Below are 55,500 nucleotides of genomic sequence, written 5' to 3'. Positions count from 1 at the left end.
CAGCGAACAGGTGCAGTAGACCAGCGTCCCGCCCGGCTTCAGCAGCGAGACGGATTTCTTCAACAGCCGCTGCTGGAGCGCGGCCAGGGCGGCGATGTCGGACTCCTGCCGGAGCCATGCGACATCAGGGTGACGGCGGATCGTGCCGGTCGAGGTGCAGGGCGCATCGATCAGGATGCCGTCAAAACCTTCTAGCGGGCCGGCCCATTCCACGGCGTCGGCGACAACGGTCTCGGCCTGGAGCGACAGCCGCGTCAGATTCTCGCGCAGCCGCGCCACCCGGGCGGGCGAGCGGTCGATCGCCGTGACCTGCGCGCCCGATAGCGCCAGTTGCGCCGTCTTGCCGCCGGGCGCGGCGCACAGATCGGCAATGGATTTGCCCTTGATGTCACCGAACAGGCGGGCCGGCAGCGCGGCGGCGGCGTCCTGCACCCACCATTGTCCTTCGGCAAAGCCCGGCAGCATGGTCACCGAGCCGTGCAGCAGCATCCGCACCGTCCCGGTCGGCAGCGTCTCGCCATGCAGCCGGCTCGCCCATTGCGCGGCATCGGATTTCACTGTGAGGTCGAGCGAGGGCTCGTGGCCGAGCGCCAGCGCCATGTCCCTTGCGGTTGCCTCGCCATAATGCGCGCTCCAGCGCGCGAGCAGCCAGGGCGGCAGGTCCAGCGATTGCGTCGCGACTTCCTCGACCAGCGCCTTGCCCTCGCGTGCGCAGCGGCGCAGCACGGCATTGACGAGGCCGGCATAGCGCGCGGCGCGGCGATCTGATTGAACGAGACGCACGGAGAGATCGACCGCAGCGTGATCGGGCACATCCATCCAGAGGATCTGCGCGGCGCCGATCAAGAGCGCGCTCTGTGCGCGCGGCGCATCGGAAGGAATGCCCTTGTCGAGCAGGCGGGACAGCACATGGCCGAGCGTGCCGAGCCGGCGCAGCACGGTCGCGACCAGGCGACGCATCAGCGCGCGGTCGCGGTCGGCCAGTGTCTTCAGTCCGGGATGGGCGCCGCTGCCGTCGAGCTGGTCGTCAAGCGTGCGATGCTTGTGCAGCACGCCGTCGACGATGTCGGCGGCAATCCGCCGTGCCGCAAGACCAGGCACTTCGGACGGAGGGGCGAAACGTTGAGATGGCATGCGGAAGCAAGGTTCTGAGCGAGCGGCAGTTCCGCCGCGATGGGCGCATGCCTTAACCAACCAACATCTGGCATGCGAATATGCCAAATGTAAGAATGGCATCTCGCCTTTGCAGCCGACTATCACCATTTCAGCAATGCGATATTGGACCTCGCGCGTCCCGCGATCCTGCGCTAGGAACCGTCCACGATGAGTGACCAGCCCTCCGTTCCCGATCGCAAGCAGCTGTCGCCGGCCGCCCAGCGCGCGCTGGCCGAAGCCGAAGCGCGCCGGCAGGCTGCGGCGAAGGCGCATGCCGAAGCGGCGCCCAAGGAATTGCAGGGACCGAAGGGGCCTGAACCGACCCGCTACGGCGATTGGGAGCGCAAAGGTATCGCCTCGGATTTCTAGGGCATCTTGCCGGTTCAGCCGACTCAGCCCTAGCGTGCGCGGATGTCGCGCTTCGACCCCAATCATCCCTACCGGCCCTCATATAGTGGCTCGCCGTTCGGCCGCCGCTTCTCCGGATTGCTGCCGTGGATGTTCGTGGTCGGCGTCGTGACGGCGATCGTGCTCGGCTTCCGCCAGGGAACGATCTGGCCCATTCCGCATGCAGATGATGGACGGTCACGCGATGCTCAAATCATCGTGCAGCAGTCCGGCAATTCCGACACGCGTCTAGCGGTCGATGTCGTCCGCACAGTCGACGGCGATACTTTCCTCGCGCGCGTGCGTCAGCCGAACGGACGCGATCTGGTCGCGCGGGTCCGTCTGCGCGGCATCGATGCGCCCGAGATGAAAGCATCTTGCCAAGCTGAGTTGGACAAGGCCGAGGCCGCCAGCGGCGCGCTGCGCAATCTGCTCGGCCAGGGCGGCGTCACGATCTACAATCTTGGCCAGGACAAATATGGTCGCGTTCTCGCCGACGTCGCGACCAGCCGAACCGCCAACGTTTCGGCGGCGTTGCTCGCCGGCGGTTACGCCCGCAGCTACAATGGCGGCCATCGCGACGGCTGGTGTGCGCGCGGCTGGCGCTTCTGGTAACAAAAAGCCGCGTCGGATGACGCGGCTTCTGTGTCCTGTCCTGATCTGTTCGATCAGCGCGTCACGACCACCGTCGTGCCGACCGAGACGCGGCCGTAGAGATCGGTGATGTCGTCGTTGAGCATGCGAATGCAGCCGTAGGAGACGAAGCCGCCGACCGAGCCCGGCACGTTGGTGCCGTGGATGGCGTATTCGCCGCCGGCCAGCGTCATCGCCGCAACGCCCATCGGATTGCGCGGCGAGCCGCCGGGAATGACGTCAGGCATGTTCGGCTTGTCGCGCTTCACCTCGGCGGGCGGCGACCAGGCCGGATTGCGATACTTGCCGTCGATGCGGGTGGTGCCGGCCCATTGCTTGCCGGACTTGCCGACGCCGACCGGGTAGCGCACCGCGTGGCCGTTATCGAGGATGAGATAGAGCCGCCGCTCGCTGGTTTTGACCACAATGGTGCCCGGCGAATAGTCGGCGAGATGCGCTCCCACCATTTCCGGCCGCGCCTCGGCCGCCGTCGACATCAAGACCCCTGCTCCGATGGTGGCGGCCAACGCCACCGCAATCCTCATCAACATCGAATTTCCCCTTGAACGGATCCGTCGAAATCTACGCAAAACCGGCAATCGCCGGCATGCCCAGACATTCTTAACCGCGCGCGTTAACCGGATGGTTTCCACGCACGGCCGCCAAGGGCCCGCCAGCAGGGGGAACAAAGGAAATGTTCGAAATAAAGTAAATGACAAGAAAACAACACTCGGCCGGAAAGATGCGGCCGCGCCGGCTCGCGCGCTGACAAGAGTGTGAGCGTGTGAACGGGCGTTGTTGAGGAGGCTCCTGTTGGCGCGAAAGACAGTCTCGTGTCCCGGACGCGCTGCAACGCGTAGCGTTGCTGCGCAGAGCCGGGACCCGGCTCTTTCTTCGCGCGGAGCGATGGGCCCCGGCTCAGCAGCGCACCGCGAAGGCGCGCTGCGCTGCGTCCGGGGCACGACAGCGTCCCCTACGCCGACTTCTTGTTCTGCCGGTTCTTCACGAGATCATCGACCACGGCGGGATCGGCCAGGGTCGAGGTGTCGCCCAGGCTGCCCGGCTCGTCCTCGGCGATCTTGCGCAGGATGCGGCGCATGATCTTGCCGGAGCGCGTCTTGGGCAGGCCCGGCGCGAACTGGATCTGGTCGGGCGAGGCGATCGGGCCGATCTCCTTGCGCACCCAGGTGACGAGCTCCTTGCGCAGCTCGTCGGTCGGCTCGACGCCGGCCATCAGCGTGACATAGGCGTAGATGCCCTGGCCCTTGATGTCGTGCGGGAAGCCGACCACAGCGGCCTCCGAGACCTTCTCATGCGCGACCAGCGCGCTCTCGACTTCGGCGGTGCCCATGCGATGGCCGGAGACGTTGATGACGTCGTCGACGCGGCCGGTGATCCAGTAATAGCCGTCGGCGTCGCGCCGGCAGCCGTCGCCGGTGAAGTATTTGCCCTTGTAGGTCGAGAAATAGGTCTGCTCGAACCGGGCATGGTCGCCATAGACCGTGCGCATCTGCCCGGGCCAGGAGCGCGTCAGGCAGAGGTTGCCGGTGGTCTCGCCTTCCAGCACCTTGCCGTCGGCATCGACGATTTCAGGGACGACGCCGAAGAACGGCTGCGTCGCCGAGCCGGGCTTCAGCTTGGTCGCGCCCGGCAGCGGCGTGATCAGGATGCCGCCGGTCTCGGTCTGCCACCAGGTGTCGACGATCGGGCAGCGGTCGTCGCCGACGACGCGGTGATACCACTCCCAGGCTTCGGGATTGATGGGCTCGCCGACCGAGCCGAGCAGGCGCAGGCTCGCGCGCGAAGTCTTCTTCACGGGCTCGTCGCCCGACTGCATCAAGGCGCGGATCGCGGTCGGCGCGGTGTAGAAGATGTTGACCTTGTGCTTGTCGATGACGTTCCAGAACCGCGAATTATCCGGATAGTTCGGCACGCCCTCGAACATCAGCGTGGTCGCGCCGTTCGCCAGCGGTCCGTAGAGGATGTAGCTGTGGCCGGTGACCCAGCCGACGTCGGCGGTGCACCAGTAGATGTCGCCGTCGTGATAGTCGAAGACGTATTGATGCGTCATCGAGGCGAACACGAGATAGCCGCCCGTGGTGTGCAGCACGCCCTTGGGCTGGCCGGTCGAGCCCGAGGTGTAGAGGATGAACAGCGGATCCTCGGCGTGCATGTGCTCGGCCGGGCATTCCGTCGTCACCATCTTGGCGGCGTCGTGATACCAGAGATCCCGCGATGGATTCATCTCGACCGTGCCGCCGGTGCGCTTGACCACGACGACCCAGTCGACGCCGTCGGCTTTCGTGAGCGCCGCATCGACATTGGCCTTGAGCGGCACCTTCTTGCCGCCGCGCAGGCCTTCATCGGCGGTGATGATGACCTTGGATTGGCAATCGTTGATGCGCTGGGCGAGCGAGTCCGGCGAGAAGCCCGCGAACACCACCGAGTGGATCGCGCCGATCCGCGCGCAGGCCAGCATCGCATAGGCCGCTTCCGGGATCATCGGCAGATAGATGGTGACGCGGTCGCCTTTCTTGACGTTGCGGGTGCGCAGGATGTTGGCCATCCGGCAGACCTCGTCATGCAGCTCCTTGTAGGTGATGTGCTTGGACTGCGAGGGATCGTCGCCTTCCCAGATGATCGCGGTCTGGTTGCCGCGCTTGGCGAGATGGCGGTCGATGCAGTTCCAGGCGACGTTGAGGATTCCGTCCTCGAACCATTTGATCGAGATGTTGCCGGGCGCGAAGGAGACGTTCTCGATCTTGGTCGGCGCGTGCATCCAGTCGATGCGCTTGGCCTGCTCGGCCCAGAAGGCGTTAGGGTCCGAGATCGAGCGGGCGTACATCTCCTTGTACTTGGCCTGGTCGATCCAGGCGCGCTTGGCCCACTCCGCCGGGACGTCGTAAATCTTCTCGGACATGTTTCCCTCCACCTACGCCAAGCCGAACGCATGCGACTGGCAAGCCGACCTGATCGTTGAATCGATTATGCGTCGGGCTAACCGGCCCCGACAAGCAGCACAAGCTGGACCTTCGGCGAGCGGCGCGCCATGCGGCGCATCAAGCTGCGTAGGCCGGCTGTCGCAAATCTGAAACAAGCCGGAGCAGCGGGCTTTCAGCTCTTTACCCAAATCTCCGGAAGAGGCCCGCGCAGGGCGCCCATGCGCCGGCGGAGGTATTTAGGAACCGTCTGTCACTGATTCGGGACTCGCAATACGGTTCGGAACACCCTAAGTGGCTAACCCGGGTCCAAAAGAGACCCAAGGAACAAAAATCAGAACAGCGGCATTGACCGATAACAGACAGGGCCAAGGCATAACACTATGATGGATCAGCAGAATCTCGGGACGATACGGCCCGCTTCAGCCGATCCTGCCGCTATTGCCCTGGCCAAGGCCCTCGGACAATGGCCGAAACCGGCCGGTTCCACCCGTCCCAGCCCGAAAAAGGTCTTTGACCAGGCGCCCGCGGCGACGGTCGAGGCGCTCGCCAGGGAGCTGGGCCTGCGGCTCGGCGACCAGAACGAGCTGACCATCCGCCGCGTCAGGCGCGGCAAGGGCTATTCCTTCGTCCGTCCCAACGGCGCCCATATCCGCGACGCCCGTACCATCCGCCGGCTGCACGCCATGGCGGTGCCGCCGGCCTATCGCGAGGTGCGCTACTCCGCCGATCCGAACTCGCATCTCCAGGCCGTGGGACGCGATGCCGCGGGGCGGCTGCAATATCGCTATCACGCCGACTGGGAGAAGGTCCGCGAGCACCGCAAGGCGCATCGCCTAGAGAAGCTCGTCGGTGCGCTGCCAAAGATCCGGCGCAAGGTCTCGGCGTTCCTGTCGGGCGAGGAGCCGACGCGCGAATTCGCGCTCTCGGCCGTGATCGAGCTGATCGCGCGCACCGCGATCCGCCCCGGCAATGAATCCTATGCCCGCCTCAACGGCACCCGCGGCGCCACCACTTTGCTGAAGTCCAACGTCGCGCTGGAAGACGATTCCTTCGTGCTGACCTTCAAGGCGAAGGGCGGCAAGGCGGTGCGCAAGGAGTGCGACGCGGCCAAGCTGGTCCGCGCCATCGGCGTGCTGCGCGGCGTCCCGGGAAAACGCATGTTCCAGTATCGCGATGCCTACGGCATCGTGCGCGCGGTCAACACCACGCAGGTGAACGCGTTTCTGCGCGAGATCGCCGGCATCAAGATTTCGCTGAAGGATTTTCGCACGCTGATGGCGTCCGCCGTCGTCGTGGAATCGCTGTCGCGGATCACGCCGGCGACCAGCCAGCGCGGCCGCAAGAAGCAGGTGCTGGACGCGATCCGCGCCGCCGCCGACCAGCTCTCCAACACGCCGGCGATCTGCCGCAAGAGCTACGTCCACGACACCATCGTCACCGCCTTCGAGGACGGCATCCTCGAACGCTTCGCGGCGACGATGAAAGGCCAGCGTTCGCAGGCGCGGCGCGAGCAGCTGTTGGCGCAGGTGGTGGCGACCGCGGCGGTTTAAGTCGTGCTGTCGTAGGGTGGGCAAAGGCGCGAAGCGCCGTGCCCACCATCTCTCCATGGTCGCAAAAATGCGTGGGCACGCTCCGCTTTGCCCACCTTACGAGAGCTACGCCTTCGTCGAAACACCCAAGTCCGGACCGGGATCGCCGCCCGCGGCCGCAGTGGTGAGCCGTCCCAGATAATGCGCCCATCCCGTCGCGTGCGCGGCCGCCTGCTCCTCGGTCGGCAGGCCGCTATGGGTCATGCGCAGCAGCGTGCCGCCGTCGCGCTCGATCAGGTCGATCTCGATCAGGCTCGAGCCGGGCGGCACTTCCTGGCCGCCCTCCCAACCGAAGGTGTAGGCGAGGCGATGTACCGGCACGACCTCGCGGAAGGCGCCGCGGCCGACGCCGCCGCGCGGGCCGATGCCTTTGAGCAGATAGAGCCCGCCGGGATGCGGCTCGGTGGTCGCATCCGAGCCCATCCAGCTCAGGATCTTCTCGGGGTCGGTCAAATAGGCAAAGACGGTGGCGCGGGGGGCTGCGATCTGGGTCTCGCGTCGCACTACGAAGGATTCGGTCATCGGCGATCATCCATGGTCTTGCCTTGGGCTGACGATGGGACATGGCGGCGCCATGGAGCTCCGTCAAGGATTGCTGGTGACAAAGTCGGTCTCGCTTCGCCATCATCGGATCATGCAGCTCTCCCCAACCCTCGCCTGGCTCGTCGACGCCGCCTCGGACAGTCTCGGGGCCGATCGCCTGCTGGCGGAACTCGGCGCGCATCTGGTCGCCGACGGCGTCCCGCTTGCGGCCGGCAGCCTGACGCTGGAGGTGCCGCATCCCCTGATCGCGAAACGGACCTGGCTGTGGCGTGCCGATACTGGCCGGGTGATCGAAGCGCTCGGCTTTGCACCGGGCGGCCTCGCGCCCGACCTACCCAACGATGCCGGCCGCCGCTGGCTGCGCGACATCGCGGCCGGCGAGGTGCACGAAGACGTGGTCGGACGACAAGATGGCCCGCTGCTCGGCTGGATCGGACCGCGGCCGTTCACATCAGGCGAAGTCGCGCAATTGCGCGAGGCCGCGCGTTTTCGCCGCGACGCCGCACCTTGCGCGCGACGCTGGAGGCTATCTCGGCAAGCGCAGCGCGGCGCGTGTGCTGACGGCGCCGCTGCGGCGCGATCTCGGCGAGACCATTCAGGCCGCGCTGCTCTATGCGGATCTGCGCAACTTCACGATCCTCTCGGAGACCACACCACCTGCCGACGTCATTGCGGCGCTCGATGCCTGGTTCGATCGCATCGCCGGCGCGGTCCATGCCTTTGGCGGCGAGGTGCTGAAATTCATCGGCGACGGCGTGCTCGCGATCTTTCCGGTGGTCGAGGCGTCACCGCGCCATGCCTGCGATGCCGCGCTGCGTGCCGCAGGCGCGGCCGAAGCCGGCATGGCGTATCTCAACGCGGAGCGCAGCGCGCAAGGATTGCCGCCGCTATGGTTCGGTGCCGCGCTTCATCTCGGCGAGATATTGTGGGGAAATATCGGCGCCGCCAACCGGCTCGACTTCACCGCGATCGGTCCGGCCGTCAATCTTGCCAGCCGCCTCGAGGGATTGTGCAAGCCGCTCGGCAGGACCGTGCTGGTGTCGGGCGCACTTGCTGCGGAGACGGAGATGCCTCTGATCGCGCTCGGACTGCACAAGCTGCGCGGCATCGCCTCGCCGTGCGAGGTGCTCGCGCTGCCGGAGACGCAAGCGCGGATTTCGTAGCGCCTACATCCCGCCCATCTTGCAGACGAGCTTCCACTCCTCGGCCGTCACCGGCTGCACCGACAGGCGCGAATATTTCACCAGCGCCATGTCGGCGAGCTTCTTCTCGGCCTTGATCGCGGCCATCGTCACCGGTGTCTTCAAGGGCTTGTCGGCCTTGATATCGACGCAGACGAATTTCTCGGTCTTGTCGGTCGGGTCGGGATAGGCCTCCTTGATGATCTCGGCGATGCCGACGATCTCCTTGCCCTCGTTGGAATGATAGAAGAACGCCTTGTCGCCCTTTTTCATGTTCACGAGGTTCTGGCGCGCGGTGTAATTGCGCACGCCGGTCCAGGCCTCGCCCTTGGCGCCCTTCGCGACCTGCTGGTCCCAGGACCACACTGAGGGCTCGGATTTCACCAGCCAGTAGTTCATTGCACCTCACTCCATTCCTGGATGCGCCGTCTCGCCGCCGCGATGTTTAGGGCACGGGGATGCCCGCGACAAGCACGGGCATCCGATATCCATCGCGGGCACTCATTCCTTCAGATAGCGATCGAAGAACTTTGCAATGTCGGTGAAGGCTTCCCTGGTCTCCGGCGCGTTGATGTTGAACTGGTACTGCGCATGAGACTGGCCTTCATAGACGTTGAGATCCGCAACCACGCCGGCACGGCGCAATTTGCGATGCGTGCGAACCGTGTTGCTGAGGAACAGGTCGCGCGTGCCTGAGGTGAGGATGGTCGGCGGGAAGCCCTTGAAGTCACCGTAGATCGGCGAGATGTAGGGATTCTTCAGGTCGGTCCCGTTGGCATAGAGCTTTGCGGCGCGGCCGAGCCAGCCGTCCCAGGTCACCAGCACGTTGTCGACCCACTCATTGCTGGCATAGGTGTCGCCGACCTTGTCGATGTCGGACCACGGCGTGCCCGGCGCGATCGCCGCCGGCCTCGGCAGCTTCTCGTCCCTCGCCCTTAGCACCATCGCGAGCGTCATCGCGCCGCCCGTCGACGTGCCGAAGATCGCCATCCGGCGTGAGTCGTGGTCTTTGGTGACCTCCTTCCAGACCGCCATCGCATCATCCATCGCGGCGGGATAGGGGAAATCGGGCGGCATGCGGTAGTCGACCGAGATGACCTTGAAGCCGCCAAAGCCCGCCATCATGATCGCTTCCGGCAACGCGGCTTCGCCCGGCCCGAACACATAGCCGCCGCCATGGACGTGGACCAGGAGGCGCCGCCGGTTCTCGGGCGGGATCCTGTTGGGCGTGACGATGAAACAATGCACGCCAGCGATCTTCGTCTCCTCGACCTTGACGCCGAGCTTCTCCTTCATGGTCGGAACGTTCGCGATCGACAGCTTTGCGCGCCGCTCGATCAGCTCCTTCCATTCGGCCGGAGTTTTCGGATCGGCATTGAAATGCGGTGGAAACGGCGCGCCGATCATGGCCTGCATGTCGGAGCTGACGTCGTTGGACGGATTGACGATGGATTTGACGGGCGCGACCCGCTTGCCGTTTTCGGCATTGGCTGCGGCCTCGTTCTTGGCGAGCTCGTCGTAGGAGATCGCGGCCTCGCTGTAGGCCGTGGTCGGTAACGAAATGGCGGCAAGTGTAACGATGGCGATCGAAACGATCGCGTGCTGCGGTTTGCGCATGCGGTTTCCCCTGGGATCCGTTTGATTATTGTTGGACCGGGATCCTGCGGTGTACCGCTAGGCTAGACCAGCGTGCACAGGCCGTGAAGTACTACCCGACGCTCGGGTGCTATTCCTCGGCCTTGAAGGGCCGCGTCAGCAGCCCTTCGATCGCGGCGTCGATCGTCAGCCGGCCGTCCAGGATGGCGGCGACCGCCTGCGAGACCGGCATGTCGACGTTCCGCGCCGCCGCGAGCTCCACCAGCACCGGCGCGGTGAAGGCACCTTCCGCAAGCTCCGAGCGCGAAATTGCGCGATTGCGCGGTCGAGCAGCTCAGCAAGAGGTCGCCGAGGCCGGAGAGGCCCGAGAGCGTTTCCGTGCGGGCGCCGCAGGCGCGCCCAAACCGCGCCAGCTCGCTGAAGCCGCGCGTGGTCAGTGCGGCGAGCGCTGAGGCGCCGAGGTTGCGGCCGACCACGATGCCGGCGGCAATCGCCAGCACGTTCTTGGCGGCGCCGCCGATCTCGACACCGCGGATGTCGGTGGAGTGATAAGGCCGGAATGTCGGCGAGCCCAGCGCCTGCACCAGCGCGCTCGCCAAGGCTTCGTCCTTCGCCGCCAGTGTCACCGCCGTGGGCAGGCCGCGCGCGACGTCGTCGGCAAAGCTCGGGCCCGACAGGATCGCCGGCTGCGCCTGCGGCGCGGCTTCCGCGATGACGTCAGTCATGAATTTGTGGGTGCCGTGCTCGATGCCCTTGGCGCAGGCAATGATCGGCGCCGGCTTCGCCAGATGCGAGGCGAGCATGTTGACCGCACCGCGCAGATGCTGCGCCGGGGTTGCGATCAGGATCATGTCGGCACGTGCGGCGTCGGCAAGCTCGTGCGTGACGGCGATCTCAGGCGCCAGCTGTACGCCGGGCAGCCGCGGATTGTCGCGGGTCGATGCGATCCGCGCCGCGTGCTCCGCAGTGCGCGCCCACAGCGCGGAACAACTTCAGGCCGACGCTCAATCGGTCGGCGGTCGAATCGAGCACGGCGGCCTGGAAGCTGGCGCAGAGATCGCTGATATCCTGCGGCGTGATCTCAGCCAGCCGGCTCGCTTCGGTGCGCACCGCCGTCTTCAATCCCGACAGCGAGAAATTGGCATCGGGGCGTCCCTGCATCGGCCGCGGGAACGCAAAGCGCGTGGCATCGCCGCTTGCGGCGGCGCGCTCGACCTGCGGTCCGCCGGGATAAGGCAGACCCAACATCTTCGCGACCTTGTCGAAGGCCTCGCCGATCGCGTCGTCGACGGTGGTGCCGAGCCGCACATATTGGCCGACGCCGGTGACCGCGACGATTTGGGTATGACCGCCGGAGGCGAGAAAGAGGCAGTAGGGAAATTCGATCCCATCGGTGAGGCGCGGCGTCAGCGCATGCGCCTCGAGATGATTCACCGCAACCAGCGGCGTGTCGTGCACCATCGCGATCGCCTTCGCGGTGGTGAGCCCGACGATGACGCCCCCGATCAGGCCAGGTCCCGCGGCCGCCGCGACGCCGTCGAGCCGAGTAAAGCCGATGCCGGCCTCGCTCATGGCACGGTCGATGATGCCGTCGAGCAGGTCGACATGCGCGCGCGCGGCGATCTCCGGCACCACGCCGCCGAAGCGAGCGTGTTCCTCGACCTGCGACCGCACGATGTTGGACAAGATCCTGCCGCGCCCATCAGGCGCGCGCTCGATCACGGCCGCGGCGGTCTCGTCGCAGGTGGTTTCGATGCCCAATACCAGCATTGGCGAATTGTTACCCAATTTGCGCTCTTGCGCTCATCCGGAAAGCAGAGTTCTGGTAACGCGGTAGCATTCCGGGGTCGGCTTGCGCAATCGTCACGCTCAGCCGTCCTCGTCAATGCGTCGTGCCCGGGAACACTAGCGATGTCCATTCTTGTCACACGGCCGCATCCTGACAATGAGGCGACCGCGGACAATTTGCGCGCGCGGGGGCATGCGGTGCTGCTCGCGCCGGTGCTCAAGTTCGAACCGGTCGCTTTCCATGACGAGAGCGAGGCGGGCTACGGCGCCATCATCGTGACGTCAGCCAATGCGATCCGTGCCGTGGCGCCGCAGTTACGGGATCTCGGGCTTTTGGAGCTGCCGCTGTTTGCGGTCGGCGAGCATACGGCCGCGGTTGCGCGCGAGACCGGCTTCACGAATGTGATCGTCGCCGGCGGCGATGCTGCTTCCTTGCGCGACAAGGTGATGCAGGGCGCGCGCGAGGAGCTGCTGACGACAAAAACCACGCTGCTTTATCTCGCGGGTGCGGATCTGTCGCGCGATCTCGGCGGCGAGCTCGGTGCCGAAGGATTCAGCGTGGTGACCCAGACGACCTATCGCATGGCGCCGGTCAAAATTCTTCCGCGCGATGTCTGCGACGGATTTGCTGCTCAAGGGATCGAGGCGGTGCTGCATTACTCCCGGCGCAGCGCGCGGGCCTTCCTGGATGCGGCGCGGGACGAAGGCGTTGAAATTTCGGCGTTGGCGATCCCGCAATGCTGCCTGTCCGAGAACGTGGCCGCCGTGCTGCGCGAGGCCGGTGCGTCGCAGGTTCTGGTGGCCGCAACGCCGGACGAAAATGCCTTATTTGATACCTTGGAGCGTGCTTTGAGGACCCGTTTGGCGTAAGAGGTCGGGCCGAATCCGACGCAATCGGGTCCGCTCTGGTATGGAAGTGTGAGGAACCGTCACGATGGCCGACGACAAGCCTGAAGATACAGGATTGGCCCCCGAGTCCGGCCGTGCCAAGCGCACCCCGCCGACCATCGACCTCGAGGCGACTGACGTCTCGACCCAGCCGCAGGAGACGGCGAGTGAGCCTGAAGCTCCGCCGGCGCCGGAGCACGCCGAGCCCGAGCAGGCAGCAGCCGAGCCGGCGCTGCTGACGCCGGAACCGGCCGATCACAAGCGCGCGTCGCCGCGGTCGAAGCCAAGGCGGGCAGGCCCGCCGCCGATCCCGCTATGGCGGCGCGGATCGACGCGCTGGAAAAATCCGCAAGCTCCTTGCGCAGCGACATCGCCAATCTGCGCACGCAGTCCGACAAGACCGCGAGCTCTCTGAATGACGCGAAATCTGCACCAAGCGTTGCCGCGTCCGATCTTGCCGCTCTCAACGACCGCATCGCGCAACTCGAGCGCGCCAGCAGGACCGAAAGAGCCGAGCTTGCGCAGCAGGGCGAGAAGATCGCCGACGCCAAGTCGATGGACGACAAGCCGCTGCGTCATGTGGTGGCAGCGGCCCTGCTCGACGTCGCCGTTCGTCACGGCGATCCCTATCAGTCGCAATTGGCCGCGGCGCGGTCGTTCGCAGCCAAGCCCGACGTGCTGAAGCCGCTCGATGCGTTCGCAGCGAGCGGCATTCCGACGCCGGTCGCGCTGAGCCGCGAGCTGCTCAATATCGTGCCAAAGCTCTCGCCGCCGGCGGAAGCGCCCACCGCGGGTGCCGGCATCGTCGAGCGTCTCCAGGCCGGAGCGTCGAAGCTCGTCCGCATCGAGCGCACCGACGGGGTCGGCAACGATCGCGGCGCGATCGTTGCGCGGGTCACGGCCGCGGCGCTCCGCAACGATTTCGTCGAGGCGCGGCGCGAGCTGAAGACGCTGGCGGAAGCCGATCGCGCGCCGGCGCAGGCCTGGCTCGACAAGGCCGATGCGCGCGACGCCGCGCTCGCGGCCTCACGCAAATTCGCAGACGACGCCATGGCGGATCTCGCCAAGCCTGTTCAATAAGGTTCGCGCAATAATCAGCGCGTATAGGGATCGCCATGCTTCGCATCGTCCTCTTCCTTGTCCTGATTGCGCTGGCAGCGGCCGGCGCGGCCTGGGTTGCCGATCAGCCTGGCGATCTCGTCCTGACCGCAGGCGGTTTCCGGGCCTCGACGACGCTGCCGCGGTTCGTGTTCCTGCTTGGCGTCTTTGCCGCCGTTGTCGTGCTGGTCTGGAGCATCGTGACGATGATCTGGCGCGCGCCCGGACGCCTGCGCCGCCGCGGCCGTGAGAAGCGCCACGCGCGCGGTCGCCACGCCATCACCCATGGCCTGCTCGCGATCGGCCACGGCGATGTCGGGCTCGCGCGCCGTCACGCTGAATCTGCCCGGCGCCTTGCCCCGAACGATCCGCTGGCGCTGCTGCTGCACGCGCAGTCGGCCCAGCTCGAAGGCAATCGCGACGAAGCCCAGCGCGTCTTCCGCGCCATGGCCGAGCGTGAGGATACGCGCCTGCTCGGCCTGCGCGGCCTGTTCATCGAGGCGCAGCGCGCCGACGATGCGGTCGGCGCCGTCATGATCGCGGAGGAAGCGATCAAGCTGTCGCCGTCCTCGACCTGGGCCTCGCATGCCGTGCTCGGCTTCCGCTGTGCGCGCGGCGACTGGAGCGGCGCGCTCGCGATTCTCGACTCCAATCTGGCCTCGGGCCTGATCGACAAGAAGGCCTATCGCCGGCAGCGCGGCGTGCTGCTCACCGCACGCGCGCTGGAACTGGAGACCATGGACCGCGACGTCGCGCGCGAGAGCGTGATGGAGGCGATCAAGCTCGCGCCGACTTTGGTGCCGGCCGCCGTTCTTGCCGCGAAATTCGAAAGCGAGGCGCATCAGGTGCGCCGTTCCATGAAGCTGGTCGAGGCCGCCTGGCTCGCCAATCCGCATCCCGATCTCGCCGACGCCTATGCGCATGTGAAGCTCGGCGATTCCGCGCGGCAGCGCTTGCAGCGGGTCGAGACGCTCGCCGCCAAGACGCCCACCGACAAGGTGGGCCATGTCGAGGGCCAGCTCGCGATCGCGCGTGCCGCGATCGATGCGTCTGAATTCGCGCGGGCGCGCGAGGTGCTGGCGCCTTACGTCAACGATCCGACCCAGCGCGTGGCGCTGCTGATGGCCGAGCTCGAGCGCGCCGAGCACGGCGACAGCGGCCGTGCCCGCGCCTGGACCTTGCGCGCGGTACGTGCCCGCCACGATCCGGCCTGGACCGCGGACGGTTATGTCAGCGACCGCTGGCGTCCGGTCTCCCCGGTCACCGGCCGGCTCGATGCCTTCCAGTGGCAGACGCCGGTCGCGAGCCTTCCGTCCGACAAGGGCACCACGATCGAATCCTCGGCCTTCGAGGAGGCCATGCTGGCCGCCCCGCCCCCGAAGCGGGTGACGGTGGCGCCGACCGAAACCCCGGTGGAACCAGCCGTAATCTCACCGGCTCCGGCGCCGGCCGCGCAGGACAATTCGCCTCCCGAGGCCAAGGAGACCGTCCAGGAACCCATCAAGGAAACCGTCACGGAAGCTCCCAAGGAAGTCGCCGCCAAGGAAGAGCCGGCGGTCGCGCCCGCCGAACGGGTCAAATCGGCCTCCGAGACCGCCGAATCATCGCCGGTTGCGGCAACCCCGGTGTTCCGAACCCGCGCCGACCTCGGCAAGCCTGCGTCCGCGCCGATCCAGGCCGTCATCCCGATCGTCCGTGCGCCGGACGATCCCGGGATCGATGACGAGGGTCCGAGCGATGAATTTACGGAACAAATCGGCACGCCCAAGGGTCACGCCAAGGCGCAGGCCGGCGGCTGGCGCGGATTCTGGTCCCGCTGGGGCGCGTGAGGCGCATTTCGCCTCCCGCTTGTCCTTGCCAATTCGGGCCATGCCCGATATCAGGAGCGCGCGTATCGGGACCGGCATCGCCGAGGTTCCGGCAGGGTTCGCCGCAATAGCTCAGTCGGTAGAGCACGTCATTCGTAATGACGGGGTCGGGGGTTCGAATCCCTCTTGCGGCACCAGCGCCTAGATCCAGATCGCTATCAGGCACCTGCCGACTGCATTCGCGTGCGGCGCCAGCTTCGTGACGTCTATCACATAACCTCGCACCCAACCTCTCCTAGTCTCCGCGTCACGCAAACACGGGGAGATTTCACATGCGCAAGATCATTCTGGTTGCCGCCATGGTGCTGGCCTCCGCATCTGCCCATGCCGGCGACCGCAGCCTGTCGCTGGCCACCGCCAACGAACAGGCCTCGGCTCCGCAAACGACAGTGACGACCACCGCGGCGACGCAGGTCAGCGAAGTTGCGCCGGTCACGGAAGCTCCGAAATATACCGATCGTCCGCCGGCAATTCCTCCGGCACCTGCTCCGACGCCCGCTGCGGCCACCGCTCCGGCCGTGACCACGACGACGTCAGCGCCAGCTGCGACCGTGACCCAGCCTGCGCCGAAGACAACGGCAAAGTCCAACAAGCCGAAGCACAAGCGCGAATGGACCGAGCGCCGCATCATCAGCGAGCTGCATCGTCACGGCATCTACTGGTAAGGCTACGGCTGCATCCTTGCCGTCATGCCCGGGCTTGTCCCGGGCATCCACGAACTTTCTACGCAGGCCCAAGAACGTGGATGGCCGGGACAAGCCCGGCCATGACGCAGGAGGTTTGGATTTGTCCCGAGCTTACTGCGAAACCGTCTGCACCACGCTCGAGATCGGACGCAAGGTCGTGCTGGCGGTCGGCACCTTCAGGTCCTTCATCAGCGCCTCGTCGTATTCCGGCAGCGTCTGAAGCGTCGTCTTGGCCTTGATCTGCACGACCTTGTAGCCGCCGGCCTTGAGCCGCGCGAGCAGCGCCGGCATCGCTTCGCCGGTGTGCTTCTGGAAGTCGTGCATCAGGATGATGCCCTTGCCGAGCTTGTCGAGCCGCGTCATCACCGTCTCGATGATCTTCTCCGGCGTCGCGCCCTTCCGGAAGTCGAAGGAGTCGATGTCGGTCGAGAACATCGCGACGTTGCGGGTGCCGAAATAGCTCACGATCGCCGGGTTGTGCTGAAGCTGAGGGAAGCGGAAGAACGGCGCGGGGTTGGCACCGAGCGCGAATTTCACCGCGCTGATGCCTTTTTCGACCTCGTCCTTGGCCATCTGCTCGGTCATCTTCTTGCCGTTCAGATTGACGTGAGACCAGGTGTGCGTGCCGACCGTGTGGCCCTGGGCCAGCACCTGGCGCAGGATTTCCGGATGATAGGTCGCATGCTTGCCGACCGAGAAGAACAGGCCCTTGGTGCATTCATCCGCGAGCGCCTTCAGCACCGCGGGCGTGTTCACCGGCCACGGACCGTCATCGAAGGTCAGCACGACTTCCTTGTCGGTGAGGAAGTCGAACTGCTTGAAATGATCGAAGCCGAAGCCGGGGCCGCCGGTGGTGTCGATCTCGACCACGCGCGAGACGCCGAGCGCGTTCGGATTGGCGCAGGCTTGCTTCGGCTGCACCGGCATGATCGGTGCCGGCGCAGGCGCGGGTGCCTGGGCAAATGCGGTCGGCTTGGCCGCGACCGTGGCGGTGGTCTCGACGTCGTCCTTGGCGGCGAGCTTCGCCGGTGCCGGAAGCGGATCGGCGGCACGGGCGGCAACTGTCTTGGGAGCGCCCTGGTCGGCGCGCGTGGAATAATAAAACCAACCGCCGGCGGCGATGAGGACCGCGGCAACTACACTGGCCAGCATCAGGCCCAACGCATTACGCATCGCTACTCTTTCCAATTACGCAACCAAACCGGCGGAATCCCCCGCGCGACGAGCCATTAATGCGAAGGAACAGTTAACGTGACACCAACACGACAGCGGATGCGGTGGAATTTCAGTGGGGTGCGCCAAAGTGACCGATGTCACAGAGGGTGGCCTGCCCGTGACCGTCATCACAGTGGAAACTGTTTTGGCGGAGCATCGTAGTTCCCATCAACAACGGGCCCGCTGTCCGCGGTGCCAATGGGAGCTTCAAATGACCAAGTCCATCTCGGCCCAGTCCTTGAGTAGCAAGATTCGCGATACCAGCCTGGCGCTGGGCTTTGCCGCCATCGTCTCGATCGTGTCGACGACCTCGAGCTTCGCCTTCTCGGCCGAAGCCCAGCAGATGTGCACCGGCGATGCCTTCCGCCTCTGCTCGTCGGAAATCCCCAACATTCCGAAGATCACCGCGTGCATGATGAAGCATCGCTCCGATCTGAGCGCCGGCTGCCGCGCGGTGATGGACAAGGACCTCGCCAAGGGCGCTTCACGCAAGGTCGCTGACGCCCAGGACAGTCATTAAGAGAACTTGCAACGCCGCGAGCGTTGCGATCTATGAGCTCCCTACGCGATGCGCCCCGGTATCAACCCGGGGCCACGCGGCGACGAAGATGTCTGCTGCCAATAAAGCCGTTGCGGCTGAGAGATCGTCGCACTAGCTTCGCCCGACTTTCTTTCCGGGTAGAGGCATTACGCGATGACCAGATTTCTTTTCACTGTTTCTTTGCTCCTCTGCGCATCGGCTGCATCCGCGCAACAGCAGCCCGGTCACGATGCCTGCGCGCGTGATGTCAGCCGTCACTGCCGCGCCGTGATGAACAATGGCGATGGTGCCGTGCTCGCCTGTCTCAAGCAGAACCGCTCCCGCCTCAGCAAGGCCTGCGACAAGGTGCTGACCGACCACGGGCAGTGACGAGGCTTACGTACTGCTCCCCGCCGCGGTCGCGACCACCGGCAGCACTTCCTTGCTCGCGCGGTCCGGCGTCTCTTCCTTCCAGCGTACCGAGCCGAACGGCCGTTCCAGCATGCGGCGGACGCGCACCGGCTCGGGGCCGATGTGGAAATCGATCGCCTGCTGATGCAGCGCGCGTTCGGACAGGGTCGAGCGGTTGCGCTGGCGCAAGTAATCGAACCAGGTCGGGCAGTGATAGCGCTCGGTCCACAATTCGGGATCGGCGATGTCGCGTGCGATCGACCAGCCATAGGCGCCGTTGCGCTGCCTCGAGAGCTGCACATCCTGCATCACATTGTGGAAGGCGCGCGCATTCTCCTGGGACACGCGATATTCGATCTCCACCACCAAGGGTCCGCTGCGGCCGGTGATCGACAGCTTCACCTCGGGATCGGCCAGCACGTCGGCATCCTCGTTGCGGGCGCCGACCCGCGGCATCGTCAGCCAGATCCCGAGCAGCGGCGAGAGCAGCATCAGGCCGGCGGCAACCAGCAGCGCGACCTCGACGCCGGCATAGTCGGTGAGATGGCCCCAGCCCCAGGCGCCGATCGCGATGCCGCCGGAGATCGAGGCCTGGAACGCCGCGAGCGAGCGGCCCGCGACCCAGCGCGGCGCCGAGAGCTGCACGCCGATGTTGAACAGCGCGACCGCCGCCATCCAGACTGCGCCGGCGAGCACCAGCGCCGCCGCGGTCAGCACCGGCTCGGTGCTGACGGCAAGCGCGGCCATCGCGAAGGCCATCGAGATGGTGCAGGCGCGGATCGCGGCCTCGCCGCTCATGCGCTTGCGCAATTCGTGGATGTTGAGCGCGCCGACGACGGCGCCCATGCCGAACGCGCCGAGCATGATGCCGTAGGTCTGCGCGCCGCCATGCAGGAGGTCGCGCGCGACCAGCGGCATCAGCGCCATGATGGCGCCGCCGATCAGACCCATCACCAGCGTGCGCAACAGCACGATCTTGATCGGCGGCGAATTGGTGATGTAGCGGAAGCCGGACACCATGGCGCGGTTGAGCTTCTCGCGCGGCAGGCGCGAGGGTTCGACCACGCGCCGCCACAACAGCAGCACCACCAGCAGCGGCAGATAGAGGATCGCATTGCAGGCAAAGGCGGCCACCGCGCCGAGCGCGGCGACGATGACGCCGCCGACCGCCGGACCGAAGCTGCGCGCGATGTTGTAGCTGATGCCGTTCAGCGCGACGGCCGACGGCAATGCTTCGGGCGGCACCTGCTCGCTGACCGAGGATTGCCAGGCCGGACCGAACAGTGCGTTGCCGCTGCCGACGACGAAGCAGAAGGCAAGCAGCGTCTCCGGGGTGATCAGCTTGAGCCCGGCCAGGATCGTCAGCGCGGACGCGCCGGTCAGCGCGATCGCGAGCGAGACCAGGGTGACGATGCGGCGGTCGTACATGTCGGCGATCGCGCCGGCCGGCATCGAGATCAGCATGATCGGCAGCATCAAGGCGGTCTGCACCAGCGCGACCTGGTCGGCCGAGGCCGCCATCTGCGTCATCGCCCAGGCCGCGCCCACGCCCTGGATCAAGAGGCCGAGATTGGAGAGCAGGCTGGCGAGCCAGATGCGCCGGAAGACGGTATACCGCAGCGGCGCGGTAATGCCGTCGGCCGCAATTTTCTGACGGTTCGGCTGCTCGGTCATATCCCCTTCCATATGGGCTGGCAGAAGTGGGCTTGGAGTGGTCTTCGGGTGATTCCGGCAAGACCAGTGATGCCCGCGAAAGTCCTTCGCTGTCCAGTGGTTAGGCCGGTATAAGCAGTGCAAAGATGGGCTTGCCGGGGAGGAACAGATGAAGCTGTCGCGACGGACGATCCTGCAAGGGGTGGGCAGCCTGCCTTTCGCGGTTGCGAGCTTGCGGACGGGGGCGCTGGCCCAGACCGCGCCCGCGGCGCAGAACGTCGAGGTGCCGCCGATCCTGTTCGTCCATGGCAATGGCGACTACGACGCGCTCTGGATGACGACGCTTTGGCGGATGGAATCCAACGGCATCGCGCGTGATCGCATGATGGCGATCAATTTCACTGATCCACTGGCGCGCAGCGACGACAAGGTCGAGCAGGCCGGCCGCTCCTCGACCGAGGACCAGCGCCGCGAGCTTGCCGCCGCCATCGCAGACCTGAAGCGCCGGACTGGCGCTCCTCGCGTGGCGCTGGTCGGCAGCTCGCGCGGTGGCAATGCGATCCGCTACGTCATCAGGAATGGCGGCGCCGGCGATGTCAGCCACGCCGTCTTGTGCGGCACTCCCAATCACGGCGTGTTCGCAACCGACGATCAACTGAACAACGAGTTCAACGGCCGCGGCCCGTTCCTGCGCGGCCTGAACGAGGGCGAGAGCGAGGTGACGCCGGGCACGGCCTTCCTCACCTTGCGCAGCGACGGCATGGACAAATATGCGCAGGCCGACGGCCGCTTCATCGGCAAGCCCGGCACGCCGACCAATGTTACCAACGAGGGGCCGGAGCTGAAGGGCGCCACTAATCTCGTGCTCGGCGCGCTCGACCATCGCGAGGTGGCGTTCCACCCGCGCGCCTTCCGCGAGATCTACAAGTTCATCGCGGGACGCGAGCCGGCGCGGATCGCGATCATGCCGGAGCAGAGCGTCAGGCTGAGCGGCCTCGTCACGGGCACGCCGGGCGGCGCGCCGACCAATCGTCCGGTTGTGGGCGCAACCGTCGATGTCTTCCGCGTCGATCCCCAGACCGGCGAGCGCAATGGCAATGCGGTGCACAGCACGAAGACCGGAGCCGATGGCCGCTGGGGCGTGGCGCAGGTCGATCCTTCATGGTCGCTCGAATTCGTCCTGACCTCGCCGGAGGCGCCCACGACGCACATCTACCGCTCGCCCTTCCCGCGCTCGTCCGACGTCGTGCACCTCAGGCCTGCGCGCCCGCTCGGCCCGGCAGACAAGGATGCCGGCGCGGTCGTGATCATGTCGCGCCCGCGCGGCTATTTCGGCCTGCCGCGGGACGTGGTGCTGTTCGACGGCCAGGAGCCGGCCGACGTCAAGCCGGGCGTGCCCACGGATGCGGCAGCAACCTTGCGTCTTCCCGCCAGCGAGGTTGGGCGTAACATCGTGGCCCAATTTGGCGAAGAACGGATTGTGGCACGGCTCTGGCCTGCCGCCGAGAACAGGATTGCGATTGCCGAGCTGACTTACTAGCTATTGACCTGCGCCATATCTCTCGGGAGGGAGCCATGAATATCGCCAGCGTGCGTCGGCCCATCGTCCCTCCGGCACCGCCGCGTGCGCCCGACTACATGTCGTTCCTCGGCCGGGTCGCCGTGATCAGGCGCAACATGATCGCGACCTGGGGCCAGCGCGCCTATGAGGAAGAGGTCATCAAGGGCCGCTTCTTCCTCCGCAACAGCTTCATCCTGAACCAGCCGGATGCAATCCGGCACGTGCTGCTCAGCAATTACGAGAATTACACGCGCACGCCGGCCGGCATCCGCATGCTGCGCCCCGTGCTCGGCGACGGCCTTCTGATTGCGGAAGGCCATTCCTGGACGTTTCAGCGCCGCACGCTCGCGCCGGCCTTCACGCCGCGCGCGACCGCGAACCTCGTTCCGCACATGACCGCGGTGCTCGACGAGACCATCGCCAAGCTCGATACGCGCACGAGCGAGCCGGTCGATCTGCGCGAGGTCATGCAGCGCATGACGCTGGAGATCGCCGGGCGCACGATGTTCTCGTTCGGCATGGACCGGCACGGGCCGACCTTGCGCAACTTCGTCATGGAATATGCCGATCGGCTGGGACGGCCCTATTTCCTCGACATGGTGCTGCCGGTGTCCTGGCCGACCCCGATGGATCTTGCCCGCGCCCGCTTCCGCAAGCGCTGGACCGAGTTCGTCGCGACGCTGATCGCCGAGCGGCGCGCCGCAGGCAAGAAGGCGGACGCGCCGCCGCGCGACCTGTTCGATCTCATGGACGCCGCGCGCGATCCTGAAACCGGCAAGGGTTTTTCCGACGAGCAGCTCGTCGACGAGGTCGCGACCATGATCCTCGCCGGTCATGAGACCACCGCGACGGCGCTGTTCTGGGCGCTCTATCTGCTCGCGCTCGATCCGGAGACGCAGGAGGAGGTGGCACTCGAGACCCGCGGCGAGCATCTCGACAGCATGACCGACATCGACCGGCAGAAATTCACCCGCGCGGTGATCGAGGAGACGATGCGGCTCTATCCGCCCGCCTTCCTTGTCGCGCGAGCGGCGCGCGAGAAGGACAACGCGGCCGGCGTCGAGATCGGCAAGGGCGACATCATCATGATCGCGCCCTGGCTGCTGCACCGGCACGAGAAGCTGTGGGACCAGCCGAATGCGTTCATTCCAAAGCGCTTCATGTCGGCGGAGGCGCCCGATCGCTTCGCCTATCTGCCGTTCGGCGCGGGGCCGCGCGTCTGCGTCGGCGCGCCGTTCGCGCAGGCCGAATCGGTGCTGGCGCTGGCGCGGCTGATCGGCGCGTTCCGCGTCGAGCTCGCCGATACGACAAATCCAGTGATTCCGCTCGGCGTCGTCACGACCCAGCCGGACCACTCACCCATGTTCCGCATCACGCGTCGGTGACAGGCGATGGCCTGGCCGATGGCGTGATCCAAGAGAGATAGAGTTGCGCCATGAGCGACATCCAGGCCCAGTTTTCCGTTCTGAAGCAGACCGCCGACGCCAAGGTGGTCGATGAGATCGCGCGGATGATCGCGGACGGCGAGGATCACGAGCTCAACCGCGTCAATGTCCTCGACTTCGCGAAGCACCATGGCGTCGACGAAGAGCACGCGATCTCCGCCTTCCTGCACGCGGCGCGGCTCGGATTGTTCGATCTCGGCTGGAACGTGCTGTGCCCCGGCTGCGGCGGCGTGCTGGGCGCCCACACGACGCTGAAGGCGCTCAAGCCGGACGATTATCACTGCGCGCTCTGCGCCTGCGGCTACAAGGCCTCGGTCGACGATCAGGTCGAGGTCTCCTTCACCGTGAATCCGCGCGTCCGGCGCATCGCCGCGCATGCCCCCGATACGCTGCCGGTGTGGGAGTATTTCAAGCAGGTGTTCTGGAGCTCCGGCGTCGACTTCAACAAGGAATCGTTCGCGACGCTGGCCAACGAGGTGACGCTGGATACGATGGAGCTGCCGGCCGGCGAGAAGGCGACGATGTCGCTGCAGCTGCCGAACGACTTCATCATCATCTTCGAGCCGGTGACGCACGCCGCCCAGTTCATCGACGTCCAGGGCGAGCCGACCAAGGATCGCCAGCAGCTCGCCATCATGTACAACAAGGTACAGGCGCCGACCGGGACCACGACGATGCGGCCGGGTCCGCTGCGGCTGTCGCTGGAGAACCAGGCCGGCGTGCGCGTGCTGCCGTCGGTGTTCATCGCGGCCGAGGCACTTCATCATCTCATCGGCAAGCGCAAGCCGTTCCTCACCGCCAAGCGCATGCTGTCGAACCAGACCTTTCGCGACGTGTTCAAGGCAGACAATCTCAGCCTCGATCAGCGGCTCCAGATCACCTCCCTCACCTTCCTGTTCACCGACCTGAAAGGCTCGACCGCGCTCTACGAGCGCGTCGGCGATCTCGCCGCCTTCGATCTCGTGCGCGCGCATTTCCACGCGCTGCTCGAGATCATCTCCTCCGAGAAGGGCGCGGTGGTGAAGACCATCGGCGATGCCGTGATGGCGACCTTCGTCCGTCCCGAGCACGCCATCGTCGCCGGCCTGCGGATGCGCGCGGCGATGGACGAGCTCAACAGGCAGCGCGGCACCGCCGACCTCATCGTCAAGATCGGTATCCACGAAGGGCCATGCCTCGCGGTGATGCTCAACGAGCGGCAGGATTATTTCGGCCAGACCGTCAACATCGCCGCACGCGTGCAGAGCCTCTCGACCGCGCAGGAGATCCACATCACCGGCCCGGTGCTCGATGCCCCAGCGGTCGCCGAGGTGCTGGAGCGGCGCGCGATCAAGCCGATCCAGAAGCAGGCCGCGCTGCGCGGCATCGCCGACAAGATGGTGGTGTACGAGATACCGTGAGAAGCTGACGGCGCTGCCACTATCTCCATCATTGCTTCGTCGCAACGGCTCCTCGCAATGACGTGCGCGCCACACTCTCTCCGCCGTCATACCCGGGCTTGACCCGGGCATCCACGCCTACTCGCGGAAATACGTGGAAAGCCCGGACTTGACGGAGAGAACAGATTGCCGAAACGTAATGCGGCGCGCGGAGCTGCCGCACATTGCGCCGGTTGGGTTTCCCGCTCATATAATGCTGGTCACGGCCGCGCTTGTTGCGGCGTCATCGATTTCGGTAGGACCTTATATGCTCGACGGCCTGCGCCAATTCATCGCCGACATTGTCGCCCCGCATGATCAGAATCGCGCGTTCGCCGACAGCGATTATCGCCTGGCTGCGACGGCGCTGCTGGTCCACGTGGTGTCGCTGGACGGCCAGCCGACGGCGGCCGAGCAGCGCAAGCTGCACAGCCTGATCGAAAGCCATTTCGGGCTCGATCGCGGCACCGCGGACCGGCTGATCGCAGATGCGACCCAGGTCGAAGGCGAGGCGGTCGATCTCTACCATTTCACCAGCGTCATCATGCGCTCGCTCGACGAAGAGGGCCGCAAGCGCATCGTCCGGATGATGTGGGAGCTGGTTTATGCGGACGGCCAGGTCACCGAGTTCGAGGACAACGTCGTCTGGCGCGCCTCCGACCTGCTCGGGATCTCCCAGCGCGACCGCATCGACCTGAAGCATGCCATCGCCGAGCGCGCCGGCGGCCAAAATGGCGGTCAGGTCAAGGACGACGCGATCGGCGGCTGAGCCGCTTAGGCCCGGCGGCCTGCCGGTTGTATCGACCACATGACGAAACTTTAATGTAACCGCCGCCGCGCCGGTGTCGGATTCACCTGCAAATTCCGCAGCTTTCCCGCGCTCCTGCCGCCCGTTCAAGCAGCCATGCTGCCGGCGCCGCTTGCCTGTCGCGCACGGCCTATGCTCTCGTTCCGCCATTGCGGGGCCAAAACACTTCAATTCAAGAGACGTCGATCGTGACTGAGCGGGTAACGTTGATCACCGGTGCCTCGGCGGGAATAGGTACGGAGCTGGCGCGCGTGTTCGCCGCCAATGGCCACCGCCTTGCTTTGACGGCGCGACGGGCGGACCGGCTCGAGGCCCTTGCGAACGAGCTGTCCGCGAAGTGCGGCAAGAAGCCGATCGTGATCGCCTGCGATCTCCAGGACAACGACGCTGGCGAGAGGATCGCCGCGGCGCTTGCGGCCGAAGGTGTCGAGCTCGACCATCTCGTCAACAACGCCGGCTTCGGCGTGTTCGGCGATGCCATCGAGCGCGACCGCGACGAGCAGGTCGGCATCGTCGACGTCAACGTCCGCGCCTTGACCGATCTGTCGTTGCGCTTTGCCGATCAGCTGATCAGGAACAAGGGCGGTCTGCTCAATGTCGGATCGGTCGCGGGCTTCCTGCCGGGCCCCGGCATGGCCGTCTACTACGCGTCGAAGGCCTATGTGATTTCCCTCACCGAAGCCTTGCGGGCGGAGCTCGCGCCGCGCGGCGTTCGCGTCACCGTGCTTTGCCCGGGTCCGGTGCCGACCGAATTCCAGGCGCGCGCCGGCGTCGGCTCCGGCCATGATACGGCCCTGCTCAATGTGTCGGCCACTGAGGTTGCGCGTGAGGCCTATCGCGGCCTGATGGCCAACAAACGGGCAGTACTGCCCGGCCTCGGCATCAAGATCGTGCCGTTCGCGCTGCGATTCTTCCCGCGCGGCTTCATCCTGTCGGCCACCAGCCGGTTTCAGCGCCAGCGGCATTGAAGAAGCCCCGTAGTGGCCCGGAGCTTGCTTTAATCTCGAGGCGTGTGTGCGCGAACTCACACGATGTTAACCTTCGCTTAGCTATGCTGGCGAACTAGACCGATAGCACTCGCAAAGGCCATGTCGTTCCGGACGGACAGGTTTGGTGGCGCAGAACTGGTGCCCTTCCGAAAGAGGGCGCCGGGCGCCGCCGCCTCCGAACCCCTTCTGCCGGTGCTGATCGTCCTGCATCAGGAATCCTCGACGCCCGGCCGCGTCGGCAACGCGCTGCGCACGCTCGGCCATCGCCTCGACATTCGCCGTCCCCGCTTCGGCGATCCCTTGCCTGCAACGCTCGACCGGCATGCCGGCGCCGTGATCTTCGGCGGCCCGATGAGCGCCAACGATCCCGACGACTACATCCGCCGCGAGATCGACTGGATTGAAATTCCGCTCCGCGAACAGCGGCCGTTCCTCGGCATTTGCCTGGGCGCGCAGATGCTGGCGATGCAGCTCGGTGCGCGCGTCGCGCCGCATGCGCAGGCGCTGACCCAGATCGGCTACTATCCGATCCGCCCGACTGCCGCAGGACACGCGCTCTGCCCGGACTGGCCGGCGCAGGTCTATCACTGGCATCGCGAAGGCTTCGAATTGCCGCGGGGCGCCGAATTGCTGGCGGAAGGCGATGATTTTCCGATCCAGGCGTTCCGCGCCGACAATGCCTTCGGTGTGCAGTTCCATCCTGATGTGACCTACGCGATGATGCATTGCTGGACCACGCGCGGCTATGACGGCCTCAGCGCGCCCGGCGCGCGCGAGCGGCATCATCATTTCGCGGATCGCGCCGTGTACGACGTGGCGGAACGCGCCTGGCTCGATCATTTCATCGACGGCTGGCTGGCGCGCCGCGTGGTGTTGGCGCAAGCCGCCGAGTGATCGCGCCTTCGCGCAAGTTCTTGCCTCTTCCCTCTATATGCTAGGCTCGCTGCCAACGAGCACGCGCGAACGCGTGCCGGCAAAGGGAGAGCGCCATGGCCTACGAGCACATTCTCTATGAGGTGAGCGACAAGATCGCGACCATCACGCTCAATCGTCCCGATCGCATGAATGCGTGGACGCCGATCATGGAGCGCGATGTACGCCATGCAATGGAAGCCTCGAGCGCCGATGACAATGTCCGCGTCATCGTGCTGACAGGCGCGGGCCGTGCCTTCTGCGCCGGTGCCGACATGGATGCGCTGAAAGGGCTCGATCCCAACGACGTCAGGCGCGCATCGAACCTGCCGCCGTTCGACATGAACCGCCGGCCCGACTGGCAGACGCGCTACGGCTTCTATCCGTCGATCGGCAAGCCCGTCATCGCCATGCTCAACGGCGCGACCGCCGGCATCGGCCTCGTCCACGCGCTCTATTGCGACCTGCGCTTTGCCGCCGACAACACGGTGTTCACCACGGCCTTCGCGCGGCGCGGCCTGATTGCCGAGCACGGCATCAGCTGGATGCTGCCGCGCATCGTCGGCCATGCCAATGCGATGGATCTCTTGCTGTCAGCGAGGCGCGTGACCAGCGATGAAGCACTGCGGATCGGGCTGGTGAACCGGCTCTACCCGCCCGAGAAGCTGCGCGAGGAAACCTACGCCTATGCGCGCGACCTCGCCGATTTCGTCTCGCCGAGCGCGATGGCCGTGATCAAGCGCCAGCTCTACGAGGTGCCGTTCCAGACCCTGGCGGAAGCGACGATTGAGGCCAACCGCGAGATGATGGTGGCGCTGAACGGGAGCGATTTCCGGGAGGGCGTCGCGAGCTTCATGGAGAAGCGGCCGCCGCGGTTTACCGGGAGGTAGGGGGATTTTCCGGGGGCAGTCCGTCTTCGCCCTGCGGGCTTTGCCGGACACCACGCTTCACCCTTCGGCTCCGCGCGGCTGCGCCACGCGTAGCCCGAAGGGCGAAGCGTGGTGGAGCCAGGCGGGATCGAACCGCCGACCTCGTCATTGCGAACGACGCGCTCTCCCAGCTGAGCTATGGCCCCTTTGCTGGCCGCTCTGGTAAACGCGGCCGACAACCGGGCGCCATTTAAGTCCCCGCCAAGGTCAAGTCAAGGACGGGTGTAAGGGGGTTTTAGCCATCCGGGCACCGACTTCCCTTGTTTGGGCCGGGGGGAACCGATATCTAGCGAAAGACGTCAATCCCACCCGCAGCCAGAGTCTTCAAAAGCCATGCGTGCCGTTCTCGACATCGTCATCATCGTGCTCGATCTCTACGTCTGGCTGCTGATCGCCTCCGCGATCCTGTCCTGGCTGATCGCCTTCAACGTCGTGAACACCCGCAACCAGTTCGTGTCGGCGGTGGCGGAGTTCCTGTATCGGATCACCGAGCCGGTTCTCGCGCCGATTCGCAATTTCCTGCCGAGCCTCGGCGCCTCGACATCTCGCCGATCATCGTGATTCTGCTCATCATGTTCATCGAGCGGGTGATTTTGTACTACATCTACCCCAACGTGATCTGAGCGGGCTGGAGCGCCTTGGTTGCCAAAGACGCTTTCAGGGAACCTTGGCGCTACTCCGCCGCAGGGATCAGCATCGCGCTGCGGGTGACGCCGCGCGGCGGCCGCGACGATATCGACGGGATCGAGCAATTGGCCGATGGCCGCAGCGTGCTCAAGGTGCGGGTGCGCGCGATCGCCGATGGCGGCGAGGCCAACAAGGCCGTTCTGGTGCTGCTGGCGAAATCGCTCGGCGTGCCCAAGGCCAACGTAAAACTGCTATCCGGTGCCACCGCGCGGCTGAAGCAGATCGCGGTTGATGGCGACCCGGGGCGGCTCGGCGAAGCTCTGCGCCGGCTGGCCCGAGCCAAATCAGCAGACGCCAAATCGACAGACTGAGGGAACTGACATGACGGCCAAGATCATCGACGGAAAAGTCATCGCCGCGGAGCTCCGCGCGCGCGTCGCCGATGAGGTCGCCCGGGTCAAGCGCGAGCACAATCTGGTGCCGGGCCTTGCGGTGGTGCTGGTCGGCAACGACCCCGCCAGCGAGGTCTATGTCCGTTCAAAACACACCCAGACTCAGGCCGCCGGCATGGCGTCATTTGAACACAAGCTGCCGGCTGACGTGTCGCAAGGAGATCTGCTGGCGCTCGTCGCAAAGCTCAACCGCGATCCCGCCGTGCACGGCATCCTGGTGCAGCTGCCGCTGCCGAAGGGGCTGAACACCGAGGCCGTCATCAATGCGATCGATCCCGCCAAGGACGTCGACGGCCTGCATCCGAACAATGCCGGCCGCCTAGCCGGCGGCTTCGAGGCGCTGTCGCCCTGCACGCCGCTCGGCTGCATCATCCTGACCAAGAGCGTGCACGCCTCGCTCGAAGGCCTGAACGCAATCGTCATCGGCCGCTCCAACCTGGTCGGCAGGCCGCTGGTGCAATTGCTGCTGAACGAGAATGCCTCGGTGACGATCGCGCATTCCCGCTCGCGCGATCTGCCAGGGCTCGTGAAGCGCGCCGACCTCGTCTATGCGGCGGTCGGAAAGCCGGAGATGGTGCGCGGCGACTGGCTGAAGCCGGGCGCAACCGTGATCGACATCGGCATCAACCGCATTCCGAAGGAGGACGGCAAGACCCGTCTTGTCGGCGATGTCGCCTATCAGGAAGCGCTCGCCGTGGCTGGTGCAGTGACGCCGGTGCCCGGCGGCGTCGGCCAGATGACGGTGGCGTGCCTGCTGGTGAATACGCTGCGCGCCGCCTGCGCGATCGCAGGGCTGCCGAAGCCGGCGGTGTAGCGTTTCTTCACCTCGCCCCGCTTGCGGGGAGAGGTCGGATTGCGAAGCAAGCCGGGTGAGGGGGAAAGCTCAGCCCTTCTTCTTCTTCTCGCGCTCGATGCCTTCGAGGATCAGCTTGTGGGCTTCGTCCGGGCCGCCCCAGCGCAGGATCTTCACCCACTTGCCCTTCTCGAGATCCTTGTAGTGCTCGAAGAAGTGCTGGATCTGCTGCAGCGTGATGTCGGGCAGGTCGGAATACGACTTCACCTTGTCGTAGCGCTGCGTCAGCTTCGACGACGGCACCGCAAGGATCTTCTCGTCGCCGCCGGCCTCGTCTTCCATGAACAGCACGCCGACCGGGCGCACGCTCATCACGGCGCCAGGGATGATGGCACGGGTGTTGATGATCAGCACGTCGCAGGGATCGCCATCGTCTGACAGCGTGTGCGGGATGAAGCCGTAGTTACCGGGGTAACGCATCGGCGTGTACAGGAAGCGGTCGACGACAAGCGTGCCGGCCTCCTTGTCCATCTCGTATTTGATCGGTTCGCCGCCCACGGGGACTTCGATAATGACGTTGACGTCGTGGGGGACGCTTTTCCCGATCGAGACCGCATCGATACGCATTCAAGACTCCGTTATTGCCGAGGTTAAATCGCGCCCGGCAGCGATTTTGGCGCTGTCATACGCGGGCTTGGCCCGTCGATCCATCGCGTTTTTGCGAAATAATGAATCCCGCGATCACCGGCGGAAAAGGCTGGCGGTATCGACGGAGGGAAAAGCTGCCGGCTAATCTTTCAGCAGCTTAATTGGTCCAAATCTTAGTTAGTCCAAGCGAAGGCAACCTTGTCGAGCGACTTCGGCCCGAAACGCTCGGACGAGCGCGCCACCATCCGGCCGCCCAGGGCACGGTAGAACTCGGTCGCGGGATCGTTGTCCGAGAGCGCCCACACAACCATGCTCTTCAGGCCGCTCTGCATCAGGTCGCGGCGGGCGGCGGCGAACAGGCGACGGCCGAAGCCGAGGCCCTGGAATTCGGGGCGCAGATAGAGCTCGTAGATCTCGCCGTCGAAGTGCAGGCTGCGGGCGCGGTTGCGACCATAGTTCGCATAGCCCGCGATCTTGTCGCCGAACACGAGCACGCTGACGCGGCTGCCCTTGCGGATCGCGCTGTCCCACCATTGCGGTCCGCGACGGTTGATCAGCTTTTCCAGTTCAGCGCCGGGAATGATGCCCTGATAGGCGGAACGCCAGGCTTCGTCATGGGTGGACGCCACCGCAGTTGCATCTGCAGCTTTGGCCGGCCGGACCTCGATCAGGGTTGTGCTCATGGGCGTGATCAAACCAAGTCGCCGCGCCGGCGGCAAGACCTATCGTTAATTATCGGTTAACGTGTGGACTTTGTGCATCAGTATTTGAACCATGTTGTACCGAAAAAAGACAGGACGCCAGTTCGAATGGCATCGCAGCGCCATGCGTCGGTGCAAAACTGCCTTGCGGCAACGAATGAATGGCAATGGCAGCGCAGAAAGTCCGCCCAGAATGATTCGTTCCTACTAGTCTCACTGTTGGTTGTCCGTGTTCGCCTTTGGCAATTCATGCGGCTCTTCAACGCTCTCGCTCTCCTGCCTGTGCTGGCCTTGCTGACTACGGCACCGCTGTGTGCAGAGGTCACATTCGGTGCGTCGGGTGAGGAGGGCGAACCGTTTCGCCGGCAACAATGGCGTGTGCCATCGCCCGACGACGACATTGCCGCGCATGCGCTGTTGTTTCGCCCTGCCGGCGCTGGTCCATTCCGGCTCGCGGTGATCGCGCATGCCTCGACGCAGAACGTCTTGCGTCGCGCGCAAATGCCGCAGCCGGAATACCGCGCGCTCACGGCCTTTCTCGTCGCACGTGGCTTTGCCGTGCTGGTGCCGGAGCGGCTCGGTCATGGTGCGAGTGGCGGCCGCTATGTCGAGGACCAGGGCGGCTGCGATGAAGCGGATTACACGCGCTCCGGTCGCGCAACGGCGGACGAAATCACGCGCGCGCTGGAATTCCTGCGAAAGAAGGATTTTATTCGTAAGGACGCAGTCATCGTGATCGGCCATTCCGCCGGCGGCTGGGGCGCGCTGGCGCTGGCCAATGCCGATCCGAACGCCGTCGCTGCGATCATCGCGTTCGCGCCGGGCCGCGGTGGCCACGCCAATGATGAGCCGAACCGGATCTGCGCGCCGCATACGCTTCTGGCGGCCGTGGCTGAGTTCGGCAAGGCGGCGCGGATTCCCGTCACATGGCTCGTTGCAGCCAACGACAGCTATTTTGCGCCGGCATTCTCGAAAGCATTGGCGGATGCGTTTCGCGCCAGCGGCGGCAAGGCCGATTTCCGCACACTGCCCGCTGTCGGCAGCGAGGGTCATTGGATGATCGAGACCGAAGCCGGGGTCAAAGCCGCAAGCAGCGAGCTCGCGCGCGCGCTGAACCCGTCCAGACCTGTGGCGACCAAGAAGCCATGACGCTGTATTTCCTGGTCAAATTTCTCCATGTGCTCGGCGCCGTCGTCATCCTCGGCACCGGAACCGGTATCGCCTTCTTCATGCTGATGGCCCATCGCACCAACGACGCAGCATTCATCGCGCGCACCGCGTCGGTGGTGGTGATCGCGGATGCGATCTTCACGCTCTCCGCCGTGCTGCTCCAGCCGCTCACGGGCGGCTTGCTGATGATGCTGTCGGCGACGCCGGTCACCGAGCGCTGGCTGCTGGCCTCGCTCGCGCTCTACGTCTTTGCCGGCCTGTTCTGGGTGCCCGTCGTCTTCATGCAGATCGAGATGCGCGATCTCGCGCGCAAGGCCGCCGAGCAACGCAGCGCGCTGCCGGAGCGCTACTTCGCCCTGTTCCGCCGCTGGTTTGCATTCGGCTTCCCCGGCTTCGGCGCGACGATGCTGATCCTGTGGTTGATGATCGCCAAACCATTTTGAGAGAAGTGATGAGTGAGCGGACCATCTTGGTGCTCGGCGCCTCCGGCCTGATCGGCCGCTTCGTCACCGACGACCTGCGCGCCCGCGGCTTTCGCGTCGTCGGCATGGCGCGCAGCCTGTCGCCGGCGCAGAAGACGAGCGCGCTGGATCTCGAGCTGCCGATCCTGTCGCTCGATGCGGCCGCGCTGACGCGCTTGTTTGGCGAGCACGCGGTGGATGTCGTCGTCAACTGTCTCGGCGTGCTCCAGGATGGACCCGGCAGTGATACCAATGCGGTGCACCGCGATTTCGTCGCGCGCCTGCTTCAGGCCGCTGCCGACAGCGGCCGCGCGATCCGGCTGGTTCACATCTCTATTCCCGGGACCGCAGAGGCCGATCGCACCGCCTTCGCAACGACCAAGCGCGAGGCCGAACGCCTGATCGCGGCCTCCGGCATCCCCCACGCCATCCTGCGGCCCGGCTTTGTCGTTGCGCCGTCGGCCTATGGCGGCAGCGCCATGCTGCGCGCGCTCGCCGCCTTTCCGCTCGACCTGCCTGCAAAGGAAATGGCGACGCCGTTCCAGCCTGTGGCGGTCGATGATATTTCGGCCACTATCGCCTGGCTCGCCGCGCGCGACATCGGCGATGCCGGCGTGAAAGCCGTGACCTGGGACCTGATGCAGGCCGCGCCGGTCACGATGGCCGGCGTCATCAAGCAATTCCGCCGCGCCTTCGGTACGGACGGCTGGCCTCGCCTCGCCATGCCCTCGCTCATGCTCGATCTCGGTGCGAGGATCGGCGATCTCGCCAATTATCTCGGCTGGACGCCGCCGATGCGCTCCACCGCCATCGCCGAACTGCGCCGCGGCGTCGTCGGCGATCCCTCGGCATGGATCGCCGCCACCGGCATCGCACCGAAGTCGCTCGCCGAGACGATCGGGCGCCATCCTGCCACCATCCAGGATAAATGGTTCGCGCGGCTGTTCCTGGTGAAAGCACTGATATTCGCCAGCCTGGTCGCGTTCTGGCTCGTCTCCGGCTTCATCGCGCTGTTCGTGTCCTATCGCGCCGCTGCCAGCATCCTGAGCGCGCACAACTTTCCGCCGGCGCTGGTCGATCCCATCACCATTGGCACCAGCCTGATGGACATGAGCATCGGCGTGCTGATCGCCTTCCGCCGCACCGCCGCGATCGGGCTGGTTGCGGGCATTGTTGCTTCGCTCGGCTATATGTTCGGCGCTGCGATCCTCACGCCCGACCTCTGGATCGAGCCGCTGGGCGCGCTGGTGAAGACGGGGCCGGCCATCGTGCTGATGCTGGTCGCGCTCTTGATGCTGGATAATCGCTAATGAGCAAATGGCCCGACGATGATGTCATTCTGTTCGATGGCGTTTGCATCTTCTGCTCGCGCTGGGTGCGGTTCGTCGCCAAGCGCGACACCGCGAAGCGGTTTCGCTTCACGCCGATCCAGTCGGATTATGGCGCGCGGCTGGCGCGCGCTTTCGGCATCAATCCTGATGATCCCGATACCAATGCCGTCGTCCATGGCGGAGAGGTGTTCATGAAGTCGGACGCCGCGCTGACCGTGCTCTCGCAGCTCCCCGGCTGGGCGTGGGTGCGGGCGCTGTTCGCCGTGCCGAAGCCGCTGCGCGATCCCGTCTACAGCCTCATCGCGCGCAACCGCTATCGCATTTTTGGGAAGTACGACGCGTGCTTCGTGCCGGATGCTGATCTGCGGGCCCGGGTGATCGAGTAATTCGTTACGGCTTGACCAGAGCCACCAGCACTTCCTTCGCCGCCCGCTCGCCGCTGTCCCGCGCGCCATGGGCCGTCGAGAAAAAGTGCGGCGACGTTGCTTCTCCGGCAAAGAACAGCCGGCCGTCGACCGGCGCGGCCAGCACGGCGCGATCGCCGGCGTGGCCGGGGAGCGCATGCGAATAGGCGCCGCGGGCAAGGGGGTCGTAGCCCCAGCGCGACTCTGCCAGCGGCTTCAGCTTGCGGCGGATGTCGTTGCCCAAATAGTCCGCGATCTCGTCGATGCTCTGTGCGGCGAAGGCGCCCTCGCCGGCGTCCTCCAATTCGCGCGCGAAGCGGCCGCCGAAAAATCCGTCGATGCAGGGCTGGCCGAACGGGCGGATGTGGTAGGTGCCCATTGCGGTGCGCATGGTGGCGCCGCGCAGATTGCCTTCCTTCGGAAAGGCTTCCGCATCCTCCAGCGCCAGCACCACCTTGTCGTCGGCGCCGAGCGGCAGGCCGCACGCGGCATCGACCTTGGCCGGCAGCGGCGGCGAGAACCGGATTGCTTCGTCGGCGATCAGATTGGTCGGCACCGTGACGATCACCTTGTCCGCGGTGAGCGTGCCTGACGACGTCTCGATCCGGATGCGCCGGCCGGAATGGTCGATCATGGAGACGTTGCAGTTCAGTGCCACCGGGCAGGCGGCACCATAGGCCGCGATCAGCGCACCATACCCGGCGCGGACGCGCCAATTGAAATAGGTGTCTTCGTAGGCGTCCATGTCGAGGATCGAGACCCGATCGAGCTCACAGCCGTTCACATAGGTCGAGACGGCGTTGATCATCGGGTTCCAGCGATTGCCCGGCTCGAGATAGCGCTCGGCCGGTGCATCCTCGCCCGCTTCCGCAGCTTCGCTGACGCGCTCGTAGAATTCGTCGATCGTGCGCGCGAACTCATCCCGCTCACGCTCCGGAAACACCTCGCCAAAGGCACGATCGCGCCAGGGCGGCAGATCGGTGTTGACCTCGAAATTCAGTCTCTTGGCAATTGCGACGAAGGAGTTCTTGTCGGCCGAGTGCAGCCACCCGCAGCCGACATCGAAGATGACATCGGGCGAGGCCTGTACGGTCCAGGCGCGGCCGCCGAGCCGGCCCCGCGCCTCCAGCACGATCACGGAGAGGCCCGAGCCCGCGAGCGCATGTGCGGCGCCGAGGCCGGCGGCACCGGCCCCGATGATCGCGACGTCGACGGAGGAGGGGAGGGGCATGGAGCAGCGAATGGTGAGTAGCGAGTGGCGAATAGAATATAGATAACGCCGGTTCTGGCAAACGCCCCTATTCCCTACTCGCCATTCCCCATTCGCCTGCTTACGCCACCGCTTCCTTGGCCTTTTCCGCGCGCTTGCGCTCGTTCGGGTCGAGGTGCTTTTTGCGCAGGCGGATCGACTTCGGGGTGACCTCGACGAGCTCGTCGTCCTCGATATAGGCGAGCGCCTTTTCCAAGGTCATGCGGATCGGCGGGGTCAGGCGCACGGCTTCGTCCTTCGACGTCGTGCGGATGTTGGTGAGCTGCTTGCCCTTGAGCACGTTGATCTCGAGATCGTTGTCGCGGGTGTGCTCGCCGACGATCATGCCCTTGTAGACCTTCCAGCCCGGCTCGATCATCATCGGGCCGCGGTCTTCCAGCTTGAACATGGCGTAGGCCACCGCCTCGCCCTGGTCGTTGGAGATCAGGACGCCGTTGCGGCGGCCCTGGATCTCGCCCTTGTACGGCGCATAGCCGTGGAACAGGCGGTTCATGATCGCGGTGCCGCGGGTGTCGGTAAGCAGCTCGCCCTGGTAGCCGATCAGGCCGCGGGTCGGCGCGTAGAACACCAGGCGCTGACGGTTGCCGCCGGACGGCTTCATCTCGATCAGCTCGGACTTGCGCTCGCTCATCTTCTGCACGACGACGCCGGAATGCTCCTCGTCGACGTCGATCACGACCTCCTCGATCGGCTCCATGGTGGCGCCGGTGGCTTCGTCCTTCTGGAACACGACGCGCGGACGCGACACCGAGAGCTCAAAGCCCTCGCGGCGCATGGTCTCGATCAGGATCGCGAGCTGCAATTCGCCGCGGCCCGACACTTCCATCGCATCCTTGTCGGCGGATTCGACGACGCGCAGCGCGACGTTGCCCTCGGCCTCGCGCAGCAGGCGGTCGCGGATCATGCGGCTCGTCACCTTGTCGCCTTCGGTGCCGGCGAGCGGGGAGTTGTTGACGATGAACGACATCGACACGGTCGGCGGATCGATCGGCTGCGCCGGCAGCGGCACCTCGACGGTGGGATCGCAGAAGGTGTCGGCGACGGTGCCCTTGGTGAGGCCCGCGATGGCGACGATGTCGCCGGCTTCGGCCTCATCGAGCGGGGTGCGCTCGAGACCGCGGAACGCCAGGATCTTGGTGATGCGCCCGGACTCGACCAGCTTGCCGTCGGCATGCAGCACCTTGACCTGCTGGTTCGGCTTGAGCACGCCGGACGAGATGCGGCCGGTGATGATGCGGCCGAGATAGGGGTTGGCCTCGAGGATGGTGCCGATCATGCGGAACGGGCCTTCCTCGACCTTCGGTGGCGCGACGTGGCGCAGCACCAGGTCGAACAGCGGCTCCATGCCCTTGTCCTGCGGACCCTCGGGGCTATCGGCCATCCAGCCCTGCTTGGCCGACCCGTAGAGGATCGGGAAGTCGAGCTGCTCCTCGCTGGCGTCGAGCGCCGCGAACAGGTCGAACACCTCGTTGATGACCTCGGTCGGGCGCGCGTCAGGGCGGTCGACCTTGTTGATGACGACAATCGGCTTGAGGCCGACCTTGAGCGCCTTGGAGACCACGAACTTGGTCTGCGGCAGCGGGCCTTCGGCGGCGTCGACCAGCACCAGGGCGCCGTCGACCATGTTCAGGATACGCTCGACCTCACCGCCGAAATCGGCGTGGCCGGGGGTATCGACGATGTTGATGCGGGTGTCCTTCCACTGCACCGAGGCCGCCTTGGCCAGAATGGTGATGCCGCGCTCGCGCTCCAGGTCGTTGGAGTCCATGGCGCGATCGGTCACCTTCTGGTTCTCGCGGAACGTGCCGGACTGCTGGAGGAGCTTGTCGACGAGGGTCGTCTTGCCGTGGTCGACGTGGGCGATGATGGCGACGTTGCGGAGGTTCATGAGTGAGCTTCTTTGCGGTCAAACAATGGGTTAAGCGCGATCTCGCCGGTCGGACCGGGACCTCTTCACGGACAACGCTGGAAACGTGGAAAACGGGGCCGGCTTCGCCCAAAAAGGAAGCCCGGTCAGCTCGACCGGGCACCCTACGCGTTTGCGGCGCAATATATGCAAAAACCGCCAAAAAACAATGCGTTCTTTGCTGGTTGGTTGACTGAATTTTGTCCGGGAATTCCCGGGGCTTAGGGCTGGGTTCCGGGATGGGTCGGGGCCTTCCGCCCCTTGATCGCCGCCCAGATCAGGGCGACGCCTCCGATGCCGACGACCAGGCCCAGGAAGACCAGCGGCGCGATGTCCGAATCGATCTTGCCCCCGTCGATCACCGAACCTCCGCCGAACACCAGGGCGCAGAGACCCGGCAGCAGCAGGACGACCCCTGAGATCACCATGAGCGCGGTCAGGCAGCCGTGCCGTCTTTCCGGCGAGGGTTGGCTCGGCGCGATTGGAGGAGGCGCGTCGTTCATTCCCGGACCCCCGTTAACGCGACGAGTGCGCCTGTTCCTACCCAGCGCCTGGTCAGGACATTGTCTCGGCTAAGGATCATGACGCAAATAAGAACGAGCAAGACGAGCAATCCGACGATCGCCACGATCCAGGACATGCAACCGCCTTCGCCCGGACCGCCTCGCGGCGGTTGAACGGGAGGCTCCGCTGGTGGCTGCGAGGCCGGCGCGCCCTCGATGTCGCTCATTCCTGCAAGGCCCCTTCCGCGCTGGTCTCTGCCGCGAGCGCAGCGCGGATGCCGTCGATCTTGCCGTTCCGATAGAACAGATTGTAGGTGTCGAACGGAATGATCGCGCCCTGCTCCGTCACGAAATGGATGCAAGAGCGCTTGACGTTGCCGACGCAGAAATTGAAGCGGTCGAGAAACTGCACGATGGTGACGCGGAAGACGTTTTCGTAAGTGAGTCCTTCCGGCACCTCGAAGCTCGGCAGGCAGCATAGCAATTCGCAGACGCGCTCGCTCGTGTTCAGAGGACCCGACGACAGCGAGAACAGGTCCAAGAACTTTTCCTGGAATTTCTCCCGCAGCATCGGATATTTTTCCGGGCTGATGGTGTTGGGCATCACCGCAACCAGCTGCTCCTGCGAGATCAGCGACGTCAGCGGCAGCACCTTCTCGCCGTTGCGCAGGCCGTAGCCGATCGAGATGCTCTCGGGGTTACAGGGCAGCGGGATCATGTCCTTGTCGCCGAACACACCGGTCTCGATGACGCGGTTGCGGATCTCCGACAGCATGATGCGGTCGGTGGTCTTGTCGAAATTCTCGTTGCGGCCCGCGTCCTGCACCGGCTGGAGCGTGACGCCGCGCACGCATGTCCAGGTGAGCGCATGGCGGACGATGTCGCCGATCTCGCCATCGTTGACGCCGCGCTTGATGGTCGCGACCAGCGTGGTCGACACGCCGTAATGCTCGAGATTCTCCAGCGCCTGCTGGCGGATTTTTCGCAAGTCCGCGCCGCGCAGATTGATCAGCGCATCGCGCTGGAGCGAATCGAACTGGAGATAGACCTCCAGCCCGCGCCTGTTCTCGGCGAGCCGCGCCACGAAATCCTTCTCGCGGGCGACGCGCAGGCCGTTGGTGTTGATCATGACGTGGCGGATCGGACGGGCGCGCACGGCGTCGAGAATCTCGAAGAAATCCGGATGCAGCGTCGGCTCGCCGCCGGAAATCTGCACCAGATCTGGCTCGCCCTCGCTGGCGACCAGCGCGTCGAGCATCTTCTCGACCGTCGCGAGCGGGGTGAATTTCGTTCGGGCCGGCGCGGAGTCTGCGAAGCAGACCGGGCAGGTGAGATTGCAGTGCTCGGTGATCTCGATCAGGGCGAGGCAGGAATGCTGCTCGTGGTCGGGACAGAGGCCGCAATCATAGGGGCAACCGAATTCGGTGCGTTGCTGGAATTGCAGCGGCCGGTCGCCCGGCTTGATGAAATCCTTGCACAGGCGCCAATAGGCCGCGTCGGTGGAGACGAGCGTCGATTGAACGCCATGCTCCCGGCAGCGCTTTTCGTACCAGACCTCGTTGTCGAGGATCTGGATCTTCGTCGGCACCAGCTTCAGGCAGATCTCGCAAAGGGACTGAGTCTGGCCCCAGAAGATGTAGGGGCGCGACTTACGCAGCGGCGCGTTCATGCACAGGCCTCGCTTGGGGCGCCGTCGCCAGCATGACGGCGGCGTAGAGCAGGATGGAGAGCGACAGCAGGTGAAACAGCGTGAAGGGCCCGATCAGCGTCCCATAAGGCTTGAGGAATTCCCACAGGAAGCGCTGCGCTCCATAAAAAGCGAGAACCAGGTAGAAACCATTGGTGATCACAAACGCATTCCGGTTCACGACCGCCAGCACATAGAGCTGCGCGAACAGGGCCATCGCCGCGCTCTCATAGAGCTGCACGGGGTGGCGAAGAATGCCGTCGCCGAAATCGTGGCCCCAGGGCAATGCCGTCGGCGTGCCGTAGGTGAAATCGTCAAGGCCCGCGAAATAGCAGCCGAGCCGCCCGATCGCGACGCCGAGGGCCAGCGGCAGGGCGAACCGCGCGCCGGTGCGCACGGCGATGCCTGCGGTCCATTTGTAGAGCTCGATCGCGACGATGCCGCCGGCGAGCGCGCCCTCGACCGAACGCGCAATGCCGCTCTGCCCCGACAGCCACAGATTGACCGAGCCGAACAGATAGGCGCCAAGGCCGGCGCCGAACACCAGCGCGGCGATGTAGGGCAGCTCGAACGATTGCGCCGGAAACCGCAAACCCTGTCGCGACAGCCAGTAAACGGCAGCCGCTGCCGCCAGCCACGCCGCGATATCGAAGACCGTGTGAAGAAAAGCCCCGCTCATGCGGGTACAACCATAGCACGATCACGTTCAAAAGCGCGGGGCGCATTTGTGTGCCCTCTCCCCTTGCGGGAGAGGGCAGCTCCGCATTAGCCACAACCTCATTTGGGTGAGGGGTTGTCTCCGCGAATTCAGCCGCTGCGGTGTGCGAGGATAGAGACCCCTCATCCGGCTTCGCTTCGCGAAGCCACCTTCTCCCACAAGGGGAGAAGGAAGAAGCGAGACCCTAGCCGGCCTCGCGCTCTTCGGTCGGATACACCCCTCGCAGCACCTCCTCGAAGTGCATCTTCACCGCGTCGTTGCACAGGCAGGCGCGCAGGCGCAGGCCGTCGCGGTTGCGGACCAGGATCGAACCGCGTCTCGTATCGAGCACACCTTCTGCCTTGAACGATTGGAGCACGCGGCTGGCGTAGCTGCGGCCCACACCGAGCAGCGTCGCGAGCTGCTCGTGAGTCAGCGGCACGCTGCTGTCGTCGCCGGTGCGCTCCATCGCCGCCAGAATCCATTTGGCCGTGCGCTGCTCGATCGAGTGGATGGCATTGCAGGCGGTGGACTGGAAGATCTGCGCCAGCATGCAGTCGGCGTAGCGGGCAAAGATGTTGCGCAGCGAGGCCGAGCGCTGCTTGGCCGCTTCGAGCTTGCCGACATGGATGCGCGCAAACGGTCCGCCGAACTTGACGCAGATGCGGGTATAGGCCGGCAGAAATCCCTCGCTGACGATGCCGCCCACCGCGCCCTCGCGGCCGACCAGAATGGTCTCGACATCACGGCCGTCTTCATTGGGGACGAGAAAAGTCGCAAGCGACGGGCCGCAGGGAAAGTGAACCACCTGGACATCGTCGCCGGGACTGTAGAGCAGTTCGCTCGCCGCAGCCTTGTCGACGGAGACGTGCGGCGCGAGCAGCGCGTAATCCGCCGCGCTCAACCGCCGCAACAGATTATTTGCGGGCCTAGTATCGACCTCGGTTGTCTTGCTGATGCGCGCGTCCATCGTCGATCCCCTGCTCTCCTTTCGACACTAGCGAGTTCCGCGTCCTGGCTGTGTGCACAAGTGGACAGACGTCAAAACTGTTCTGTGGTGAGTTTCGTTCCTGGAACCCTCCGATGCGCTGGGCGCAGGCATCGGGCTGAGGCTGTCCTTAAGGCAAAAAAAACATGCAGCCCTCGATAGCCAACACCATGATACCAGCCTCCCCGGACGCCTCGGCCGACGTGCCCAGCGATATTCTGATCGTCGAGGACGATCCGATCATCGCCATCGATTTCGAGGACCGCCTGCTTGGATTTGGCGCGAAGAGCGTGCGCACCGTCGGATCGGTCGCGCAGGCGCTGGACGCGATCGCGGTGCATGCGCCGGATTTCGCGCTGCTCGATGTTGAGCTCGGCCGCGAGAAAAGCTTCGCCGTCGCCGAGCGGCTGGCGGCGGCGCAAATCCCGTTCGTCTTCGTGACCGGCTATGGCGCCGAAACCCGGATCCCGGCCGAATTCAAGGCGCGGCCCCGGTTGCAAAAGCCCTGCTCGAGCGACGCGCTGGAGGCCGCGCTGCGCTCGCGCGGCGCCTGATCGCTCACTCGCGTCCGCGCGGCTTCAGCCAAGCTTCGGATCGAGCGTGGTCGACCACAGCGCGACGTCGGCACGGTCGCGCAAGGTCACCGTCATCTGGCCGGAAACGCCGTCGATCTTGACGTGACCGAAGAACTGCATGCCGGCCGAGGGCGGCAGGTTCTGCTTGTCGGGGCCGGGCGCTTTGACGAAGCGCACCTCGGGTCCAAAGGTGTTGTCCATCTCGCCAGGCCCGAACGTCCCGGCGTGCAGGGGGCCCGAGACGAATTCCCAGAACGGATCGAATTCCTGGAATTGTGCCTTGTCCGGGTTGTAGTAGTTCGCAGCCGCGTAGTGCACGTCGGCCGTCAGCCATACCGTGTTCTTGATCGGTGCCATCTTGATGAAGCGCAGCAGGTCGGCGATCTCGAACTCGCGGCCGCGCGCCGGGCCATCGCCTTGCGCAAACGCTTCCGAACCTTTTTTGTTTGCGGCATCGTCATAGACGAGGATGCTGAGCGGCATGTCGGACGCGATCACCTTCCAGGTCGCGCGCGAGTTGAGCAGGCCGCGCTTGAGCCAGGCGATCTGGTCGGGGCCGAGGAAGTAGGCGGCCGGGCCGTAAGCGGTTTCGAGATTCGCGCCGTTCGGACCGCGATAGCTGCGCTCGTCGAGCACGAACACGTCGAGATGCGGGCCGTAGGAGATCTGGCGATAGACGCGGCCGGGCTCGACGATGCTCTCGCGCATCGGATACATCTCGTGGAAGGCGCGGCTCGCCCGCGCCGCGAGCAGCGTAATGTCGCGCACCTTGTAAGACGCCGGCAGCTCCTTCGACAGCGACCAATTGTTGGTCACCTCGTGGTCGTCCCACTGCACGAAGATCGGCACCTCGGCATTGAAGGCGCGGACATTGTCGTCGGTGAAATTGTATTTGTGCGCGGCGCGATACTCGTCCAGCGTCTCCGCGACCTTGGCCTTCTCCGGAATCGTGACGTTCTTCCAGATCTTGCCGTCCGCGAGCTTCACCTCGGACTGGATCGGGCCGTCCGCATAGATGGTGTCGCCGGAATGCAGGAAGAAATCCGGACGATGCTTGCGCATCGCGGAGAAGGTGAACATGCCGCCGTCGTCGGGATTGATGCCCCAGCCCTGACCTGCGACGTCGCCGCCCCAGACGAAGCTGATGTCGCGGCGGTCGGCCGGCGCGGTGCGGAAACGGCCCACCACCGGCTCGCCCTCGATCGCAGTGTGCGAGAGATCGCGGAAGCGGACGCGGTAGAAGATGTCCTGGCCGCCCGGCAGATTCTCCAGCAGCATCTTGGCGGTGAAGTCGCTCTCGGGCAGGGCCGCGATCGGCGGCAGCGCGCGGGCGTCCTTGAACGATTCCGTCGTCGCCACCTCGACCAGCATCTGCGCGGGCCGATCGGTGCGCGCCCACACCACGCCGCCGTCGACGGTGACGTCGCCCGATTGCACGCCGTGTGTCACCGCCGGCCGGTCGGCCGCGCGCGACAGATGGGGCATCGCGATCGCACCAAGCGCGCCGGCGCTGGTGGTGAGGAAACGGCGGCGGGAGAATTTGATCTTCATGGCTGGCTCGCGGGCTGGCTGTCTCGTGCGCATCTCGCCGTCATTCCGGGATGGTGCGCGAGCACCAGACCCGGAATCTCGAGATTCCGGGTTCGATGCTGGCGCATCGCCCCGGAATGACGGCGCAAGCTATATTGAGACAATGTGACGCAGCAATTACGCGCGCAAGCGTTTACGCGTTGCCGGCGGCCCGGAATTGCGCGCCCGTACGTTGCAGGTTCTGCGACAGGCTGAACAGCACGGCCTTGCGGTCGGCGACCGCGGCGTGGAATTGGTCGAGCGCGATGTTGAAGGCGGTGAGCGCGGCTTCCTCGATCGCGCCGTGATCATAGCAGCGCAGCGTATCGCGCAGGATGTCGTCGGCCTCGGTCTGCATCTGGTCGAGCTCTTCGGTCGTCTCGCACTTGCGCGCGGCCGTGATCATGTCGAGCAGGCGCTCGCGCAGATGGCTGTTGTTGTCGCGCTCGTCCTTCTTCAGGTAGCCCGCAAACCAGGCGCCGAGCGAGCCCATGGCCGAAAGCGCCATCAGGCCCCACCAGATGAAATCGCTGTACTTGTCGAGGAAGGTCTTTTCCTCGCCGTCGACGAAGGCCGCGGCGCCCGGATGCACGGGGATCACGGCGTCCTTGTCGGTGTCGGGCGTCTCGATCTTCGCCGCGAGCGGGAATTCCGTCACCAATTGCTGGCGCACGGCGAACAGCTGGCGGGTGAATGCCGCGATGGTGGTTTCGGAGATGCCTTTGCGCGCCACGATATGGTGCGAGAAGCTGATGGTCTTGACCTCGTCCTCGGGCCTGTCAGGCGAGCCGCCATAGGTGCCGGCAGGAATCTCCGAGGCTTCATAGACCGGATGGTTCTGTGCGATCGCGTCGGCGGAATCGATCGCGATGAAGGTCGGTGTGCCACCGTCCTTGGCCGAGGCCGCGATCGCATCCGCCGTGATCTTGCTGTTGACGGGACCGGCCGCGAGATAGGCATCGGCCTTCTGGGCCTTGATCGCTTCGGCGGCTTCATTGGCCGGGAACTGGATGATCTCGACCTTGGCGGGATCGACGCCGTATTGCTGCAGGATCACCTTGAGCAGATTGACGTTGGCCTGGGTGCGGCCGACCACGCCGACGCGATGACCGGCGAGCTGCGCGATCTTGGTGATCTTCGCGCCCTTCTTCTTGCCCTTGCCGGGCACGGACCACAGCACCACGACGTTCTTGCGCAGGGTCGCGACCGCTTGCGCGTTCTTGGGAACGTCGACGTCCCCGCGCACGATGGCGAGATCGACCTTGCTCTCCGCAAGCGCCTCGGCGCTGGCGGTGGCGCCGTCGGTCTGGATCGGCCGCAGCCGCACATAGCTCTTGTTCTGCGAGAAGGCCTGCGTCAGCGTCTGCACGACCTTGACGTCGTCGCTGTTGGCGGGGCCGACCGCGATCTTCAGCGTCACCGGCCGCATCGCGAAATAATAGCCGCCCGTGATTGCGCCGATGATCGCGAGCACCAATGCGAGAGAGACAAGCGCGGTACGCCGCGCCGCTGATCGCGGCGACGTCGAGTTGGGTGTTTCGGCCAGGTCCAGACCCCCGGTCATCGATCTCCCGAACAGGCGCTTGAGGCTCAGTTTCATCTCGGCCGGCGATTTACGCCCCTAATTGTAGCAAATTTCTTGTCCGGAGGGGTTACATCTCCGTCATGGTTAGCGGATGGGCCAAATCCCGGTGAACCCGGGCCATATGCACGGTGTTAGGGTAAAGTTCCCCTGAAGGACGGAGGCGATCATGGCAGAGCGGCTGACGGCGGAAGCACGCAAGCAGGCGCTGGGCGCCATACCGGGCTGGACCGAGGTCCAGGGCCGCGAGGCCATCGGGAAAACCTTTGTCTTCAAGGATTTCAACGAGGCGTTCGGCTTCATGAGCCGCGCGGCGCTGGTCGCCGAGAAAATGGACCATCATCCCGAATGGCGGAACGTCTACAAGACGGTGGAGGTGGTGCTCTCGACCCATGACGCCGGCGGCGTCACCAGGCTCGATATCGAGCTCGCCCAGAAGATGAACGCCATCGCCGGCTGACACCGGGCTTACATCTTGTCGGGGCGGGCAGCGTCCCCATCTTGTGATCAGCAATGGATGCGGCGATCTGCCGCCCTGGCTGAACGGGGAGTTTGCAGGACATGGCTGCCGAACACAGCGTCGGTTTCGAGCCGGCCGATCGGCTCGCGGAGGATCGCGAGAGCGTTCGCCGTCGCTTCTGGCGCAAGCTGAAGCGCGTTGCCGCGCAATTGCCGTTCGCGGAAGATCTGCTCGCGGCTTATTACTGCGCGTTCGACCGGCAGACGCCGCGCCATGTCCAGGCCTCGCTCCTGGGCGCGATCGCCTATTTCATCCTGCCCTTCGACTTCGTTCCCGACGTGATGCCGATCCTCGGCTTCACCGACGACGCCGCCGTGCTCGCCACCGCCATCCGCATGGTCGCGAGCCACATCACCAACGAGCATCGCGAAGCCGCGCGTGCTGTGTTGAAGCGTGGTGTGGACGAGGGGGATGTGGATGCCGAAGCGGCGTAGCAGGCGCGGCCTCAGCCACACTCCCTAGTCATTCCCCGCGCAGGCGGGGAATCCAGTACGCCGCGGCTCTCGATTCAATCACTGACGTCGCGGAATACTGGATCGCCCGGTCAAGCCGGGCGATGACAGCTGAGTGTATGGGCTACTTCTTCCCCGCCTCCGTCCGCGCCTTCTCTGCGTCCCAGGCCTGGAATTGCTTGAACAGCGTTTCCCTCTCCGCGTCGGACACTTTCGCGGCCGCGGGATTCTGCTTCAAAAACGCCTCGAAGCGCTGGCGTGTCACCGGCTCCACGCCGTGCTTGTCGAGCCATTGCTGCGCCACCGGCAATCTGTTCCAGCCGGCGAGCGGCGCGGGAAGCGAGACTTCCTTCCACTTGGGATGGAACGGCGGGTTCTGGAGCGCTGGGAATTTCGTGAAGAACGCGTCCACGAACAGCGCGAGCTTGCGATAGCGCTCGGTGTTCGGCGCCCAATTATAGGCCGCGAGCACCGCGGGCACGGCAATCGTGTCGACGCTCTCACCCTCCTTGATCAGGTTCGGATAGTCCTTGGCCGTGAGCGTCGCCGGCAGATAGTCGCTCTGCAGCGGCTTGGCGTAGTCCACCTTGGCGAGATGGAAGCGGCCGTCATTGCCGAACGTCGAGACCGATTTGTACGGCTTGCCGCCGACCACGATGACGGCGTCGATCTCGCCGGCCTTCAGCTTCTCCATCGCGATGCGCTGCTCGACATAGACGAAGTTCGCCTTGATCCCGAGCCGCTCGAACACCGTCAGTGCGGTGACGAAGGTGCCGCCGTTCGGCAGATCGACGCTGACCTTCTTGCCCTCGAGGTCCTTCAGCGTCGCGATCGACTTCGGCGCGATGACCTGCATCTCTTCATTGTAGAGCTTGGTCACATAGGTGAACTGCTTTTTGATGTCCTTGGCAAAGCCCTTGCGCTCGAGATAGTCGAGCGTGTCGGCGCGCACGATGCCGAGATCGACGCCTTGCAGGAACAGGATGTCGGCGACGCTCTGCACCGAGCCGCGGCCGACGATCGGCAGCACGCGGATCTTGTTGCCGTCGTCGAGCACGGAGGCGAGGTCGGCGCCGAATTGCACATAGGTGCCACCGATCGTACCTGTGATCAGCGTGACGGTATTGGCGTTCAGCGCCTGCTTGGTCGAGGTCGAGCCGAACTGGAAGATGGCCTTCAGGCTGTCCGAGACTTTGGCCGGATCGTATTCGGTCTGCTCGGCGCGGGCGGTGAAGGCACAGACGGTCATGATGGCAGCGAGCGCCATTCGATAGACGTTACGCATGGTGTCCTCTGAAGAGTTCTAGTTCGAGAGTTGGCCGAGCGCTGCCGCGCCTCCGCCGATCCGAGGCTTGCGGCGCGCTGGTACCCGCTCGGCGCCGAGCTCGTGATCTGCGCCGCAAGCTCGACCGGCTCGAAGCAGCGGCGCGCGAGATGCGCGAACAGACCGGCAGCAAGGTCACGACGATCGCGTGCGACATTCGCGATGGCGCGGCGGTCGACGGCATGATGGATCAGATCTGGCGCGAGGCGCCGCTCGACATCCTCGTCAACAATGCGGCGGCGACCTTCATCGCGCAGAGCGAGCATCTGTCGTTCCGCGCGGCGGACGCGATCCTGGCGCCGACGCTGCATGGCGCGATGTATTGTACGCTCGCCGCCGGCAAGCGCTGGATCGATAGCAAGCACAAGGGCGTCGTGCTCTCGATCCTCTCGACCTCGACCATCACCGGCCGCGCCTTCACCGTTCCTTCGGCGATGGCGAAGTCGGCGGTGCTGGCGATGACCAGAAGCCTCGCCGTGGAATGGGGCCCGAAGGGCATCCGCACCGTCGCGATCGCGCCCGGCCCGTTCCCGACCGCCGGCGCATCCGGGTAGCTCCGCCCCGAGGGCCGCGACGAGGGCTGGACCGCGCGCAACCCGCTTGGCCGTACTGGCGAGCACGGCGAGCTTGCCGACCTCGCCAGCTTCCTGGTGTCGGACCGTGCTGGTTACATCAATGGCGAGATGGTGGTGATCGACGGCGGCGCGCATCTGCGCAGTTCTGGTGCCGAGGATTTGCTCGGCTGGAGCGATGCACAATGGGCCGCGCAGCGCGCCGCGCGATCGAAGGAATGACCGGCTAACTGCCTTCCCAAACAGGGCTTTCCCGGCTATCCCTGCGCCGGGGACAACGCGCGGCCGGGCCATCTTCCAGTCACAATATTGAGGGAACCACTCCAGCATGTGGCGGGTGCTGATTTTAGCTTTGATGACTGGCGTAGCGGCGTGGGGACTCACAGGGTCCGCACGGGCGCAGACGGCGCAACCGGCGTCCAAGCCGGCATCGGCTGCACCGAAAGCGGCTGCGCCGGCCGCAAAGACGGCGGCAAAGCCCGAGAGCAAACCCGTGGCCCCGCCCGCTGCGGTTGCCGGCGGCGCGGAGCCGACGCTGATCGGCCAGTTCGGCACTTGGGGCGCCTATTCGGCGACGCCCAACGGCAAGAAGGTCTGCTTCGCGTTGGCAAAGCCCTCGTCGTCGAAGACCAATCCGCCGAACAGGCCGCGCGATCCCGCCTATGCCTTCGTCTCGACCCGGCCGGCGGAGAAGGTGAACAACGAAGTCTCGGTCATGATCGGCTACGCGCTGAAGCCGGGCTCGGAATCGACCGTCGAGGTCGGTGGCGCCGCGTTTGCGATGTACACGCAGGGCGACGGCCTCTGGATCAAGAACGCGGCCGAGGAGGAGCGGATGGTGGAAGCCATGCGCAAATCCGCCGATCTCGTGGTCAAGGGTGTCTCGGCCAAGGGGACGGAGACGACCGACACCTTCTCGCTGAAGGGCCTCGCCCAGGCGCTCGACAAGATCGCCCAGGATTGTAGGCGGTAACGCCTAGGCGTTAAGGCTGAGGCGATAAGGTCGCAATCGGGTGTTCCGGTTGCTATATAGGGACGGTTCCAGATTTTTCTTCCGTCATTCCGCGGCGATGCGAAGCATCGAACCCGGAATCTCGAGGTTCCGGGTCTGGTCCTTCGGACCATCCCGGAACGACCAAACCATCAGGTCCATAGATGCAACCGACTGCCGAGCCGCACAACGCAACATTGGTGGAGAAGACTCCACTCGAAACCTATGTGCCGCCGGCAAAACCGTCGCTGATCGGTCTGTCGCGCAGCGAGCTTGCCGATCGCCTCGGCGAGATCGGCGTCGCACCTGCCCAGCGCAAGATGCGCGTGCAGCAGCTCTGGCACTGGCTCTACTTCCGCGGCGCCCAGAGCTTCGACGACATGACCTCGATCTCGAAGGGCATCCGCGCCGAGCTCGCCCAGCATTTCACTGTCGACCGGCCCGAAGTCGTGGCCGAGCAGATCTCCAATGACGGCACCCGCAAATGGCTGCTGCGCCTGCCGAGCGGCGACAATGTCGAGAAGGCGCATGAAGTCGAGTGCGTCTACATCCCCGAGACCGATCGCGGCACGCTCTGCGTCTCCTCTCAGGTCGGCTGCACGCTGAACTGCGCGTTCTGCCACACCGGCACGCAGCGCCTCGTGCGCAACCTCACTGCGGGCGAGATCGTCGGCCAGGTCATGGTCGCTCGCGATCGCCTGAACGACTGGGCCGATCGCGAGGACGGCACGCGCCGCGTCACCAACATCGTGATGATGGGCATGGGCGAGCCGCTCTACAATTTCGACGCCGTGCGCGATGCGCTGCTCATCGTCGGCGACAATGAAGGCATCGGCATCTCCCGCCGCCGCATCACGCTGTCGACCTCGGGCGTGGTGCCGAACATCGTGCGCGCCGGCGAGGAGATCGGCGTCATGCTCGCGATCTCGCTGCATGCGGTGCGCGACGAATTGCGCAACGAGCTCGTGCCGCTCAATCGCAAATATCCGATCAAGGAGCTGCTGCAGGCCTGCCGCGACTATCCCGGCGCCTCGAACGCGCGCCGCATCACCTTCGAATATGTGATGCTCAAGGGCGTCAACGATTCGCTCGACGATGCGAAATTGCTGGTGAAGATGCTCAAGGGCATCCCGGCCAAGATCAACCTGATCCCGTTCAATCCCTGGCCGGGTACGGCCTATGAATGCTCGGACTGGGACCAGATCGAGAAATTCTCCGAATACATCTTCAATGCCGGCTATTCATCGCCGGTGCGCACCCCGCGCGGCCGCGACATCCTCGCCGCGTGCGGTCAGCTCAAGTCGGAGACCGAAAAGCTCTCGGCCCGCGAGCGCCAGGCGCTGCGCGCCATGGCAATGACGGATTAGCGATGGCGCTGATCCGACGCTTGCCGGTCATCGTGCTCGCGTTTCTGGTTGCTTGTCTGATCGCGGAGGCGTTCTACGTCATCGTGGTGGTGGAATATGAAGCTCTTCTGGCGGTTCGAAGGCTCGCACATCTGCACTTTCTCATCGGTGTGACCGTACTGTTTGGCCTCGGTTTCAAGGTGCTATGTGGCGCGACCGTGTTGCCGGCAAGCGTCGCAATAGCGATCACGGAACTGACGGATCGCCGCGCCTTATGGGTCTATCTCGTTGCGGGCGCGGCGACAGCTCTTGTCTGCTATCTGGTGGTCGCTCCGTTTGAGGAGACACTCATCCCGGCTGGGCACAACACGCCAAGACTTGTTAGGCCCTACCCCATTTCGATCGTCGCCGCCGGGATCGTCGCGGGCGCAGCCTATTGGTTGATTGCAGGTCGCACCGCCGGCGTCTGGCGCAAGATGAGACCGGCGGAACTGGCGAGCTGAGGCCGCAAGGACAGATTCTTCATGGCACTGATCGGCCGCCTCATCGTCATCTTCATCGGCTTTCTTGCCGCCTGCTTCGTCGGCGGGATGATCGTCGTCATTGCGCTGCTGTTTCCGGAGTTCGCCGATCTCGGCGCCGGCCCCGTCGATCAGGGCGCGATCGACATCCTGCTCGGCTTCGGCTTCATCTTCGTCTCGGGCTTTGCGCTGGTGCCGGCGGCGGTGATCGTCGCGGTCACTGAGGCACTCTATATCCGCAGCGCCCTCGCTTATGCCGTTGGCGGCGGTCTCGTCGGGCTCGCCTGCTATCTCGGTCTCGTTCCCTTCCACCCCGACACCTTGCAGTTCGAGGGCATCGTGCGGCGGCATCTGGAGATCATGACCGGCGCGGGCATCGTTGCCGGCGTGGTCTATTGGCTGATTGCCGGCCGCAATGCCGGCGCCTGGCGTATCCCGGCGCCCCCGCACAAGCCGCCCCCGCCGCTGCCGTCGAATTCGAGGCCGGATGTGCGGTGAAGGCACGTGCGTCGTTCGACCGGATGCGAAGCAATTTGCCACACACTCGGTGTCGTCCCCGCAAACGCGGGGACCCATAACCCCAGGGAGGAGTTTGGCGCAAACTGGTAACTGCGAGTCTTCGCCAAACACCTCCCTGTGGTTATGGGTCCCGGATCTGCGCTTCGCTTGTCCGGGACGACGTCGTGGAAGCAGCTCATTGCTGGTTGCAACGGCTGGAATCCAGGGTTTCCATCCCCGTCCCACTCCGCTAAACCGCGCGCCATGAACCGGACTGGACTTTTCATCGCCCTGGTGCTGTGGCTCGTGATCGGCGTGGTTTTCGGCCTCTATCCCGAGCTCGATCTCAAGCTCGCGTCGCTGTTCTTCGACCCCGAGACGAAGACGTTTCCGCTCAAGCTGAATGAGTGGGCCGGCGTCGCGCGCGATGCCGCGATGTGGATCGCCTGGGCGTTCGCGCTGCCGTCACTGGTCGCGCTCGTGGTCAAGATGATCAGGCCCGACCGGCCGCTGATGGTGTCGGGGCGCGCGATCATCTTCCTGCTCGTGACGTTGACGCTGTCGGCCGGCGTGCTCACCAATCTCACTTTCAAGACCTATTGGGGCCGGCCGCGCCCGGTGGTCGTAACCGAGTTTGCCGGCGATCAGCAATTCGTGCCGTGGTGGGATCCGCGCGGCGATTGCACGCGCAATTGCTCGTTCTTCTCCGGCGAAGGCGCGACCGCGTTCTGGACGCTGGCGCCCGCCGCGCTGGCGCCGCCGGCCTGGCGGCCGCTCGCCTATACCGGCGCGGTCATCTTCGGCCTTGTCACCAGCGGCCTGCGGATGGCCTTCGGCGGTCACTTCTTCACCGACGTCTCGATCGCCGGCCTCGTCACCTTCGTCGTGATCTGGCTTTTCTACGGACTGATCTACCGCTGGCCGCGGACGCGGTTCTCGGACGCGGCGGTCGATGCCGCCCTGACCCGGCTGAACATGCCTGCCTACCGGCTCCGCCAGCGCCTGTTCGGCCGCAGGACAGGCCCCGAGCCCTCGGTCTAAGCCATTAAATGCGTGCCCAGCCCTGCGAAATTTGATATTCGCGCGGTCAAACCACGCCCTGACACCAGCCCTTTGAGACCCGATTGGAAGCCCCATGACCACGATCCTGAAAAGCCTGCCCAAGGGTGAGAAAGTCGGCATCGCGTTTTCCGGCGGTCTCGACACCAGCGCGGCGCTGCTCTGGATGAAGCAGAAGGGCGCGCGCTGCTACGCCTATACCGCCAATCTCGGCCAGCCCGATGAGGCCGACTACAACGAGATCCCGCGCAAGGCCGAAGCGTTCGGCGCCGAGAAGGCCGTGCTGGTCGATTGCCGCACGCAGCTGGTGCACGAAGGCATCGCCGCGATCCAGTCCGGCGCCTTCCACATCTCGACCGGCGGCATCACCTATTTCAACACCACGCCGCTGGGGCGTGCCGTCACCGGCACCATGCTGGTCGCGGCGATGAAGGAAGACGGCGTCAACATCTGGGGCGACGGCTCGACCTTCAAGGGCAACGACATCGAGCGCTTCTATCGCTACGGCCTGCTGACCAATCCGAGCCTGAAGATCTACAAGCCCTGGCTCGACCAGCAGTTCATCGACGAGCTCGGCGGCCGCGCCGAGATGTCGGCGTTCATGACCGCGCAGGGCTTTGCCTACAAGATGAGTGCCGAGAAGGCGTATTCGACCGACAGCAATCTGCTCGGCGCCACGCACGAGGCCAAGGATCTCGAAAGCCTCGACAGTGGCATCAAGATCGTCAACCCGATCATGGGCGTGCCGTTCTGGCGCGATGACTGCGCCGTCAAAGCCGAGAAGGTCGTGGTGCGTTTCGAGGAAGGCCAGCCGGTCGCGCTGAACGGCCAGACCTTCACCGATCCCGTCGCGCTGGTCCTCGAAGCCAACGCGATCGGCGGCCGCCACGGCCTCGGCATGAGCGACCAGATCGAGAACCGCATCATCGAGGCCAAGAGCCGCGGTATCTATGAAGCGCCCGGCATGGCGCTGCTGCACATCGCCTATGAGCGTCTCGTCACCGGCATCCATAACGAGGACACTATCGAGCAGTACCGCATCAGCGGCATGCGCTTGGGCCGGCTGCTGTATCAGGGCCGCTGGTTCGACTCGCAAGCCCTGATGTTGCGCGAGACCGCGCAGCGCTGGGTCGCGCGCGCCGTCACCGGCGAGGTGACGCTCGAGCTGCGCCGCGGCAACGATTATTCCATTCTCAACACTGAAAGTCCGAACCTCACCTATGCGCCGGAACGGCTCAGCATGGAGAAGGTCGAGGACGCCGCCTTCACGCCGGCCGACCGCATCGGCCAGCTCACCATGCGCAATCTCGACATCGCCGACACGCGCACCAAGCTCGGTCTCTATTCGAAGACCGGCCTGCTCTCGGGCAGCGAAGGCTCGCAGATATTCAAGCTCGAGAGCGACAAGGGTTAAAGTCGCCGCTCTCGTAGGGTGGGCAAAGCGTAGCGTGCCCACCACCTTTCCACGAAGGCAGTGATGGTGGGCACGGCGCGTGCGCGCCTTTGCCCACCCTGCGAGTTCGCACCCGTGTCACCAGGCCGCGCGTAATCGCCCAAGACAAAAATGGCCGGGATCGCTCCCGGCCATTTGCGTTTGTTTGTGCCGTTACCGCGGCGGCGCGGTGCCGGGCGGGGGCGGCGGCAGCGAGGCCTGGCCGCCGTTGAGCAGCGGCGTGATGTTGCGGATGGTGACCCGCCGGTTAATCACGCTCGGCCCTTGCGTCTGCTCCTTCAGATATTGCTCGCCATAACCCTGCGACGTCAGGTTCTCGGCGGGCACGCCGAACTGCTGCGTCAGCAATTCGGCCGCGGCCTGCGCGCGGCGGTCCGACAATGACAGATTGTCTACCTCGTTGCCGACCGCGTCGGTGTGTCCCTCGATCAGGAACACCTCGCGCGGGTTGCGCTGGATCGCCTGGTTGAGGCCGTCGGCGATCACCTGAAGCCGGGCCGCCTGGTCCGGCGGGATGGTCCACGATCCCGTCTCGAAGTTGATCGAGTTGACGTCGATGCTCGGCATCTGCATGCGGACATTGGGGCTGTAGCGGATTTCGTCGAGCGAGTAGCGCCGATCGATCCGCTGCACAGGCGGTGCAACCATGGTCTGGTAGATCACGTCCGGCGACGCTTCCTGGGCGTCGACGATGTAGCGATCATAGGGAATGTTCACGACCGGCGGCGGCACGTCGACATAGAAGCCGCCGACTGCCCGCGGATCGCGGTAGGTGTTGTCGATGATGATGATCTCGCGCCCGCCGGGGTCCCTGCGGATTCGCCGCCGCAGCGAGCCGTCCGCACCGACCACGGTGATCACCTCGCTGCCGTCGGGACGGACCACGACGGTGCGGGTTTCGCCGCCTTCGTTGAAGGTGCGGATGTCGCGGGCGCCATAGCGGAAGCGATAGAGATCGTTGCCGCGGACATAGGCCTGCCCGCCTGGATCGCGGATGATGATGCGGTCCGGCTCGGTGTAGACGGTGCGGCCGCCCTCGACGACCTCCTGTCGCTGGTTATGCATGTCGGCGATGGTGGCGCCGATGACCGCACCGGCCACCACGCCTGCACCGATCGCGAGCGGCGTCAGGCTGATAGCCCTACTAGGTTCGTTCGCGCCTGCAATCGCTCAGCCCAAGGTCAA

51 protein-coding genes, 2 tRNA genes and 5 pseudogenes (1 of these 58 only partly in view) are annotated in these 55,500 nt (G+C 65.3%); 35 read left to right on the top strand and 23 right to left on the bottom strand.

Annotated elements, in window-relative coordinates; translation table 11 throughout:
* Positions 1-1,134, bottom strand: partial view of an RsmB/NOP family class I SAM-dependent RNA methyltransferase gene (locus FOM02_RS00295; protein WP_027561742.1) — the 5' portion only. It extends 213 nt beyond the left edge of the window; 1,134 of the gene's 1,347 nt are visible here — the first part of the coding sequence; the start codon lies at positions 1,132-1,134; the stop codon falls past the left edge of the window.
* Positions 1,135-1,323: 189 nt separating this feature from the next.
* Here FOM02_RS00295 and FOM02_RS00290 point away from each other — a divergent pair, with 189 nt between their 5' ends.
* Both FOM02_RS00290 and FOM02_RS00285 read left to right on the top strand, forming a co-directional pair.
* A complete protein-coding gene (locus tag FOM02_RS00290; RefSeq protein WP_027561743.1) occupies positions 1,324-1,524 on the top strand; it encodes a DUF1674 domain-containing protein in 201 nt (66 codons plus the stop codon).
* A 42-nt stretch (positions 1,525-1,566) separates the two neighbouring features.
* Positions 1,567-2,157: a thermonuclease family protein gene (locus FOM02_RS00285; RefSeq protein ID WP_027561744.1), complete on the top strand. Its 591-nt coding sequence runs from the start codon at positions 1,567-1,569 to the stop codon at positions 2,155-2,157.
* 53 nt (positions 2,158-2,210) lie between these two features.
* Here the strand turns inward: FOM02_RS00285 and FOM02_RS00280 are convergent, their stop codons facing one another.
* Positions 2,211-2,726 (bottom strand): L,D-transpeptidase, encoded by a 516-nt coding sequence (locus FOM02_RS00280; protein WP_027561745.1) that lies wholly within the window; start codon positions 2,724-2,726, stop codon positions 2,211-2,213.
* A 422-nt stretch (positions 2,727-3,148) separates the two neighbouring features.
* Entirely contained in the window at positions 3,149-5,095 is a 1,947-nt protein-coding gene (acs, locus tag FOM02_RS00275; RefSeq protein WP_027561746.1) for an acetate--CoA ligase, read from the bottom strand.
* Positions 5,096-5,497: 402 nt separating this feature from the next.
* Here acs and FOM02_RS00270 point away from each other — a divergent pair, with 402 nt between their 5' ends.
* Positions 5,498-6,667 carry a DNA topoisomerase IB gene (locus FOM02_RS00270; protein WP_027561747.1) on the top strand — a complete coding sequence of 390 codons (1,170 nt, stop codon included), beginning with the start codon at positions 5,498-5,500 and terminating at the stop codon, positions 6,665-6,667.
* Between the two features lie 105 nt (positions 6,668-6,772).
* On the opposite strand, the gene FOM02_RS00265 is transcribed toward FOM02_RS00270, so the two are convergent.
* Positions 6,773-7,228 (bottom strand): SRPBCC family protein, encoded by a 456-nt coding sequence (locus FOM02_RS00265; protein ID WP_027561748.1) that lies wholly within the window; start codon positions 7,226-7,228, stop codon positions 6,773-6,775.
* A gap of 112 nt (positions 7,229-7,340) precedes the next feature.
* Between FOM02_RS00265 and FOM02_RS00260 the strand changes: the two are divergent.
* Positions 7,341-8,412, top strand: a pseudogene (locus FOM02_RS00260) (adenylate/guanylate cyclase domain-containing protein).
* Between the two features lie 3 nt (positions 8,413-8,415).
* Here FOM02_RS00260 and FOM02_RS00255 read toward each other — a convergent pair.
* The 4 genes and pseudogenes from FOM02_RS00255 to tsaD form a co-directional block, all read right to left on the bottom strand.
* The gene (locus FOM02_RS00255; protein WP_027561750.1) at positions 8,416-8,829 is read right to left on the bottom strand and encodes an EVE domain-containing protein; all 414 of its coding nucleotides are present in this window, start codon (positions 8,827-8,829) and stop codon (positions 8,416-8,418) included.
* A gap of 102 nt (positions 8,830-8,931) precedes the next feature.
* Entirely contained in the window at positions 8,932-10,047 is a 1,116-nt protein-coding gene (locus FOM02_RS00250) for an alpha/beta hydrolase (RefSeq protein ID WP_027561751.1), read from the bottom strand.
* Between the two features lie 109 nt (positions 10,048-10,156).
* Positions 10,157-11,006 (bottom strand): annotated as a pseudogene (locus tag FOM02_RS00245) (NAD(P)H-dependent glycerol-3-phosphate dehydrogenase); the annotation flags it as partial.
* 1 nt (position 11,007) lies between these two features.
* Positions 11,008-11,796, bottom strand: a pseudogene (tsaD, locus tag FOM02_RS00240) (tRNA (adenosine(37)-N6)-threonylcarbamoyltransferase complex transferase subunit TsaD); the annotation flags it as partial.
* A 141-nt stretch (positions 11,797-11,937) separates the two neighbouring features.
* Here tsaD and FOM02_RS00235 point away from each other — a divergent pair.
* From FOM02_RS00235 to FOM02_RS00215, 5 genes are all read left to right on the top strand, one after another.
* Entirely contained in the window at positions 11,938-12,684 is a 747-nt protein-coding gene (locus FOM02_RS00235; protein WP_027561754.1) for a uroporphyrinogen-III synthase, read from the top strand.
* 333 nt (positions 12,685-13,017) lie between these two features.
* Positions 13,018-13,782 (top strand): COG4223 family protein, encoded by a 765-nt coding sequence (locus FOM02_RS00230; protein ID WP_416207755.1) that lies wholly within the window; start codon positions 13,018-13,020, stop codon positions 13,780-13,782.
* A gap of 35 nt (positions 13,783-13,817) precedes the next feature.
* Positions 13,818-15,629: a heme biosynthesis HemY N-terminal domain-containing protein gene (locus FOM02_RS00225; RefSeq protein WP_027561756.1), complete on the top strand. Its 1,812-nt coding sequence runs from the start codon at positions 13,818-13,820 to the stop codon at positions 15,627-15,629.
* 100 nt (positions 15,630-15,729) lie between these two features.
* Positions 15,730-15,805: transfer RNA gene (locus tag FOM02_RS00220), tRNA-Thr, on the top strand.
* 135 nt (positions 15,806-15,940) lie between these two features.
* Entirely contained in the window at positions 15,941-16,333 is a 393-nt protein-coding gene (locus tag FOM02_RS00215; protein WP_027561757.1) for a hypothetical protein, read from the top strand.
* Positions 16,334-16,465: 132 nt separating this feature from the next.
* On the opposite strand, the gene FOM02_RS00210 is transcribed toward FOM02_RS00215, so the two are convergent.
* The gene (locus tag FOM02_RS00210; protein WP_027561758.1) at positions 16,466-17,527 is read right to left on the bottom strand and encodes a polysaccharide deacetylase family protein; all 1,062 of its coding nucleotides are present in this window, start codon (positions 17,525-17,527) and stop codon (positions 16,466-16,468) included.
* A gap of 253 nt (positions 17,528-17,780) precedes the next feature.
* On the opposite strand from FOM02_RS00210, the gene FOM02_RS00205 reads away from it, so the two are divergent.
* The gene (locus tag FOM02_RS00205; RefSeq protein ID WP_027561759.1) at positions 17,781-18,089 is read left to right on the top strand and encodes a hypothetical protein; all 309 of its coding nucleotides are present in this window, start codon (positions 17,781-17,783) and stop codon (positions 18,087-18,089) included.
* A 174-nt stretch (positions 18,090-18,263) separates the two neighbouring features.
* Positions 18,264-18,479 (top strand): cysteine rich repeat-containing protein, encoded by a 216-nt coding sequence (locus FOM02_RS00200; protein WP_027561760.1) that lies wholly within the window; start codon positions 18,264-18,266, stop codon positions 18,477-18,479.
* Positions 18,480-18,485: 6 nt separating this feature from the next.
* On the opposite strand, the gene FOM02_RS00195 is transcribed toward FOM02_RS00200, so the two are convergent.
* On the bottom strand, positions 18,486-20,174 hold the full coding sequence (locus FOM02_RS00195; protein WP_027561761.1) for an MFS transporter: 1,689 nt from the start codon (positions 20,172-20,174) through the stop codon (positions 18,486-18,488).
* Between the two features lie 148 nt (positions 20,175-20,322).
* On the opposite strand from FOM02_RS00195, the gene FOM02_RS00190 reads away from it, so the two are divergent.
* The 7 genes from FOM02_RS00190 to FOM02_RS00160 all read left to right on the top strand — a co-directional run bounded on the left by FOM02_RS00190 (position 20,323) and on the right by FOM02_RS00160 (position 28,176).
* A complete protein-coding gene (locus tag FOM02_RS00190) occupies positions 20,323-21,693 on the top strand; it encodes a hydrolase (protein ID WP_027561762.1) in 1,371 nt (456 codons plus the stop codon).
* A 35-nt stretch (positions 21,694-21,728) separates the two neighbouring features.
* Complete coding sequence (locus tag FOM02_RS00185; RefSeq protein WP_265441392.1) at positions 21,729-23,099, top strand: cytochrome P450; 1,371 nt, start codon at positions 21,729-21,731, stop codon at positions 23,097-23,099.
* A 50-nt stretch (positions 23,100-23,149) separates the two neighbouring features.
* Positions 23,150-24,559: an adenylate/guanylate cyclase domain-containing protein gene (locus FOM02_RS00180; protein ID WP_027561764.1), complete on the top strand. Its 1,410-nt coding sequence runs from the start codon at positions 23,150-23,152 to the stop codon at positions 24,557-24,559.
* 286 nt (positions 24,560-24,845) lie between these two features.
* Positions 24,846-25,346: a TerB family tellurite resistance protein gene (locus FOM02_RS00175; RefSeq protein ID WP_027561765.1), complete on the top strand. Its 501-nt coding sequence runs from the start codon at positions 24,846-24,848 to the stop codon at positions 25,344-25,346.
* A gap of 227 nt (positions 25,347-25,573) precedes the next feature.
* Positions 25,574-26,353 carry an SDR family NAD(P)-dependent oxidoreductase gene (locus FOM02_RS00170; protein WP_027561766.1) on the top strand — a complete coding sequence of 260 codons (780 nt, stop codon included), beginning with the start codon at positions 25,574-25,576 and terminating at the stop codon, positions 26,351-26,353.
* A gap of 120 nt (positions 26,354-26,473) precedes the next feature.
* Positions 26,474-27,268, top strand: a complete 795-nt coding sequence (locus FOM02_RS00165; RefSeq protein WP_027561767.1) for a glutamine amidotransferase — start codon at positions 26,474-26,476, stop codon at positions 27,266-27,268.
* A gap of 95 nt (positions 27,269-27,363) precedes the next feature.
* Entirely contained in the window at positions 27,364-28,176 is an 813-nt protein-coding gene (locus FOM02_RS00160; protein ID WP_027561768.1) for an enoyl-CoA hydratase, read from the top strand.
* Between the two features lie 109 nt (positions 28,177-28,285).
* On the opposite strand, the gene FOM02_RS00155 is transcribed toward FOM02_RS00160, so the two are convergent.
* Positions 28,286-28,361: transfer RNA gene (locus FOM02_RS00155), tRNA-Ala, on the bottom strand.
* Positions 28,362-28,548: 187 nt separating this feature from the next.
* Between FOM02_RS00155 and FOM02_RS00150 the strand changes: the two are divergent.
* From FOM02_RS00150 to FOM02_RS00140, 3 genes and pseudogenes are all read left to right on the top strand, one after another.
* Positions 28,549-28,838 (top strand): annotated as a pseudogene (locus FOM02_RS00150) (YggT family protein).
* Between the two features lie 15 nt (positions 28,839-28,853).
* Positions 28,854-29,213 (top strand): DUF167 domain-containing protein, encoded by a 360-nt coding sequence (locus tag FOM02_RS00145; RefSeq protein WP_027561770.1) that lies wholly within the window; start codon positions 28,854-28,856, stop codon positions 29,211-29,213.
* 10 nt (positions 29,214-29,223) lie between these two features.
* Positions 29,224-30,108, top strand: a complete 885-nt coding sequence (locus tag FOM02_RS00140) for a bifunctional methylenetetrahydrofolate dehydrogenase/methenyltetrahydrofolate cyclohydrolase (RefSeq protein ID WP_027561771.1) — start codon at positions 29,224-29,226, stop codon at positions 30,106-30,108.
* A 69-nt stretch (positions 30,109-30,177) separates the two neighbouring features.
* Here the strand turns inward: FOM02_RS00140 and ppa are convergent, their stop codons facing one another.
* Both ppa and FOM02_RS00130 read right to left on the bottom strand, forming a co-directional pair.
* A complete protein-coding gene (gene ppa, locus FOM02_RS00135) occupies positions 30,178-30,714 on the bottom strand; it encodes an inorganic diphosphatase (protein ID WP_027561772.1) in 537 nt (178 codons plus the stop codon).
* Between the two features lie 194 nt (positions 30,715-30,908).
* Positions 30,909-31,418, bottom strand: a complete 510-nt coding sequence (locus tag FOM02_RS00130; protein ID WP_008136728.1) for a GNAT family N-acetyltransferase — start codon at positions 31,416-31,418, stop codon at positions 30,909-30,911.
* Positions 31,419-31,685: 267 nt separating this feature from the next.
* Here FOM02_RS00130 and FOM02_RS00125 point away from each other — a divergent pair, with 267 nt between their 5' ends.
* The 4 genes from FOM02_RS00125 to FOM02_RS00110 are packed head-to-tail and all read left to right on the top strand — an operon-like array spanning position 31,686 to position 34,784.
* Positions 31,686-32,585: an alpha/beta hydrolase family protein gene (locus FOM02_RS00125; RefSeq protein ID WP_265441391.1), complete on the top strand. Its 900-nt coding sequence runs from the start codon at positions 31,686-31,688 to the stop codon at positions 32,583-32,585.
* Complete coding sequence (locus FOM02_RS00120) at positions 32,582-33,049, top strand: DUF2269 family protein (RefSeq protein ID WP_027561774.1); 468 nt, start codon at positions 32,582-32,584, stop codon at positions 33,047-33,049. The genes FOM02_RS00125 and FOM02_RS00120 overlap by 4 nt, the downstream gene beginning before the upstream one ends.
* An 8-nt stretch (positions 33,050-33,057) precedes the next feature.
* Positions 33,058-34,377 (top strand): SDR family oxidoreductase, encoded by a 1,320-nt coding sequence (locus FOM02_RS00115; RefSeq protein ID WP_027561775.1) that lies wholly within the window; start codon positions 33,058-33,060, stop codon positions 34,375-34,377.
* Positions 34,377-34,784: a thiol-disulfide oxidoreductase DCC family protein gene (locus tag FOM02_RS00110; RefSeq protein ID WP_027561776.1), complete on the top strand. Its 408-nt coding sequence runs from the start codon at positions 34,377-34,379 to the stop codon at positions 34,782-34,784. Before FOM02_RS00115 ends, FOM02_RS00110 begins: the two co-directional genes overlap by 1 nt.
* 4 nt (positions 34,785-34,788) lie before the next feature.
* On the opposite strand, the gene FOM02_RS00105 is transcribed toward FOM02_RS00110, so the two are convergent.
* From FOM02_RS00105 to FOM02_RS00080, 6 genes are all read right to left on the bottom strand, one after another.
* Complete coding sequence (locus FOM02_RS00105; RefSeq protein WP_027561777.1) at positions 34,789-36,033, bottom strand: flavin monoamine oxidase family protein; 1,245 nt, start codon at positions 36,031-36,033, stop codon at positions 34,789-34,791.
* 100 nt (positions 36,034-36,133) lie between these two features.
* Positions 36,134-37,960 carry a translational GTPase TypA gene (gene typA, locus FOM02_RS00100; protein ID WP_027561778.1) on the bottom strand — a complete coding sequence of 609 codons (1,827 nt, stop codon included), beginning with the start codon at positions 37,958-37,960 and terminating at the stop codon, positions 36,134-36,136.
* A 239-nt stretch (positions 37,961-38,199) separates the two neighbouring features.
* Positions 38,200-38,481 (bottom strand): hypothetical protein, encoded by a 282-nt coding sequence (locus tag FOM02_RS00095; protein WP_027561779.1) that lies wholly within the window; start codon positions 38,479-38,481, stop codon positions 38,200-38,202.
* 223 nt (positions 38,482-38,704) lie between these two features.
* On the bottom strand, positions 38,705-40,150 hold the full coding sequence (locus FOM02_RS00090; protein WP_027561780.1) for a radical SAM protein: 1,446 nt from the start codon (positions 40,148-40,150) through the stop codon (positions 38,705-38,707).
* Positions 40,131-40,847 carry a prolipoprotein diacylglyceryl transferase family protein gene (locus FOM02_RS00085; protein WP_027561781.1) on the bottom strand — a complete coding sequence of 239 codons (717 nt, stop codon included), beginning with the start codon at positions 40,845-40,847 and terminating at the stop codon, positions 40,131-40,133. Before FOM02_RS00085 ends, FOM02_RS00090 begins: the two co-directional genes overlap by 20 nt.
* A 223-nt stretch (positions 40,848-41,070) precedes the next feature.
* On the bottom strand, positions 41,071-41,835 hold the full coding sequence (locus FOM02_RS00080; protein WP_027561782.1) for a Crp/Fnr family transcriptional regulator: 765 nt from the start codon (positions 41,833-41,835) through the stop codon (positions 41,071-41,073).
* 164 nt (positions 41,836-41,999) lie between these two features.
* On the opposite strand from FOM02_RS00080, the gene FOM02_RS00075 reads away from it, so the two are divergent.
* Positions 42,000-42,407: a response regulator gene (locus FOM02_RS00075; protein WP_051378273.1), complete on the top strand. Its 408-nt coding sequence runs from the start codon at positions 42,000-42,002 to the stop codon at positions 42,405-42,407.
* A 24-nt stretch (positions 42,408-42,431) separates the two neighbouring features.
* Here FOM02_RS00075 and FOM02_RS00070 read toward each other — a convergent pair whose 3' ends face one another.
* Together FOM02_RS00070 and FOM02_RS00065 are read right to left on the bottom strand one after the other, a co-directional pair.
* A complete protein-coding gene (locus tag FOM02_RS00070; protein ID WP_027561784.1) occupies positions 42,432-43,979 on the bottom strand; it encodes an alkaline phosphatase D family protein in 1,548 nt (515 codons plus the stop codon).
* Between the two features lie 172 nt (positions 43,980-44,151).
* On the bottom strand, positions 44,152-45,597 hold the full coding sequence (locus FOM02_RS00065) for a TAXI family TRAP transporter solute-binding subunit (protein WP_027561785.1): 1,446 nt from the start codon (positions 45,595-45,597) through the stop codon (positions 44,152-44,154).
* 151 nt (positions 45,598-45,748) lie between these two features.
* Here FOM02_RS00065 and FOM02_RS00060 point away from each other — a divergent pair, with 151 nt between their 5' ends.
* Positions 45,749-46,039, top strand: coding sequence for a 4a-hydroxytetrahydrobiopterin dehydratase (locus FOM02_RS00060; protein WP_027561786.1), 291 nt, complete (start codon positions 45,749-45,751; stop codon positions 46,037-46,039).
* A 101-nt stretch (positions 46,040-46,140) separates the two neighbouring features.
* On the top strand, positions 46,141-46,533 hold the full coding sequence (locus FOM02_RS00055) for a YkvA family protein (RefSeq protein ID WP_027561787.1): 393 nt from the start codon (positions 46,141-46,143) through the stop codon (positions 46,531-46,533).
* A 142-nt stretch (positions 46,534-46,675) separates the two neighbouring features.
* On the opposite strand, the gene FOM02_RS00050 is transcribed toward FOM02_RS00055, so the two are convergent.
* Entirely contained in the window at positions 46,676-47,836 is a 1,161-nt protein-coding gene (locus FOM02_RS00050) for a TAXI family TRAP transporter solute-binding subunit (protein WP_027561788.1), read from the bottom strand.
* Positions 47,837-47,917: 81 nt separating this feature from the next.
* Between FOM02_RS00050 and FOM02_RS00045 the strand changes: the two are divergent.
* The 7 genes and pseudogenes from FOM02_RS00045 to argG form a co-directional block, all read left to right on the top strand.
* Positions 47,918-48,669, top strand: a pseudogene (locus tag FOM02_RS00045) (SDR family oxidoreductase); the annotation flags it as partial.
* A gap of 106 nt (positions 48,670-48,775) precedes the next feature.
* Positions 48,776-49,420, top strand: coding sequence for an invasion associated locus B family protein (locus FOM02_RS00035; protein WP_027561791.1), 645 nt, complete (start codon positions 48,776-48,778; stop codon positions 49,418-49,420).
* A 182-nt stretch (positions 49,421-49,602) separates the two neighbouring features.
* Complete coding sequence (gene rlmN / locus FOM02_RS00030; RefSeq protein ID WP_027561792.1) at positions 49,603-50,805, top strand: 23S rRNA (adenine(2503)-C(2))-methyltransferase RlmN; 1,203 nt, start codon at positions 49,603-49,605, stop codon at positions 50,803-50,805.
* A 2-nt stretch (positions 50,806-50,807) separates the two neighbouring features.
* On the top strand, positions 50,808-51,287 hold the full coding sequence (locus FOM02_RS00025; RefSeq protein ID WP_027561793.1) for a hypothetical protein: 480 nt from the start codon (positions 50,808-50,810) through the stop codon (positions 51,285-51,287).
* Between the two features lie 21 nt (positions 51,288-51,308).
* Positions 51,309-51,803 carry a hypothetical protein gene (locus FOM02_RS00020; protein WP_027561794.1) on the top strand — a complete coding sequence of 165 codons (495 nt, stop codon included), beginning with the start codon at positions 51,309-51,311 and terminating at the stop codon, positions 51,801-51,803.
* A 264-nt stretch (positions 51,804-52,067) separates the two neighbouring features.
* Positions 52,068-52,844, top strand: a complete 777-nt coding sequence (locus tag FOM02_RS00015) for a phosphatase PAP2 family protein (protein ID WP_027561795.1) — start codon at positions 52,068-52,070, stop codon at positions 52,842-52,844.
* A gap of 94 nt (positions 52,845-52,938) precedes the next feature.
* Positions 52,939-54,276 carry an argininosuccinate synthase gene (gene argG / locus FOM02_RS00010; protein WP_265441390.1) on the top strand — a complete coding sequence of 446 codons (1,338 nt, stop codon included), beginning with the start codon at positions 52,939-52,941 and terminating at the stop codon, positions 54,274-54,276.
* Between the two features lie 192 nt (positions 54,277-54,468).
* On the opposite strand, the gene FOM02_RS00005 is transcribed toward argG, so the two are convergent.
* Entirely contained in the window at positions 54,469-55,416 is a 948-nt protein-coding gene (locus FOM02_RS00005; RefSeq protein WP_265441389.1) for an OmpA family protein, read from the bottom strand.
* Positions 55,417-55,500: the final 84 nt, after the last annotated feature.

Origin of the sequence: Bradyrhizobium sp. SEMIA (assembly GCF_014844175.1) — a bacterium.
Classification (GTDB): domain Bacteria; phylum Pseudomonadota; class Alphaproteobacteria; order Rhizobiales; family Xanthobacteraceae; genus Bradyrhizobium; species Bradyrhizobium arachidis.
The sequence above is the reverse complement of the archived record's forward strand: the minus strand, read 5'-3'. Positions and strand labels throughout refer to the sequence as shown.

Coding starts and splice junctions, on each gene's coding strand:
- argG (WP_265441390.1), top strand. CDS start 52,939: ATGACCACGATCCTGAAAAGCCTGCCCAAGGGTGAGAAAGTCGGCATC.
- FOM02_RS00185 (WP_265441392.1), top strand. CDS start 21,729: ATGAATATCGCCAGCGTGCGTCGGCCCATCGTCCCTCCGGCACCGCCG.
- FOM02_RS00120 (WP_027561774.1), top strand. CDS start 32,582: ATGACGCTGTATTTCCTGGTCAAATTTCTCCATGTGCTCGGCGCCGTC.
- FOM02_RS00225 (WP_027561756.1), top strand. CDS start 13,818: ATGCTTCGCATCGTCCTCTTCCTTGTCCTGATTGCGCTGGCAGCGGCC.
- FOM02_RS00130 (WP_008136728.1), bottom strand. CDS start 31,418: ATGAGCACAACCCTGATCGAGGTCCGGCCGGCCAAAGCTGCAGATGCA.
- FOM02_RS00125 (WP_265441391.1), top strand. CDS start 31,686: ATGCGGCTCTTCAACGCTCTCGCTCTCCTGCCTGTGCTGGCCTTGCTG.
- FOM02_RS00110 (WP_027561776.1), top strand. CDS start 34,377: ATGAGCAAATGGCCCGACGATGATGTCATTCTGTTCGATGGCGTTTGC.
- FOM02_RS00290 (WP_027561743.1), top strand. CDS start 1,324: ATGAGTGACCAGCCCTCCGTTCCCGATCGCAAGCAGCTGTCGCCGGCC.
- FOM02_RS00250 (WP_027561751.1), bottom strand. CDS start 10,047: ATGCGCAAACCGCAGCACGCGATCGTTTCGATCGCCATCGTTACACTT.
- FOM02_RS00255 (WP_027561750.1), bottom strand. CDS start 8,829: ATGAACTACTGGCTGGTGAAATCCGAGCCCTCAGTGTGGTCCTGGGAC.
- FOM02_RS00080 (WP_027561782.1), bottom strand. CDS start 41,835: ATGGACGCGCGCATCAGCAAGACAACCGAGGTCGATACTAGGCCCGCA.
- FOM02_RS00140 (WP_027561771.1), top strand. CDS start 29,224: ATGACGGCCAAGATCATCGACGGAAAAGTCATCGCCGCGGAGCTCCGC.
- FOM02_RS00025 (WP_027561793.1), top strand. CDS start 50,808: ATGGCGCTGATCCGACGCTTGCCGGTCATCGTGCTCGCGTTTCTGGTT.
- FOM02_RS00065 (WP_027561785.1), bottom strand. CDS start 45,597: ATGAAACTGAGCCTCAAGCGCCTGTTCGGGAGATCGATGACCGGGGGT.
- FOM02_RS00015 (WP_027561795.1), top strand. CDS start 52,068: ATGAACCGGACTGGACTTTTCATCGCCCTGGTGCTGTGGCTCGTGATC.
- FOM02_RS00050 (WP_027561788.1), bottom strand. CDS start 47,836: ATGCGTAACGTCTATCGAATGGCGCTCGCTGCCATCATGACCGTCTGT.
- FOM02_RS00035 (WP_027561791.1), top strand. CDS start 48,776: ATGTGGCGGGTGCTGATTTTAGCTTTGATGACTGGCGTAGCGGCGTGG.
- FOM02_RS00235 (WP_027561754.1), top strand. CDS start 11,938: ATGTCCATTCTTGTCACACGGCCGCATCCTGACAATGAGGCGACCGCG.
- ppa (WP_027561772.1), bottom strand. CDS start 30,714: ATGCGTATCGATGCGGTCTCGATCGGGAAAAGCGTCCCCCACGACGTC.
- FOM02_RS00075 (WP_051378273.1), top strand. CDS start 42,000: ATGCAGCCCTCGATAGCCAACACCATGATACCAGCCTCCCCGGACGCC.
- FOM02_RS00270 (WP_027561747.1), top strand. CDS start 5,498: ATGATGGATCAGCAGAATCTCGGGACGATACGGCCCGCTTCAGCCGAT.
- FOM02_RS00265 (WP_027561748.1), bottom strand. CDS start 7,228: ATGACCGAATCCTTCGTAGTGCGACGCGAGACCCAGATCGCAGCCCCC.
- FOM02_RS00205 (WP_027561759.1), top strand. CDS start 17,781: ATGACCAAGTCCATCTCGGCCCAGTCCTTGAGTAGCAAGATTCGCGAT.
- FOM02_RS00020 (WP_027561794.1), top strand. CDS start 51,309: ATGGCACTGATCGGCCGCCTCATCGTCATCTTCATCGGCTTTCTTGCC.
- FOM02_RS00055 (WP_027561787.1), top strand. CDS start 46,141: ATGGCTGCCGAACACAGCGTCGGTTTCGAGCCGGCCGATCGGCTCGCG.
- FOM02_RS00165 (WP_027561767.1), top strand. CDS start 26,474: ATGTCGTTCCGGACGGACAGGTTTGGTGGCGCAGAACTGGTGCCCTTC.
- rlmN (WP_027561792.1), top strand. CDS start 49,603: ATGCAACCGACTGCCGAGCCGCACAACGCAACATTGGTGGAGAAGACT.
- FOM02_RS00180 (WP_027561764.1), top strand. CDS start 23,150: ATGAGCGACATCCAGGCCCAGTTTTCCGTTCTGAAGCAGACCGCCGAC.
- FOM02_RS00230 (WP_416207755.1), top strand. CDS start 13,018: ATGGCGGCGCGGATCGACGCGCTGGAAAAATCCGCAAGCTCCTTGCGC.
- FOM02_RS00085 (WP_027561781.1), bottom strand. CDS start 40,847: ATGAGCGGGGCTTTTCTTCACACGGTCTTCGATATCGCGGCGTGGCTG.
- FOM02_RS00090 (WP_027561780.1), bottom strand. CDS start 40,150: ATGAACGCGCCGCTGCGTAAGTCGCGCCCCTACATCTTCTGGGGCCAG.
- FOM02_RS00160 (WP_027561768.1), top strand. CDS start 27,364: ATGGCCTACGAGCACATTCTCTATGAGGTGAGCGACAAGATCGCGACC.
- FOM02_RS00175 (WP_027561765.1), top strand. CDS start 24,846: ATGCTCGACGGCCTGCGCCAATTCATCGCCGACATTGTCGCCCCGCAT.
- FOM02_RS00285 (WP_027561744.1), top strand. CDS start 1,567: ATGTCGCGCTTCGACCCCAATCATCCCTACCGGCCCTCATATAGTGGC.
- FOM02_RS00115 (WP_027561775.1), top strand. CDS start 33,058: ATGAGTGAGCGGACCATCTTGGTGCTCGGCGCCTCCGGCCTGATCGGC.
- FOM02_RS00195 (WP_027561761.1), bottom strand. CDS start 20,174: ATGACCGAGCAGCCGAACCGTCAGAAAATTGCGGCCGACGGCATTACC.
- typA (WP_027561778.1), bottom strand. CDS start 37,960: ATGAACCTCCGCAACGTCGCCATCATCGCCCACGTCGACCACGGCAAG.
- FOM02_RS00200 (WP_027561760.1), top strand. CDS start 18,264: ATGACCAGATTTCTTTTCACTGTTTCTTTGCTCCTCTGCGCATCGGCT.
- FOM02_RS00190 (WP_027561762.1), top strand. CDS start 20,323: ATGAAGCTGTCGCGACGGACGATCCTGCAAGGGGTGGGCAGCCTGCCT.
- FOM02_RS00060 (WP_027561786.1), top strand. CDS start 45,749: ATGGCAGAGCGGCTGACGGCGGAAGCACGCAAGCAGGCGCTGGGCGCC.
- FOM02_RS00070 (WP_027561784.1), bottom strand. CDS start 43,979: ATGAAGATCAAATTCTCCCGCCGCCGTTTCCTCACCACCAGCGCCGGC.
- acs (WP_027561746.1), bottom strand. CDS start 5,095: ATGTCCGAGAAGATTTACGACGTCCCGGCGGAGTGGGCCAAGCGCGCC.
- FOM02_RS00280 (WP_027561745.1), bottom strand. CDS start 2,726: ATGTTGATGAGGATTGCGGTGGCGTTGGCCGCCACCATCGGAGCAGGG.
- FOM02_RS00215 (WP_027561757.1), top strand. CDS start 15,941: ATGCGCAAGATCATTCTGGTTGCCGCCATGGTGCTGGCCTCCGCATCT.
- FOM02_RS00210 (WP_027561758.1), bottom strand. CDS start 17,527: ATGCGTAATGCGTTGGGCCTGATGCTGGCCAGTGTAGTTGCCGCGGTC.
- FOM02_RS00095 (WP_027561779.1), bottom strand. CDS start 38,481: ATGAACGACGCGCCTCCTCCAATCGCGCCGAGCCAACCCTCGCCGGAA.
- FOM02_RS00105 (WP_027561777.1), bottom strand. CDS start 36,033: ATGCCCCTCCCCTCCTCCGTCGACGTCGCGATCATCGGGGCCGGTGCC.